The organism is Micromonospora fluostatini, from assembly GCF_050410825.1.
In the GTDB taxonomy this organism is placed as follows: domain Bacteria; phylum Actinomycetota; class Actinomycetes; order Mycobacteriales; family Micromonosporaceae; genus Micromonospora; species Micromonospora rosaria.
Map to the genome: position 1 here is coordinate 7,259,332 of NZ_CP191251.1, position 57,114 is coordinate 7,316,445.

Below are 57,114 nucleotides of genomic sequence, written 5' to 3' on the forward strand. Positions count from 1 at the left end.
GACGGTGCCTTCGGCGAGGTTGTCCCAGATGACCACGCCGACCTGTTCGGCCATGACGGCAGTGATCGATTTGCGGAGTTCTTCGTCGGAGTATGCCCAGTTCATGACGCGCTGCCCGTAGAGCATTCCCGGCCCGGCAGTCAGGATCGTCTTACCGCTGGACGGCATGGTGGCGTCGATCAGCGCGAATGGGGTCAGGCTGCGGGTGAAGTGCCGCAGGATCGGCGTGGCCAACAGCGCGATGTAGTTGGCCCGGTCCGCTGCTGACGCCCACGGGAAGTCACGGAGGAAGCGGCCGAGCAGGAATCGGCGTGCCTCGGCTACCTGTTCGGGGGTGGGTTCGTCCGGGACCGGGGGTAGGGAGACTTTGGAGGCGAGGTAGAGGCCGGTGGCCTTGTCGTAGCCGGGTTGCTGCAACAGGGTGCCGTCACGACGCAGCACGGGTGCGCCGATGATCCCGCGTAGCGGCGGCACACCCGGCCACGTCTTACCGGCCAGCACCGAGGCGAGGGTGTCACGGGGCGGGGTCACTTCCTCTTCGAATACCTCCGGATTACCGGTGTCGCTTCGGCGGGTCTTGAGTCGGTAGACGTAGGCGTGTTCGGCCAGCAGCCCGGCCAGGCCGGCGGGGGCGACGACGCTGGCGGACACCGGTAGTGGAGAGTCTTCGTCGGCGGCGGTGGCGAGTTCGCCGGAGACGGCTTCCATGTGTACGAGCTGCCCGGCGGAGACGTAGGTGTCGGGTAGTAGGCCGTTGGTGAGGGCGGTTTTGAGGACGCGGATGGTTTCCGGGCCGGTGCCGATCTGCAACCGTTCGCTCATGCTGCCCTCCCGATGCTGGTCAGGTGACGTGGTTGGCGTGCGCCGACGCGCAGCCCGGACGCGATGGTGCGGGCGATCTCCCCGTGGCGTAGCCCGGTGGACAGGGCTGCGGGTTCTAGGACGGCGTATACGTCGTCTTCGGTGAGTGCGCCCCCGGCGGCGAGTTGTCCGAGGGCCACCGCCGAGGCGAACAGGGCGTCATTGCGTCCGCCCTCGGTGGCGGAGGTCAGGTGGTCGACCTGGCGGCGGATCGCGGCGGCGAGGTATCGGCCACGTCGGTCCGGCGGCAGCGCCACCGCAACAGGCCGATGCGCGGGTCGTGGTGGCGGGGTGAGGAGTCCGGCCAGCCATGCGGGCAGCGGCGCTGGGTCGCAGTTCAGCGCTACCGCGTACGCGCGCCCGGCGACGGTCGACCCGGCGGCGACCACATAACCGCCGTGAGCGCGGGTGTCGACCTTCCACCCGAGTCCGCCCCGGTCGCCGTTGGTGTTGCGAAGTTGCGGGCCGTGGTCGGGGTGGTGGTAGTAGAGGTGGCTGCCGCCTCGGCCGGTGGTGACGGTGTAGGTCGGATCGATGGTGCCGGCGTGCCGGTCGGCCAGCGCGCCGAGCACGTCCACACCATCACGCACTCCGGTCCACTCTGTCGTCGGGGTGTCGTCGGGGTGCTTGGGCACGTCCAGGTCGACCACGACCAGACCGGACGGGCCGCAGGCGATGCCGATGCCGTAAGGGCGGATGGTCCAGGCGCGGCGGATGCGGTCCGGGTCGGTGGTGGCGCGCTGTTCCCACCCCACATGCCCGGCCGAGCCGCAGCGGGGGTCGCGGCCGGTGCAGTCATCGGCGGTGTGGTCGGGGAACGCGGGACGCTTGTCGTCGGGCCGTAGCGGGAAGACGTGCCAGCCGCGCGCCGCGTGCGACAGGGCGGCAGTCAGGAGATCGGGTGTAGGCACAGGGTGCCTCCCTTCCATCGAACAGACAGGGTCGGGGCCGGTGTGTCGGCGGGGCATGGGTGTGGATTCGGGTTCGGGGCGGCCTGCCAGGGCGGCCGGGGTGTGCGCCGGGCAGCGTGGCCCTAGCAGGAACGGGCGCACACCCTCGGCCGCGCCGCAGGTGCGGGCCGCCGGGCCGATCCAGTGCTGGCAGGCCGGGGCGGTCATGGCCTTGCTAGGTGAAGCAGGCGCCGTTGTCACACAGCGCGTCGTCGGTGTCGAAGCCGGGCAGCATGTCCTGTGCGATACCGACCGCGTCGGCTAGGGGCCGGTTGAAGCGGGTCAGCCATACCGGGTCTTTGCCGAGCGTGGTGCGCCGCTGGTTGAGCAGGGCTTCCAGGTCACATGCCCGCTGAAACAGCTCGGGTCGGTCGCGGCGCGTCTCGGCCCATGTCGCGGGCCGTCGGAATGGGCAGAACCAACATGCGCTCTTCGGCGGGACTGGTAGGCCGGCGGCGGCGATGATGCGGGCGCAGTCGTGGCGGCGCAGCGGCGGTGTGTGGTCGAGCAGCGGATACACGGGCCGTTCGTACGGCTCGGCGCGACGGTTGTTGACCCGCTCGATCTCATCGAGGCTGATACCGACGCCGACCGTGGCCGGGTTGTCGGCGGTCGCGCCGGTAGCCTTGAGGTGCCGGCCGATGACCTTGATTTTGAAATCGGCCGTGCACGATCGGGTGCCGGGTGCGCCGTTGGACATGCGCACCGGGATCGGCAGCGACCGGCCACCGGATTTTGTCAATCTGCCGTACAGCGTCTCGCGGGTGCCGTCGCGGCGCTGGCGGTGCAGCTCGATGAGCTGGATGCCGTGCAGCGCCGCGTACGGCTTGGCGTACCGCTCTAGGTAGGCGAGGGTGGCCGGGTCTTCGGAGTCGTCACCAACGTTGGCGAAGAGGAACACGCCGAAGTCGATGCGACCTTGTGCGGCGAGGACCAGGGCTGCGGTGGACTGCACCCCACCGCCGTAGGAGAACACCCGCAAACTCATCGGCCAGCCTCCTGCGATGGGAAGCAGGTCGGGCAGGCCAGGGCGCCGAGGTGGTCGACCCACCCGGCGGTGTACTCGGCCCAACCGCGGCCGGCGTGCGGGTCGTCGGGCTCGGGGTCGGGCTGGCAGGCCGGGGTGGTAACCCAGTGCCGGTCGGCAGTGAGCATCAGCCGCGCGCCGTTGCTCGGGTTGCCCTCGGCGTCGGTCTGGCCGATGACGTTTCGGGAGGGGCAGTGCGCCAGTGCGTCCGGGGTGAGTCGGACGGGTGCGCAGACGATCAGGTAGCCGCGCTGAGAGTTGGTGAACCGGAGTGCGGTCGTGGTGGTCATCGGGTGGCCTTTCTCGGGCGGGGCCGGGCGGCGATGGCGGCGCGGGTGACGGTGTGCCGCAGGTCGGCGAGCAGACCGGCCAACTGGCGGCGCGCGGCCGACTCGCCGGGAGCGAGCGCGACGCGGACGCGCACCTCGGCGTGGTCGCGGCCGGCGGCGGTGCGGACCCGTACGAGGACGGCGCGGGCATGGCCGGACAGGTCGACCACGATTTCCGGGGAGCGGTGTTCGCCGAGGCCGCAGCGGTGGTCCCGTCCGCACCACGGCGTGTGGTCGACGGCGCGGGCGGTCATCGGGGCACCTCGTTGGCGATGCGTAGCAGTTCGTCGGCGTGGCAGGGCTGGTCGAGCGGGCACCAGCAGGCCAGGGTCTTGCCGGCCAGCTCGACGCGGGCAGCCGCCGCGTACTCGGGGCGCTCGGCGACCCACCGCCGGAACCTCTCGATCGCTTCGGCGCGGCCTTCACGCGTGCTGTGGCCGAAGGGGTTGCCCCAGCGGGTGGGACGGCCGACGTAGACGACACCGGGGGGCATCCGCCACCCGGCGGTGCGGCGGCGCTGGATACGGCCGGCGGTCATCGGTGACCGTCGCGGTACTCGGCGCGGATGTGGTCGATGAGGCGGCGGCCGACGCGGACGCGGATGCCGGTGCCGTCGCAACGGGGGCAGTCGCGGCGGGTGCCGATGGTGGTGCGGTGGTAACGGGCACCTCGGCAGCGGCGGCAGCGCCTCCACGGCGAGACGGCGCAGACGGTCAAGTAGCACGCTGTGTAACCGAGGATGATGAGGCTAGCGAGCAGCAGGATGGTCGTCACGAAATGCCTCCACGAGCCGGAATCAGGGTGCAGAGGGCTTGCGCCGCTAGGAACTAGGGCGCTGGCCAGGTATCGAATGGGTTGCTAGCGGGGGTGCTAGGTCTAGCGGGGGCTGCCGCTAGACCTAGCGACCCACGGCTGTCCGGGTTAGGCGGCTTTGTCTCCCCGCCGCTTGTTACGCTCCGCCACCGCGTCGGTGATGTCGGTCCGGTCGATGCCGCGCCGGTTGGCGCCCTTGCCGGTGGCGGGGTCGGTGCCCCACACCTGCCCGGTGGTGATGCCGTAGGGCCTGAGAGCGGCGGTCAACTGGTCGCGGGTGAGGTCGCCGTACGCCTCGGGGTTCAGCTCGGCCAGGCGCTCGGTGAGGGTCTCGGCCCACACCTTCGCCTCGGTCGCCGGGACCACGGTGAGGATGTCGTCCAGCAACGTGTCCCGGCGGGCAGCCGGGGTCGGCGCAACCTGCCCGATGGCATGCCCGGTCAGCGTCCCGGCCGCTTCCCGCAGGGCGCGTGCCCGGTCGGTGATCTTCTCGGCGGTCGGGCCATCGACGTAGAAGGTGCGGACGATCTGCGCGTCGTCGGCCGCGCCGACGAGGTAGCCGACGCCCTTGTCCTTCTTGGCGAACATGGTCGCCCGGATGCCGTTCTTATACGCGGAGGTGCCGAGGATCATGTCGTTCTCGATCTGGCCCATGACCCGCAGGCAGAACCGCGTCCCCGCGTTCGCGCTGACCCCGGTGGGCAGGCTCTTGGCGTCCGGCCGCTGCGTGGCCACGATCAGGATCACGCCCAGGGCGCGGCCGAGCTTGATGACCTTCTCGGCCAGTTCCCCGGCTTCCTTGCCGAACTCCGCGTGCGAGAACAGCTCTTGCACTTCATCGAGGGCGACCACGAGCCAGTGCAAGCCCAACTTCTTGCGGCGGGCGAGTTCCGGGGTGACCTTGTTGTCCGGGCAGACCGCTTTGGGGAGTCCCTTGATGACGGCGGCGCGGCGCTGGCATTCCTTGCGCAGCTCCCGCAACGCCACCAGGCCCTGCTCGGCGGTGTCGTCGTCCTGCCCCGACGCATACCGGGCGGACACCTTCTCCAGCGGGTCGAGGCCGCCAGTTCCCTTGAAGTCGAAGCACCACAACTCCGCGTACGGATCCAGCGCGGCAGCCAACACCGGAACCTGCGTCGCGGCGGTCTTGCCGTAGCCAGGGATCGAGCCGATCAGCAGGTTGGTGTAGGGCAGGTCGATGGAGATGACCCGGCCGCGCGGGTCGGTGCCGAACGGCACCGGCCGCCCCAGGTCGAAACCGCCCGTGGTCTTGAGCAGTGGCCACGGCTTCGCGGGGGTGGCGGCCATGTCCTGATCGCCCACCCACAGCAGCAGCCGGCCGGGGTGCACCTCGGGCTGCCCTTCCGGCCAGACACAGCCGAGAGGGCGGGTGAGACCGGCGGCGAGCCGATCACGCCGTTCGATCACGTCCCCTGCGGTGACGCCGGGCGGTAGGTCGATGTCGGCCCGCCAACCGGGGCCGTCGCGGGTGATCGGCGCGGTGAACGCAATCGCCTTGCTGCCCTGCTTGGCGATGGCCTGGCTGATACCGGAGATCCCGAGCACGGCCAGCGCCCGCACCACCACATCGGAGGTCAGGCGGGCCACGCGGGGGACGACCACGGCGGTGTCGAGCAGCGGCTTATCGGCCGGCTGCCCGGCCAGCCCGCACAGGGTCACGAGCAGGGCGGGAACGGCCCATTGCGCCCACGTCGGTGCCCATGCCATTGCCAGGCCGCCGGTGAGGGAGATGGCGAGGGTGAAGGTGGCGACGATGCCCCGCCACCGCACCCGCCGGTCACGCTGCCGCGACAACTTCAGATACAGCTCACCATCGCGGGTCTGCGACGTGGCCTGCCGCAGCTGCTCACCCTCCCAGTCAAACACCCACCGGGTCGCACCGGATGCGAGTCGCCATGCCCCGGCGGGGGCGCGCAGTGGGAGCTTGCCGACGTACTTCGGCAGACGGGTGAGGTGGTAGGCGGTGGTGTGCAGCAGGTGCCCGACCGCCCACCGCATCATGTCGACCAGCTCGGCGCGCGACCGCAGCCAGGCGGGCAGGATCGGGCGACGCTGACCGGTACGCACGGCGTCGAGGGTGAACCGCGGTGAGCGCTGCGCGGCCGGGGAGTCGACCAGCAGCGCCCCACCGTCGTCGTCGGGGTCGGTGTTGCGGGCGGCGCGGGCGGCGTCGAGGTCGACCACCTCCGCATCCGGACTGTCGGTGAGGTCGCGCTCGGCAGCGTGCCAGTCGATACGGTCGTCATCGTGGGGGGACGTCATGATGGGAGTTCCTCCAACGGTCGTCAGATCGGTAGGGGGCCGGCGGCACAGCGGGTTTCCTAGGCCGTGAGCTGTGCCGCCGGGCGTAACTAGTCGTGCGAACGGACCAGGTGCGCCAGAGCGGCACCCATCCCGAGGACCGCCACCGGGAGACAGGCGACGGCGGTGGTGATCCACCACGGGGCCGAGGTCACCCCGGCCGCTTCCAACAGGTGGTAGGCGACCTGGCCGAGCGCGCCGACCAACAGCGACGCGATGGCCGACCACTTCGCGAACCGGCGCGCCCGCTCCGGTACCCGGCCGGACAGCCACACGTAGAGGGCGTACGCGCCGTACGTCTCCACCCCGATCGGCAGGGTGATGGCCGAGTTGATGGAGAAGCTGTCCCAGATCCCCGGCAACGGGTGAACCACCCCGAACCCGGTGAGTCCGCCGAGTCCGACCCACCCGGACCAGATCGCCACGAACGCGGGCAAGGCCAGCAGCACCACCGGCCACACCACCGCCCGCCCGCTGTCCGCCGAGTCGACCGGGACCGCCTCCGTCGTGATGTTGGTGCCCAGGTCTGCGACGGGTGCTACCTGCCCCGACACGACCGGCGGCACGTCGTCGGCGACCGGCGGCAAATCCGCCACCGGGGCCGGGTCGGCGATCGGGTCCGGGGTGGTGTCGGCCGGGTCCGAGGTGGGCTCGGTGGCCGGTGGGGTGGCGGTGCGGGTAAGGGCGGCGAGGATCGCGTCCGCTTTCGGGCCGCCCACCCGCAGCTCCTTCTTGATGCGGTTACGCGACGGGATCTCACCCAGCCGGTCGGCAAGGTCGCGGGCGGCGGGGATCAGGTCTTCGACCGGCCGGGGAAAGGCCGACAGCGTGGGAGCGGTCATGACAGGTGTCCCTCCGAAACGTCAGTGCCGTAGATGAGCGAGAACAGGACTTGTTGCAGGGCCAGCAGATCCACACCGCACCCGTCGTAGGACTCGGCTATCGACGGATAGCCGTGCTCAGCGAGCACCTGAGCCACATCCAGCACCAGCCCCAACGTGAAACGGGAGTCAGCGGCAGGGCGGGGCAGGGGGTAGCGGCGGCTCACGCGGCCCTACCTCCCAGTTCGGGCTTGGCAGCCAGCAACGCGCGGGCTTCCCGCAGCACCCGTCGCTGTGCCCGGCGCAACCGCTGCCAGTCCAAGTCGGTCGGATTGCCGCTACTGGTCAAGACAGTGATCTGGGCGTCGAGCAGCAGCACCTCGGCGTCGATCAGCGGCATCTCCCGCTCGATCTCGGCCAACTCGGTCGTGCTCGGCTCGGACCTGGGGAAGTCGTCGGAACTGGTCACCTTGTGTCCTTCCAGTCTCGGATCGCATCGGATGATGCGCTTCTTTGTTGCGCAACACGGTATCGATACGCGGGTCTGTTGCGCAAGGGAGTAGCGGTATGTTGGTGCGATGAGCGACGCGCGAGATGTGCTCTCAGCAGCTACGAAGCGGTATCAGCGGACCGAGGCGGCACATGAGGCTGCGCGTGAGACGGTGGTGGCGGCAGTGGTTGCTGCTCTCCGGGCGGGCATCGGCCCGGCGGAGGTTGAGCGGCTGTCGCCCTTCAGTAGTGCCTACATTCGAAAGCTGGCGCGAGAGCACGACATCCCGCCCGCGCCACCGGGGCCGAAGCGGGCCGGTTAGCTCGCGGCCCGCAGTGCATAGCTACTCGCGTCGACCAGGCCGTGCGTCAGCGCGGTCTCTTCCATGTCATCAATGGCGCGGACGGGGATCACGAAGCGCCCCCGGACCTTGATGGCCGGGAATTGCCCGGCGTGGATCGCGCGGTACAGAGTCACCTCCGACATGCCGAGGATCGCTGCGGTGTCCGCGACTGACCGGAAACGAGGGCGATCCTGCCGAGCGGCGAGGGGTTTAGCCACGGGACTCTCCTCAGTAGTCTGTGATTATCGTTCGTGTTGGCTTGCTGGCACCCAGTGAAGTCGAAGACGGGCGATCCGCCCATGCAAGACCAGTGCAACGGCGCGGCAATCCGATGCAACATGCACGGGGGACCACGGTGGCGACGGTGGATCAGTGGACAGGACGTCTTGCCTGCTCGCTACAGGCCGCCGGTGGCATGACCAACGAGAGATTCGCCGGTTGGCTCGGCATCGCGGTGCGGACCGTCGCCTACTGGCACAGCCGGCCGGACACGGTACTCGGGAACGCCAATCAAGAGCTGCTGAACGCCGCACTTGACCGGCTCACCGACTCGGCGCGGTCGCGCTTCGTCGCGAGCATCAGCCGGACGCCGACCGGTGAAGGAAGCAACGGCAGCGGCGGCGGTGTTGTTGATTTCGTGAGCGACGCTGCCGACGCAATCGCAAATGACTCGCTGCTGGCGAGCATCGGAGTACCGCACGATTCCATCGAGGCATTGCAGCAGGACATGGCGCTCTTGGCCCGGTCGGGCGGGATGGCTGCCTTCGACATGTTTTCAAGCGCGCGGCGGCTACGCGACGAGGCGCGGACGCTCGCCGAGCGAACCCGCCGGCCACTCGACTTGGCGGACCTGTACATCATCATCGGCCAGGGAACGTCGCTGATGGCGTCCACTGCCTTCGACCTTGGGCACTGGAACGAGTCGGCAGCGCTGGCCAGGGCGGCAACCCAGTACGCCGACCTAGCCGGACACGCCTCGCTGAAGGCATGGACGTACGGCCTGCAAATGACGCTGGCGAACTGGCGTAACGAGCCGGATGCGGCCCTGAGCTACTTTGCTCGGGCGATGCGGGCGGCACCGGACGGTGAGCCGAAACTGAGGCTGCGCTACATCGCGTCTCGCTCTCATGCCCTGCTCGGTGACTCTGCATCGGTAGCCGCTGTCCTTGAAGCGGCTAGGCGAGACAGGGACTCGGCGGAGAGCCAGCCCGACGAACTCGCGACCTCTATCGGCGGTGAGTTCGCCTTCGGAGACGCGCGGGCCGCAGCTTGCGCCGCTGCCGCGTGGCTTGATCTCCGCAACGGTGAGCAGGCGGCGAGGTACGCCCGAGATGCACTGCGGGTGTACGAGTCGCTGCCAGCGGCCCGCCGGCCGTACTCGCAGATCAACGGCACGCACATCGACGTGGCCGCGGCGCACCTCTACATGCGAGACAAGGACGGGGCGGCGGAGACGCTGCGTACCGTCTTGGGCCTGCCACCTCAGAAGCGCAACGTCTCCTTGACTGGTCGGCTCTCACGGATCGAGCGGCTACTCGGCGAGGCCCCATGGGACGGCGACGCGGAAGCGGGCCAGCTCGCCGAGCGCATCTCGGTGTGGCTGTCGGAAACCTCAGCCCGTCCGCTCACCTGACCGTCGCCAGGCGTCCAACACCTGTCCTTCCTTCTCTCGGCTGATCCCAATCTCGGCGGCTCGATCGTGGGCGCTGACCTCGCCGCTCTCCATCATCCACCGCCAGGTGTCGCGCACCGTCTCGGCCAGCGGTCGACACCGAAGCCCGGCGGCCTGCGCGGCGCTCGTGTCGACCCGCCACACGCCGTCGAAGGTGCGCCACAGCGGCAGCTCCGACCATTGGCGTACGCCGTACCTAAGCAGAGCATCGTTGGGTACCCAGGTAAAGGACGGATCGGATCGAGTGACGTGGGCGCACTCAGTCAGCATGTCGCCGAAGGTCGCGCCGTCTACCGGGGCGCAGACGTTGAACGGGCCGGACAGTTGCTCAGTGATGGTGTGCAGCGTGAACGCGGCCAGGTCGCGTACGTCGACTGGCTGAATGGTCCGGTCGGGGGATCCCGGCGCCAACACCTCGCCACCGGCGGCCACGCGGCGCAGCCACCAGGGCAGGCGGCCGACGTACTCACGGGGACCAAGCACCACACCGGGCCGCAGAATCGTCGTCCGGTCCACACCGAACGCAGCGACCGCCGCTGCCTCGCATCCGGCCTTCTGGTAGCCGTAGCGGGTTGGTCCGTCCTCAGTGTCGGTGCCGTAGTCCGGGCCGCTGTCTGGTGGGCAGTAGAGCACCTGGGCTCGCTCGCTCAGCGGTTTGACCGGCCAGTCGCGGTAGACGCTGACCGTCGACATGAAGACGTAGCGGCCGGCGGTGGGCGCGAGCGTGCGGGCGACGGAAAGTGTGTTGCTCGGTACGTAACCCGAGGTGTCGACCACGGCGCCCCAGGGGCCGGCGGCAGCGAGGCCAGCTATGTCTCTCGGGCAAGTCCGGTCTCCCCGGATAGTCCGTACGGCCTCTAGATGCGGGTCCGAGGTGCCTCGGTTGAACGTGGTCACCTCCCAACCTGCATCGATCGCGGCTGTGACGATCGCGTGGCCCACGAACCAGGTTCCGCCGAGCACGAGCAATCGCATACGAACATCATGCCTATCAGGCGATCAGTTGCCCAATCGGGCACTTGCTCTGGTCAAGGCGCGCCGCGCAAGCGCGGCGGGCCGCCCGCAGCCCGTCTGCTGGTGCTGCCCGAGGAGAATTTCCAGCTCAGGAACGGAAGGCTGTATATGCGGCTTGTGTTCTCTTCAGGGCCATAAAGATCGTCAACAGCAAATGAACCAAGAGTGCAACTACGATTGCGCTGATGAGAACGCCGAGTGGTCGATCCTTTTCGGTAGTGCTAACCGCAACCATCAATACCGCCGTCGCCATGATTCCCGCCAAGACTGCGTAGGCGACGTTGCTCACAAGTTGATCCACGAGCTTCGACGTGCGGCTTCCCTTTGGAACGCGAGGATCGTCCGTAACGCGAAGACCAAGCGTAAACACGTGGACTAGGAGGCCAAAGAGCAGTGCGGTAAAGACCGACACGCCGGACAGTAGACCCTCCACGCCTCTTAGTCGAAAACCGGTGAAGTAGGCGACTGCTCCGAGGACAAGAGGAAGCCCGTAGAAAGTCAAGTAGTCGGTGACGCGGGCCTTGTCCGTCCGCTGATCAACCAGAGTCTTGAGATGATTGGTTACGAGTGGCCTGACCGACCACTTAGTCGCCACGGACCGCCCCCATTCTCACGTTAAGTTGATCTGCGCTCCATGCGCCCTTGTTCCAGTTGGAAGAAATTTCCATCCCGAGCTGTTGCATCAGCACTGGTACCACGCGCTCCATCGCGCCGAAGACGACGTCATCGGTTGGCCGTCCGTCCCCCTTGTATGGAATGAGGTAGGCCAACGCTGGTGGCTCCTCTCTGCCAATGATCAGTTGGCGTTGCTGGTTGCCGTCGTCCAGGTCAAGGCGCGTTTCGTCCTTCTCTAGCTCGGCACTGAGTCCGAGTATCTGCTGGGCCTTCACCTCCTTGGACAGCAGTAGATCCTTGAGGCGCTGCCCGAGCCCGGCAGCGCCTCGCCTCGGCTTTACTTCATACCGCAGGCGACCGACAACATCGGCGCTGACTCCTTCCGCGATGTCACTAGATATCCCATATCGAACTACTTGCACACCCGTCAACTTCGCACGTTGCAGGTACTCGCTCCAAGCCTGATGGTCGATCAGGCTTTCGTGGTGGAGAATCAATTGCTCGTTGAGCATTCGTCGTCGAAAAGCTGCCTTCATCTGCCTAAGAAAGAAGCTGGCTGATCCGCGTCCGCCGTAGCGCTCAGCGAAATAGAGGGCGGTATCGCCCTTGTCGGGTACGACCAGCATGTTTCGAGAAAGAACGGTTGCAGACTCGTCTCTAGCAAACTTGTGCGTGGTTTCATGGTTCTTGACGTTAATCATCTCCCCTTCTTGGCCGTAGCCTCCGTAGCCCGCAGTGAAGCGGACCTGCTGGCCGGCGGGTGAGATGTCGTTGACGGAAAAGTACTGTTGGTAGCGGTCGTCGGTGAACGGGCTATCGCGGATCGAGGCCAAGAATCCGCGCGCTAGATGCGCGACGGACAGACCGTTGCCGTCAATGTTTGCGACGTCGACTTTATTCTCAGGGTGCATGCGAGGAGCAACCTTGAGTCCATAAACCGCAAACGCGTGCTTCGCCACTTTCTGTCTCCGCCTCCCGTGACTTCGCGTTATGTCAGACCAGGCAATGTACGCCGATGGGTGGACGTGAGCAATGCCTAGCAATGGGGGCAATTCTGGGCGAAATTCGTCTTCCGGGGCACATGATCCTGCGGCAGTGCGCGTTGTGGCGTCACGTGTCATCAATGCGACAGGCGAGCACCCCGCACGGTCGTGCAAGGATGCGGGCCAAGGCGGGCCGAAATCCACGACTGCCCGCCACGTTGGCGTTTCTAAGTGCCAGGCTCGGACACAGTTTCGGTCGCCAGTAGGTCAGCGGTCCGCATCTGGTCCGTTGGCCGTCAGCGGGCAGCAGGGGAAGAGCGATCGATACCGAGAGAAGTGGTTTCGCCGGTAGAACTTGATTCCGTAGATCGTCGGTTTTCGGTTCTGATCCCGTAATGCTCAGCTCAGACACCCGCGACGGTGGCTCGGCGGCCTCGGGCAACGCTTACCAATCCCTCTGATACCAAGAGGCCCACAGCTCGGTGAGCGGTACCAACCGCGACGCCATGCGTCACAGCGAGTTCGGCAACCGTGGGAAGTTGGTCGCCAGGCCGAAGCCGACCAATGGCGATCAGCTCGCGCAGTTCGGCGGCAATCGCTTGGTACGGACTGTGCGCCGCAGTCCGTTGAGTCGGCCCGACTGGCCGAGGCGGCATTCGAGCAGCCAGCGTCCGGGCGGCCCGCTGGTCCGACTCCGACAGCCAGGCGGCGTAAACCCTGAGCGTTGTCGTCCCACCGCCGCCGTGGCCGAGCCGACCCGCGACCGTCCGCACGTCGACTCCAGCGTTGATCAGTTCGGTAGCCGAGTAGTGCCGTAGGGAGTGGATGTGGCTGTCGATCCCGAGCCGGGTGGCGAGCCGGCCATACCGCTGCGTGATGGTGTCGGGCCGGTAGCCACGGCTGTTGTCCGGCTCGGGGGAGAAGACGTAGTCGGCAGGGTCGGCGTCCGCGTCGAGCTGCGCCAGGCGGTCAAGGTGCCGGCCGTTCAGCTCGCGCAGCACCTCGATCGTCTCTGGGTCGAGCGCAACCCGCCTCTGCTGGTGTGTCTTGGTGTCCTTCTCTCGCAGCTCGCCGTTCTCATCGAGGTAGGCGCTACGGCGAAGCGTCAGCACACCGGCGGCCAGGTCGAGATGCTGCCAGCGCAGCGCACACAGCTCACCGCGTCGGGCACCGGTTGTCATGGCGAGCCAGACCAGCGCGCCCCAGTCCGGGTCGCGCCATGCCTCGTTGATGATGCGGGCCGCGTCGGCAGGGTTCGGTGGCTGCGGGTCGGGGTGCGGTGGTGCGGGCGGCTCGGCCTGCCCGGCTGGGTTGACGGCGATCCAACGCCACCGAACCGCACGGCTGAGGGCTCCACTGAGAATCCAGTGAACCTGGCGCACAGACGACGCGCTGAGTGGCTTGCAGACGTGCGGGCGGCATTTCGCGGTGCAGGTGTGCTCACCTGCTACGCGGTGCTTCACGTACGTCTTGCCGCCGCACCAGTCTCTGCAGCGGCGCAGGCTCGCGTAGAACGACTCCAACGTTTCGGCGTCGAGTCGGCCGACCGACAGCTTGCCGAGCACCGGTCGTACGTGCTTGTTGAGCTTGTTGACGTAACCCATGCGGGTGGTGGCCTCGATGTCGGCTACCTCAAGCCACCGGTCTAGAAGTTGGTCGAGGGTGGCGCGGGTGCGCGGGTTGCGCCGCTCGTCCACCTGGGCCAGCAGTCGCGTACGCGCCTTCTCGGCTTCCTTGGCGGCGGTGCGACCGGCGGGGATCGTCTCAGTCAGGTAGTGCCGCTTGCCGCTGATCGGATCGACACCGGCATAGACCTTCACGCGCAGTGACCCGCTGGGGAGGGTTTCGATCTCGCCGCGCTGGCGCTTGGTGCGTCCGTTCGAGGCTGCCACGCGGCCACCGTAGCGCGCTCGCACCACGAATAGCCCCACGCGAGCCAGTCAGATCGGAGAAGTGGCAGTGCGCCCGGCAGGATTCGAACCTGCGGCCTTGGGATTAGAAGTCCCCTGCTCTATCCGCTGAGCTACGGGCGCGCGGCGTGCGTGTCGCGCCAAGAGGGTACCGCCGTCCGGGCGGTGGTGGGTGGCACGGGGCGGGCGGCTCACCGGCGGCTCGTCGCGGATCGGACCCGGTGGCGGGTGTCAGCCGGCCGCCCCCACCGGCTCCGGCTCCCGTGCGGTGGTGGTGGGACCGGTGTCGAGGAAGCCCTCGGCCCAGCGGCCCACCTCGGCGAAGACCTGTTCCCGGACGGCCGGGCCGGAGAGGGTCAGGTCGTGCAGCCCGCCGTCGAAGCGGACCACGGTGACGTGCCGGCCGAGGCGGGGCGCCCAGCGGACCATGTGCTCGACGTCCAGGACGGCGTCGGCCACGTTGGCGGCCTCCTGCCAGCGGCGGCCCCGGAAGCTGCGCAGCGAGCAGGCGACCAGCACGGGCACCGGGATGGCCAGCCCGGCGCGGAGGCGGAGCTGAGCGGTGCGGATCGCATCCAGCCAGCCCAGCCGGACCGGGAACCCGGCCAGCGGCTTCCAGCTCAGGTCGTAGCTCCACTCGCCGTGGTGGTCGGCGTGCAGGCTCTCGCCGTACACGGTGTTGAGGCCGTGCGGGAGGACGCGCAGCGGCGACCGCCGGCCCAGCCGGGCGACGACGGCGGCCAGCGGCCGACGGATCACCCAGGGGACGTTGAGGTCGAAGAAGGGACTGTTCAGGACGAGGCCGTCGAGGGGGCGGCTGTCGCGCCGGGCGTCCGCCCAGAGGGACATGATCAGGCCACCGGTGGAGTGGGCCATGCCGAGGACGGTGGAGTGGCCGTCCCGGTCGCGGATGATCGCGGTGGCGGCGTCCAGCTCGGGGAAGTAGTCACCGACGTCGCGGCAGAAGTTCGGGGTCTGGTGCGGCAGCAGGCTCCGGCCGTACTTGCGCAGGTCGAGCGCGTAGAAGTCCCAGCCCCGGGTGGCGAAGAAGTCGGCGACGTGGGTCTGGAAGAAGTAGTCGACGAAGCCGTGCACGTAGAGGACGGCGCGGCCGGTGGGGCGGTCCGCCATCCGACGGACCAGGGTGGCGACCACCGGCCCCTCGTCGTCGGTGCCCAGGTCGATCGTGTGCCGCTCGTAGGGCGGCCCCAGCACGTCCGGTTCCACGACCACGACGGTACGCCCGCAGTCGTCCTCGGCGGTAGCCCTCCGTCGCCCCTCCGACTCCGCTGGGTGGCACCCCCGTCCGCCGGGAAGGTCCGACGGACGGGGGCGACCCTGCCGGGTACGCCGGGCCCGGGGTGCCCGGAACACGGTCAGCGGGTCTCGGCCCCGGCCCCGGCCTCGGCCCGGGGCTGGTCCGGATCGGGCAGGGCGACCGGCTCGCCGGTGGCCGACGTCACGTCCCGCAGGTGCTTGTTGTTGCGGGGCTCCTGCCGGGTCTTCGCGTCGTTCAGCTTCCGGCGCAGGTCGTCGCGCACGTCGTGGAGGGCGGCCCGCAGGTCCTGCTCCGAGGAGGTGGTGACCACCTTCTGCCGGCCGGCGATCCAGCACTCCAGGGTCACCCGCTGCCCCCGGGCCTCGCGGTTCTTCACCGACACCTCCAACTCGGTGGCGTCGGCGTGGAACGTGGCCAGGCGGCTGTCCAGGGTGGCGAACTGCTCGGCGATCCAGTTCCGGTCGCCCTGCGAGAACCCGGTCCCGACGCGCAGGCACTCGGCCACGGTCGCCGGGTTCGTCACGGCGCTCATCACCGCACCTCGCTCTCGGCGCGGACGGAGCCGGTCGTACGGGTTCGGCAGAGAGTCATCGTGCGTGGCCCCTTCTGATCGGACGGGCCGCCCGGAGGGACGGCGGGCCGTCGTGGTGCTCGGTTGATCACAGCTGTACCCAGTCCCGCCCCGTCCGGAACGCCCCACCGGACTTCTGTCTCCCCCGGTCCCACCCGGTCCCGGTCCCGCCCCGGTCCACCCGGGGCAAGCGGGCCGGGCGGGACCGGGTGAGAGGTCAGCTCCGGCGCGGCTCGTCCGGTGCGGGTCCGGGGTCCGGGCGTCGGGCGGCTTCGAGGTCGCGCCGCAGGGCGAGCAGCGCCCGCCGGTGGGCGCGGGCCCGGGCCAGCGCCACCCCCGCCGCGCCGACCAGGGCCGCGCCGACGCCAACGGCGGCCACCAGCTCGGTACCGCTGCCCTGGGTCAGCGCGATCGCCACCGTGCCCAGGGTGACCAGCGTGCTGGCGCAGAGGGCCAGCCCGGCCGCGACCACCCGGTCGGCGGCGAACAGCGGACGCCGGCCCAGCGCCCACCCGGCGACCCCGGCCCAGGCCAGGCCGACGACGATCACGGCCGCGAAGGCGACCTGGGTCCGGGCCGGCAGCGGCTCCGGCTCGGTGGCCCACAGCGCGCCGACGAGCACCGCCGTGGCGAGGCCGCCGAGGCCGGCGAGGACGTGGCCCACCCGGCGGGCCGGCGACATGTCGCGCAGCACGTGGTCGGCGGTGAATCCGGGACGGTCGGTCATGCGAAGTACCCCTTCTCGACGAGGTGGTCGTGCACCATCCGGCGGGCGCGGTGCAGGCGGGACTTGACCGTGCCGGGCGGGACCGTCAGCACCTGCGCGCACTCCTGCACGGTGAAGTCGTGCAGGTAGAACAGGACGAGCACGTCCCGTTCCCGGGGCGGCAGCCCGGCCAGCCCCTCCTCCACCTGGCGGCGGTCGAGCACGGTGGTGGCGACGTCGTCGGGTACGGCCTCGTCGTCGTCGACCGGCGCGACCCGGCCGTACCGCTCGCGCAGGTGGTTCAGCACCGTCCGGCGGACGATGGTGAACAGCCACGGCGCGAGCCGGTCCGGCTCCCGTAGGCGGGGCAGCGCCCGTAACGCCGTGGCCCAGGCCTCCTGACTCACGTCGTCGGCCGCGTCCGGCGCGTCCAGCATCCGCCGTACGTACCGCCACACCGGTTCGTGCCAGCGTTCGACCAGCTCGGCCAGCGCCTGTCGGTCACCGAGCTGTGCGCGTACGACCACCAGGGCGTCATCGTTGTCCCGCTGCACATCGTCTCCCGTCCATCCGGCTCGTCTCCTCCTCCGTCCGGTCCATCCGGCCTGTCATGCCCGAACAGTCGCGGCCGGAGTGCAACCGGTTCATTCGGCGCGGACCCGTACGACGCCCCGTGACCTGCGGGGCGGTGACGTCTAGCACAACCAGCCCGTGATCAGGCGGTTGTCCACAGGACGCCCGGCTGTCCACAGGTCATCCCCGGGCGGTGGCGTCGGTCGGCCCGGTACGGCCAGGCTCGGCGTCGAGTCGACTCACCACGACAAGCCCGATCCTTCCCACTGGAGTGATCATGTTTGAGACCAACGTGACCGTCGTCGGTAACGTGCTGACCGCCCCGCAGTGGCGGCGGACCGCCCAGAGCAACACCCTCGTCGCCAACTTCAAGGTCGCCTCCACCGCCCGCCGCCTCGACCGGGACAGCGGCCGGTGGGTCGACGGCAACAGCCTCCGGGTGCGCGTCAACTGCTGGCGCAAGCTGGCCGAGGGGGTGGCCGCGTCGGTGATGGTCGGCGACCCGGTGGTGGTCGCCGGCCGGCTCTACACCCGGGACTGGACCGACGAGGCCGGCAACCACCGCACCCACTACGAGCTGGAGGCGGTGTCCGTGGGGCACGACCTGGCGCGGGGGCGGAGCCGCTTCGTCCGCAACCGGCCCACCGCGACCACCAGCGCGGTGGAGGACGCCGAGGCGGAGCGCCGGGTGCACGGGGAGCCGACCGAGCCGGTCCCCGCCGGGCAGGCCCCCAGCACCTTCGACGACCGCCCGTTCGACGACGAGTTCGAGCTGCCGAGCCTCGGCGCTCCCCGGCGTGGCCCGTCCCCGCTGGACATGCCGCCCCTCGGCGGTGGCCCGCGTGGCCGGTCCCCGCTGGCCGAGTCCGGCCCCGACGACGGGCCGGCGGAGGACTTCTCCCCGGTGGCGGAACTCTCCCCGGTGGCGGACCTCTCCGGGGCCGGGCACCTCTCCCCGGTGGAGCGCCTCTCCCCGGTGCGGGCGCAGAGCGGTGCCGGGGATCTCGACGCGCTCCCCGACGAGGAGCCGCTCTCCGACCGGGACGATCTTCTCGACGAGGACGTGCTCACCGACGGGGACGGTCTGCCCGACGAGGAGGCCACGGGTGTGACCGGTGTGGTCGACGGGGGGCCGGCTTCCGGAGAGCCGGCGTCGACCCGGCCCGGCCGGAGCCGCCGGGCGCGTGGTCGGGTACCGGAACCGGCCTGAGCCGAGCGGGGGCGGTCGGCCGGCGTCGGCCCTCGTGTCGTACGACTAGGCTGCCGGCCATGGGGGGTGACGGGGTGCGGCGGAGACTCGCCGTGGCGAACGCGGCAGGACTCGCGGCGGGGTACGCCCTGGACGCGCTTGTCGGTGACCCGCGCCGGTGGCATCCGGTGGCCGGGTTCGGGCGGGCCGCCGGTGCCCTGGAACAGCGGGCCTACCGGCCCGATCCGGCGGCCGGGGCGGTCTTCACCGGGCTGGCGGTGGGCGGGCCGGTCCTGCTCGGGGCGGCGGCCACGGTGCTCACCCGGCGTCGTCCGGTGACCCGGGCGGTGCTGGTGGCGGCCGGCACCTGGACGGTGCTGGGCGGCCGGACCCTGCGCCGGGAGGCGACGGTGATGCGGCACGCGCTGCGGCGTGGTGACCTTCCCGCCGCCCGCAACCGACTGGGTCACCTCTGCGGGCGGGACCCGTCGCTGCTGGACGAGTCCGAGCTGGCCCGGGCCACCGTCGAGTCCGTCGCCGAGAACACCTCCGACGCGGTCGTCGCGCCCCTGTTCTGGGGAGCGGTCGCCGGGCTGCCCGGCCTGCTCGGCTACCGCGCGGCGAACACCCTCGACGCGATGGTCGGGCACCGGTCGGCCCGGTACGCCCGGTTCGGCACCCCGGCGGCCCGCCTGGACGACCTGCTCAACCTGGCACCCGCCCGGCTGACCGGGCTGCTGACCATCGCCGTCGCCCCGACCGCGCACGGCGACCGGGAGCGGGCCTGGCGGGTGTGGCGGCGGGACCGCAACGACCACCCCAGCCCCAACGCCGGCCAGTGCGAGGCGGCGATGGCCGGCGCGCTCGGGGTCCGGCTGGGCGGGCGCAACAGGTACTTCGGGCGGACCGAGACCCGGCCGTTCCTCGGTGACGGGCCCCGTCCCGAGGCACGACACCTGAAGCGGGCGGCCCGGATCTCCGGCGCGGTCGGCCTCGCCGCCCTCGGGGTCGCCGCCGTGTACCCGGTGACCCTGGGGCGGGTGGTCGCCGCCGCCGGCCGGTGGGGCTGGACGGCGGCGGCCCACACCGCCCGCTCGGCGGCCCGTCCCGTGCCGTCGGTGCGCCGGCTGCCGGCGCTCCCCGGCACCCGGGTGGGCCGGGCCGGTGCCGGGGCCACCCCGAGCGCCGGCGGCGGGCGGGCCGGCACCGGGGGGTCGCGGTGAGCGGGGGTCTGCTGGTCGCGGGCACCACCTCGGACGCGGGCAAGAGCGTGCTGACCGCTGGGATCTGCCGCTGGCTGCACCGGCGCGGGGTGCGGGTCGCCCCGTTCAAGGCGCAGAACATGTCCAACAACTCGGCGGTCGTCGTCGGCCCCGACGGGCGGGGCGGCGAGATCGGGCGGGCCCAGGCGATGCAGGCCGCCGCCTGTGGCCTCCCGCCGGACCTGCGGTTCAACCCGGTGCTGCTCAAGCCGGGCAGTGACCTGTCCAGTCAGGTGGTGCTGCTCGGCGAGGCCGTCGACACGGTCACCGCCGGCACCTTCCGCACGCTGCGTCCCCGGCTCGCCGAGACCGCGTACGCGGCCCTGGCCGAGCTGCGGGCGGGGTACGACGTGGTGGTCTGCGAGGGCGCCGGGAGCCCGGCGGAGATCAACCTGCGGGCCGGTGACTACGTCAACATGGGGCTGGCCCGGCACGCCGGCCTGCCGACGATCGTGGTCGGCGACATCGACCGGGGTGGCGTGTTCGCCTCGATGTTCGGCACCGTCGCCCTGCTGGACCCGGCCGACCAGGCGCTCGTCGCCGGCTTCGTGATCAACAAGTTCCGGGGGGACCGTGGGCTCCTCCAGCCGGGGCTGGAGATGCTGCACCGGGTCACCGGCCGCCCGACGTACGGGGTGCTGCCGTGGAGCCTCGACCTGTGGCTGGACGCCGAGGACTCGCTCGCCTACGGCCGGGTGCTGGGCCGGCCCGCCGCCCCGTACGGCACCGAGTGGCTCGACGTCGCTGTGGTCCGGGTGCCCCGGATCAGCAACGCCACCGACGTCGAGGCCCTCGCCACCGAGCCCGGTGTCCGGGTCCGGCTCACCGTCGAGCCGGCCGAACTCGCCGCCGCCGACCTGGTCGTCCTGCCCGGCTCGAAGTCCACGGTGGCGGACCTGGCCTGGCTGCGGGAGACCGGGCTGGCCGACGCCGTGCGCGGTCACGTGGCGGCCGGCAAGCCGCTGCTCGGCATCTGCGGCGGCTTCCAGATGCTGGCCCGCGCCATCCACGACCCGGTGGAGAGCCGACGGGGCAGCGTCCCGGGGCTGGGGCTGCTGCCCATCGAGATCACCTTCGACCCGCGCAAGACCGTCCGCCAGTCGGCCGGCACCGCCGCCGCCCATCCGGGCGTCCCGGTGCGCGGCTACGAGATCCACCACGGGTTCGTCTCCACGACCGACCCGGGGCTGCCCCCGTTGCTCACCGGCCCGGACGGCGCGGGTGAGGGCGTCCTCTCCGGAGTCCTGCACGGTACGCACTGGCACGGGGCCTTCGAGTCGGACGAGTTCCGCCGTCGGTTCCTCACCGACGTGGCCCGGCTCGCCGGGCGCTCCGGCTTCCGGGTCGCGCCGGACACCTCGTTCGCGGCGGCCCGGGAACGCACCCTGGACATTCTCGGCGACCTGGTCGAGGAGCACCTGGACACCGATGCCCTCTGGCGGCTGGTCGAGTCCGGCCCGCCGGCGGGTCTGCCCTTCGTCCCACCCGGCGCCCCGCGCCCTGACCCGCACCGGGCCTGACCCGCCCCCGCACGCCGACCCGCCTTGGGCCTGACCCGGCACCGGGCCGCATCCGGCACCGGGCCGCATCCGGTGGTCAGTAGCGGACGTCGGCCGGCTGCTCGGCGGTGGGCAGTCCGGCCGCCAGCCAGGCCTGGACACCACCGATCATGTCGGTCGCCGCGAGCAGGCCGAGCGCCCGCAGACTGGCGGCGGCCAGGCTGGAGCTGTACCCCTGGCGGCAGGCGACGACGATCCGCCGGTCGTAGCCGGTGGCCTCGGGAATGCACCAGGCGCTGGCCGGATCCAGCCGCCACTCCAGGACGGTCCGGTCGATGACGATCGCCCCGGGCAGGTTGCCCTGCGCCCGGCGTTGCACGTCGGTACGGGTGTCGACCAGCAGCGCCCCGGCGCGGACCGCCTCGACGGTCTGGTGCGGGGTGAGCCGGCGTACCCCGGCGCGGGCTTGTTCCAGCAGGGCGTCCACGCCCGGACTCATCACGTCATGCGGCACCACCCGATGATGCCGCCCGGGTCGTGGCGCTGACCGGGGAACGGCACGCACCGGTCCGACGATCACGCGAACGGGGAGCGTGCGGCCGGAGACCGACGGTTCCCGCCGGTCGGTCGGCGTCAGCGCCGGCCCGGGTGGCGGTGACCGGTGGCGTCGGCGTCGGTCGGGTGGCGGTGACCGGGTGCCGCTAGCGTCGGCCGGGTGGCGGTGGTGGTGGTCGAGTCGTACGCCGATCTGGCGCGGCGGGTGTGGGCCGGCCCGGCCCGGTTGGGGCGTACCCGGTTGGTGGCGGTGGACGGGCCGAGCGGCGCGGGCAAGAGCGTCTTCGCGGCGCGGCTCGCGGACGCCCTCGCCGCCCGGCCCGGCTGCGGTCCCGTACCGGTGGTGCACACCGACGACCTGCTCGACGGCTGGGCCGACCAACTGACCTTCTGGCCCCGGCTGGAGGGGTCCGTGCTCGCGCCGCTGCGGGCCGGTCGACCCGGCGCGTACCGTCGGTACAGCTGGGTCCGCCGGGAGTTCCTGCCCCGTCCGGTGCCGGTGCCGGTGGCCCCGGTGGTGCTGGTGGAGGGGGTCAGCGCGGCCCGGTCCACGATCCGGCCGGAGCTGACCCTCGCCGTCTTCGTCACCGCCCCGGCCGAGCTGCGGTTCGTCCGCGCGGTGGCCCGGGACGGCCCGGGCATCCTGTCCGACCTGCGACGATGGCACACGGGGGAGGCGGCGCACTTCGCCGCCGACGGTACCGCCGAGCGGGTGGACCTGGTGGTGGACGGCGCCCCCCGGCTGCCCCACGACCCCGGGCGGTACTACCTGCGCCGGGGGTGACGACCCGGGCCGGAGCCCACCGGGCGGGGTGGGCCCGGCCACCTGCGGATGCCGGCCGAATGGACGGTGCCGGTGCGGTGGGGCACCATCGGGACAGGCACCGAGGCAGCGGGGAGGCCAGATGACAACGGGCGACGCACCGGCGCGGCGTCGGATCGCACTGACCGGCATCAGCTCCCGGGCGTGGGAACACCCGGCGGACCGGGGGGCCCTGGTCGCGCTGCGTGAGCTGCGCGGTTTCGACGACGTGGTGAAGTCGTTCTTCGGGATGTGGAACGAGCGCGGCTTCCGGCTGTCCTACCTGGCGGCGGGCATCCGGGTCGACCACCGGCAGTATCCGGCGCTGCACCAGCGGTACGCCGAGGCGGCCACCGCGCTGGACGTGCCCGAGCTGCCCGAGCTGTACGTCACCCAGTCGCCCTGGCTCAGCGCGGAGGCGATCGGGCTGGAGAAGCCGTTCATCGTGCTCAGCTCGGCGTGCGTGCAGCAGCTCGACGACGACGAGCTGCGCTGCCTGCTCGGGCACGAACTGGGGCACGTCGGCAGCGGGCACGCCGTCTACAAGACGATCCTGGCGATCCTCACCCGCTGGACGGCCAACCTGAGCTGGCTGCCGGTGGGTGCGATCGCGCTGCGGGCGATCATGGCGGCGATGATGGAGTGGTGGCGCAAGGCGGAGCTCTCCGCCGACCGGGCCGGCCTGCTCGCCGGCCAGGATCCGGCGGCCGCGCTGCGGCTGCTCATGAAGCTCGCCGGGGGCGGGGACCTGTCCCAGGTCGACACCACCGCCTTCCTCGAACAGGCCGCCGAGTACGAGGGCGGTGGCGACCTGCGGGACAGCCTGCACAAGATCCGGATGACCGCCTGGAACACCCACCCGGCGCCGGTGGCCCGCGCGGCCCAGCTCCGGCAGTGGATCGACTCCGGTGCGTACGGGCGGGTGCTGGCCGGCGACTACCCGCGCCGCTCCGCCGACGGCGACGCCCGGATCTCCGAGGAGATCAAGGCGGCGGCCGACGAGTACCGGGAGGCGTTCGAGCGGTCCACCGACCCGCTGGTGGGTCTGCTGCGCCGGGTCGGCGACGGGGCCGGTGACCTCGGCACGTGGGTGGGCGGCGCGGCCGGTCGGGCCCGGTCCTGGATGGACGCGGCGAACGAGGCGGCGGAGCGGACCCGGCGCGGCGACCCCGGCGGTGCCCCCGGCGGCCGGTGACCGGCCGGACACGGGGCGGTGCCCGGCCTACGATGCCCGTCATGACCACACCGATCATGTCCGACGCCGAGCTGCGGGCCGCTGTCGAGCGCGAGCTGCCGGGCGTCCGCGCCGACCTCGAACGCCTCGTCCGCATCCCCGGGATCGCGTTCGAGGGCTTCGACCACGCCCACGTCGAACGGTCCGCCGAGGCGGTGGCCGAGCTGCTGCGCGGCTGTTCTCTGGACGTCCGGATCGTCCGGTCCGGCGGACAGCCGGCGGTGATCGGTACCCGGCCCGCCCCGCCCGGCGCCCCGACCGTGCTGCTCTACGCCCACCACGACGTCCAGCCGGTCGGTGACCTGTCGTTGTGGGAGTCCGACCCGTTCGAGCCGGTCGAGCGGGACGGGCGGCTCTACGGGCGTGGGGCCGCCGACGACAAGGCCGGCATCATGGCGCACGTCGCCGCGCTGCGCGCGTACGGCGACACGCTCCCGGTCGGGGTGGTCCTCTTCGTCGAGGGCGAGGAGGAGTACGGCTCCGACTCGCTGGAGCGGCTGCTCGCCGAGCACCGGGACAGCCTCGCCGCCGACGTGATCGTCATCGCCGACTCGGCCAACTGGGATGTCGGCGTACCGGCGCTGACCACCTCGCTGCGCGGGATCGTCAACTTCTTCGTCGAGGTGCGGACCCTCCGGCAGGCCGTGCACAGCGGCATCTTCGGCGGCGTGGTGCCGGACGCGCTCACCGTGCTGGCCCGGCTGCTCGCCACCCTGCACGACGACGCCGGGAACGTGGCCGTCGAGGGGCTGACCGGCCGGGCGGGCGCGACCGTCGACTACCCGCCGGAGCGGTTCCGGGCCGAGGCCGGTGTGCTCGACGGGGTCCACCTCGTCGGGACCGACCGGATCACCGACCGGCTCTGGACCAAGCCGTCGCTGGCGGTGCTGGGCATCGACGCCCCGGCCACCGCCGAGGCCCCGAACGCCCTGGTCCCGCAGGCGCGGGCGAAGATCAGCGTCCGGCTCGCGCCCGGCGACGACCCGAAGCAGGCGTACGAGGCGCTGCGCGCCCACCTGGAGAAGCACGTGCCCTGGGGTGCGCGGCTGGACGTGCTGCTGGAGCAGGGCGGCGCGCCGTGCGCCATCGACGCCACCGGGCCGATGTTCGACGCGGCCCGGTCGGCGTTCCGGACGGCCTGGGACGGCACCGACCCGGTCGACATCGGCATCGGCGGTTCGATCCCGTTCATCGCCACCTTCCAGGAGATGTTCCCGCAGGCGGCGGTCCTGGTGACCGGGGTGGAGGACCCGCAGTCCCGGGCACACGGGCCGAACGAGAGCCTGCACCTCGGCGAGTTCGCCCGGGTCTGCCTCGCGGAGACGCTCCTGCTGTCCCGGGTCGCCACCGCCGGCACCGCCGCCCCCACCGCCGGCGGTGATTCGGTGTCGAAACCGTAACGTCCCGTTTTGGCTGCGGCTTCACGGCGTGTCGCGGTTTCGGATGGGATAGCCTTTCGAACATGAGTACGAACGAGGTGATGGTGCGGCTGGAAGCCGCCGTCAGTGCTCTGGGGGACGTCACGGTCTCCGCGTGGTCCGAGGACACGCTCAAGGAACAGCTCGGCGAGCTCTCCGTCGCCCTGGTCACCCTCGACGCGTTGCTGTCCCGGGTCGCCGACGAGGTGCGGGCCCGGGGCCTGCGCATCGAGGAGCCGGTCTCCGCCTGAGTCGCCGCGCCCCGACGGGCCGGGCCGGCCTCCGGGCCGGCAACGGGACCCGGCCCGGGGCGGGCCCGGACCGGTGGCGGCAAACACCGGTCCGGGCCCGACCCTGGGGGTTTCCGCGCGCCTCGGCAGGAGCCGGCTCACGGTTTCGAGGTTTCCGCAACGGCCGGCGTCGCCGTCGCCGGCTGGGCAGGATGATGCTGTGCGTTTTGTCGACCTGGCGGCCACCTCCGCCGCCGTGACGGCCACCAGTGGCCGACGGGCCAAGGTGGAGTTGCTGGCCGCCGCGCTGCGGTCGCTGGCGCCGGGGGAGGTGCCGGCCGGCTCGGGCTACCTCGCCGGTGAGTTGCGCCAGCGGCAGACCGGGGTCGGCGGGGCGAGCCTGCGCGACCTGCCGCCCCCGGCGGCCGAGCCGACGCTGACCGTGGCGGCGGTCGACGCCACGATCGACGAGATCGCCGCCGTGCACGGCCCCGGTTCCCAGGCCCGTCGGCGGGACCTGCTCGGCCGCCTCTTCGCCGCCGCCACCGCCGACGAGCAGCGGATGCTGGTCGGCCTGTTCAGCGGCGAACTGCGCCAGGGCGCGCAGGTCGGGCTGCTCACCGAGGCGGTCGCGCGGGCCGCCGAGGTGCCGGTGCCCACCGTCCGGCGGGCCCTGCTGCTCGCCGGTGACCTGCGTACCGTCGCCGCCGCCGCGCTGCGCGGCGGCGCTTGCGCGTTGGCCGAGTTCGGGCTCCAGGTGGGTCGCCCGCTGTCGCCGATGCTCGCGCAGAGCGCCCCGTCGGTGGACGCCGCGCTCGCCTCGATCGGCGTCCCGGCGGTGGTCGACGTCAAGCTCGACGGGATCCGCATCCAGGTGCACCGCTCCGGTGCCGACATCGCGGTCTTCACCCGCAGCCTCGACGAGATCACCGGCCGGGTGCCCGAGGTGGTCGCCGCCGTCCGGTCGCTACCCGGCCGGGAGATGGTGCTCGACGGCGAGGCCATCGGGCTGGACGAGACGGGCCGCCCGCTGCCGTTCCAGCAGACGTCGAGCCGCGCCGCCCGTCGCGGCGCCACCCCGCCCGGCAGCACGCTGCCGGCCACCCACACGATGGGCACCGACGCGGTGGGCAGCGACGCGGTGGGCAGCGATGCGGTGGGCACCGGCATGGTGGGCGCCGACGCGGGGGGCACCGGCATGGTGGGCGCCGACGCGGGGGGCACCGGCATGGTGGGCACCGACGCGGGGGACACCGACGTGGCGGGCACCGGGGAGGCCGCCGCCTGGGCGGACGCCGCCGAGCGGGCGGAGGCCGCCACGGGCGACGCCGGGTTCCCCGGTGGCTCGCACGCGGCCGGCGTCGCGCAGGTCGCCCCGGCGGTCCGGGCCGCCGCCGCGCGGACCGGGGACTCCGTGCTGACGCCGTACTTCTTCGATCTGCTGCACCTCGACGGGGAGGATCTCATCGACCGGCCCGGCCGGGAGCGGTGGTCGGTGCTCGCCCGGGCGGTCGACCCGGCGTTGCTGGTGGGCCGGGTGACCGTCGACGACACCGAGCAGGCCGGGGCGGCCTTCGCCGCCGCGCTCGACGCCGGGCAGGAGGGGGTGGTGGTCAAGGCGCTGGACGCCCCGTACGAGGCGGGCCGGCGCGGGGCGTCCTGGATCAAGGTCAAGCCCCGGCACACCCTCGACCTGGTCGTGCTGGCCGTGGAGTGGGGCAGCGGCCGGCGCAAGGGGTGGCTGTCCAACCTGCACCTCGGCGCGCGTGACCCGGGTACCGGGGAGTTCGTCATGCTCGGCAAGACGTTCAAGGGGCTCACCGACGAGACGCTGCGCTGGCAGACCGAGCGGTTCCTGGCCCTCGCGGTCGAGCACGGCGACTGGGTGGTGCGGGTCCGCCCGGAGCAGGTGGTGGAGATCGCCTTCGACGGCGTGCAGACCAGCTCCCGGTATCCGGGCGGCATGGCGCTCCGGTTCGCCCGGGTGCTGCGCTACCGGCACGACAAGACGGCGGCCGAGGCGGACACCGTCGACGCGGTCCGGGCCATCCACGCCGGGCACCCCGCCCGCTGACCCCGCGCCGCAGGTCGGCGCGGCGGGTCGGTCAGGCCGGAGCGGTCGGGGTGGGGTGGCTGTCGGGCTCGGCGGCCCGGTCCAACGGACGGGTGTCACGGGTGTCGAGGCCGGCGGCGCGGCGGGCCTCCCGGCGGGCCACCCAGCCGTACCCGACCAGGGCCATCGCCGCGAAGGCGTACCACTGCACCACGTACCCGAGGTTCTGCCAGTTGTTGGCGTGCCCGATCGGTACCGCCCTGAAGGCCGCGTCGGCGGCCGGGGTCTGCTCGTCCAGCAGCAGGTACGCCCCGTACACCGGGTACGGCAGGTGCTCGGCGAGCCGGGGCACCGTGATCCGGCGGGTCTCCAGCAGCCCGTTGCGGTCGCTCACCGCCCCGGACGCGCTCTCGCTCGCGTGCACCCGGCCGACCACGGTCACCTCGCCGGTGGGCAGCGCCGGCACCTGCGGCTGGGCGGTCGCGCCGCCCGGGGCCGGGGGGATCCAGCCCAGGTCGACCAGGACCGCCGTGCCGTCGGCGAGGAGGAGCGGGGTGACCACCTCGAACCCGACCCGGCTGTCCACCGTCCGGCCCCGGACCAGGATCTGGTTCGCCGGGTCGTACCGGCCGGTGACGGTGACCCGGGACCAGGTGTCCTCCGTCGCCGGCCCCGGGCCGGCGGTGCCCGCCGTGCCGGTCGGGGTGGGGACCTTCGACGCCAACGGCACCGGCGTCGCCGTCGCACCGGCGTCGATCCGCTCGTTGATCGCGCTGCGACCCCGGTAGCGGTCCAACTGCCAGTCGGCGAGCTGCACCATCACGAACGAGGCGAACAGCGTCAACGCGAGAATCCCCAGCCAGCGGGGGGTCAGGAGGAACCGGTACACAGCACGAGGCTACTCCTCGGTCCCACCGCCCCCGCCGCGTCCTCCGGCGGCGCCGTCCGGCGGCATTCCCCCGCGTCGCCGGAGGGGTATGGTCACCCGGGCGGTTCCGGCGCCGGCCCGCCGTCGCGTACCCCTGGAGCCGGCGAGGAGTCGCCAATGACCGTCGTGCCGCGTCTCGTCCTCAGCGCGCCCTCCTCGGGGCACGGCAAGAGCGTCCTGGCGATCGGTCTGCTCGCCGCGCTCGCCGAGCGGGACCTGCCGGTCGTCGGGTTCAAGATCGGCCCGGATCCGGTGGACGCCGCGTACCTGGGGGTCGCCGCCGGCCGACCGGGGCGCAACCTCGACCCGAACCTGGTCGGCCCGCAGCGGCTCGGCCGACTCTTCGCGCACGGGGCCGCCGACGCCGGGTTCGCCCTGGTACAGGGCACGATGGGCCTGTACGACAGCGTCAGCGGCCGGCCCGAGGAGGAGTCCACCGCCGCGGTCGCCGCCGCGCTGCGCAGCCCGGTGGTGCTGGCGGTCGACGTGTCGGCGATGGGGCAGTCGGTCGCGGCCCTGGTGCACGGCTTCCGCTCGTACGACGAGCAGGTCTGGCTCGGCGGGGTGATCCTCACCCAGGTGGCGTCGAGCCGGCACGAGTCGATGCTGCGCGACGCGCTCGACGACGTCGGGGTACCGGTCTACGGGGCGTTGCGCCGGCACGAGTTGCCGCCGGTGCTGCCGTCCCGGCGGCACGGCGTGGTGCCGGCGTTGCGCCGGGAGGCCGAGGTGCTGCGGGCGGTCCGCCGGCTCGGCGAGGCGGCGGCGGGCACCGTCGACCTGGACCGGCTGCTGGTCCTGGCCCGCTCCGCGCCCCGGCTGGCCGCCGAACCCACGCTGGTCGCCGAATCCGCGCTGGTCACCGGGGCGGCGCTGGCCGCCGATCCCGCCCGGGTGGCGCTGGCCGCCGGACCCGCCCTGGCCCTCGGGAGCCCGCCGACCGGCGTGCTTCCCCTGAACGCCGGTGTCGGGCCGGCCGGCGCGGAGCCGACCCGGCCGCTGCCGGCGGCCGGGGGTGCCGAGGCCACCGTCGTGGTCGAGACCATCGGGTCCGCCCGGCCGGTGGGCGCGGCGGTCGCCGCCGGGGGCGGCACGGCCGACCCGGCCGGCGTGGTGCCGGGCGTCGTCGGCGGCGAGAGCACCGTCGCGCTGGCCGCCCGGCCGCCCGGGGCGGTTGCCGGGGCCGCCCGGCCGGTGGTGGCCCTGGCGGGCGGCCCCGGGGGCAGCTACAGCTACCCGGAGACCGCCGAGCTGCTGCGGGCCGCCGGTGCCGAGGTGGTGCTGGTCGACCCGCTGCGCGACGAGAAGCTGCCGCCCGGCACCCGGGCGCTGGTCGTCGGGGGCGGGCTGCCCGAGTCGTACGCCGAGCAGCTCTCGACCAACCGTCGGCTCTGCATCGCCGTGGCCGAGCTGGCCCGGACCGGCCGGCCCGTGCTGGCCGAGGGCGCCGGGCTGCTCTGGCTGGCCCGTGACCTGGACGGGTTGCCGATGTGCGGGGTGCTCGACGCCACCGCCACCCGCCGCGACGGGCTGGTCGTCGGGTACCGCCGGGCCACCTCCCGGACGGACAGCGTGATCGCCGCCAGCGGCGCGGTGCTGACCGGGTACAAGCAGCACAGCGTGGTGCTCACCCCCCGGGCCGGTCGGCAGCCGGCGTGGAGCTGGGACGGGGGAGCGCCGGAGGGGTTCGTCTGGCGCGGCGTGCACGCCTCACAGCTCACCCTGCACTGGGCCGCCGACCCGGGGATCGCCGCCCGGCTGGTCGCCGCCGCGGCGGCCCCCGACGCTCCCCGCTGACCCGCGCCGCGCTGTCACCCGGCTGACCGGCTGGCACCCGGCTCACCGGCGGCCCCCGCCACCGGTGAGCCGGGTGACCCCGCTCCGTCGGGTCAGCCGACGATGGCGTCCGACGGTGGGGTGAACTGGCGGACCGGGCGGTCCTTCAGGGCGTCGCGCAGGGTCTGGGCCACCGCCTCGATCGGGATCTGGGACTGCCCGTCACCGACCGCGTTGAAGGGGTTGTCCGGGTCGGAGATGAAGCTCGCCGCCGCCAGTTCCGGGGTGTACCCGACGAACCAGGCGGACCGGGTGCTGTCGGTGGTACCCGTCTTGCCGGCGACCGGGCGGCCGACCGTACCCCGGACGCTGTCGGCGGTCGACCAGCCGCCGCAGCCCCCCTTCGCCGGGCTGTCCCCGGTCGGGCAGCGGGCCGCGTCGGTGGCGGCACGGGCCGCGTCGGCGTTCACCACCTGCCGGCAGCGCGGCTTGGCGACCTCCCGTTCGATGCCGGAGGCGGTCCGGAAGACGGCCGGGGTGCCGTCCCGGTTGTTGATCAGCTGGACCGGCATCGCCTCGCAGTACCGCCCGTCGGCGGCGATCGCGGCGTAGGCGTTCGCCATCTCCAGCGGGGTGGCGTCGGAGACGCCGAGGGTGAACGCGCCCCACTTCTTCGCGTTCTCCGGGGCGGCGTGCTTGCGGTCCACGTCGGTCCGCCAGCGCAGGCCGAGCTGCTCCGCGAGCCGGACCGCCCGGTCCGCCCCGACCTGCTCCTCCAACCAGACGAAGTACGTGTTGACCGACTTGCCGAAGCCGGACCACATGGTCTGGGTACCGCTCATGGCGCCGCTGGCGTTCGACGGCGACCACCCGTCGTAGATCTCCGAGCGGTACCGGTGCGGCGCGTTGAAGGTGGTCGACAGCGGCATCCCCGCGTCGAGGGCGGCCAGCATCGGGAACATCTTGAACGTCGACCCGGCCTGGTACCCGGGCAGGTCACCACCGCCGAGCAGCGGCGCGACCGTGTTCGGGAAGTTCGCCTTCACCTTCGGCGAGGCCTCCGGGTTGGAGCTGGGCGGGTTCTCGGCCAGGTCGAGGGAGTACGTCCGGTTCACCGCCATCGCCTTGACCCGCCCGGTGCCGGGCTCGGCCACCACGATCCCGTTGGCGAACGGGCTGCCGGTACGGTCCTTCGCCCCCACGTTGTTCTCCGCCGCCTCCTGGATCTTCGGGTCGAGGCTGAGCACGGCCCGGTACCCGCCGCGGCGCAGCTTGTCCATCCGCTCCAGCCGGTTCGCGCCGAACGCGGGCTGCGCGCTCCACCAGTTCTTGAAGTAGTCGCAGGCGAAGCCCCAACTGTTGTACTCCTCGGGAATGGCGGCGCAGTCGTTCGGCGGGTCGGTCAACTTCAGCCGGATCGGTTCGCGCTTGAGCGCCGTGGCGGTGTCCGAGGAGAGGTAGCCGACCTGCGCCATCCGGTCCAGGACGTAGTTGCGCCGGGCGGTGGCGTCCTTCTGGTCGGAGCTGGCCGGGTCGTACTGGGAGGGTGACTTCACCAGGCCGGCGAGGGTGGCCGCCTCGACCGGGCTGAGGTCCTTCGGGGTCTTGGAGAAGAAGATCTCGCTGGCGGCGTAGATGCCGTACGCCCGGTGCCCGAAGTACGCCGAGTTGAGGTAGCGCTCCAGGATCTCCGGCTTGCTCAGCTCCTTCTCCAGGTCGATGGCCATCCGCATCTCCTTGACCTTGCGGATGCTGGTCTGTTCGGTGGCCTCCTGCACCTCCTTCGGGGTCGTCGCGCTGTCCCGCAGCGCCATCCGGACGTACTGCATGGTCAGCGTGGAGGCGCCCTGGGACACCCCGCTGGAGCGGGCGTTGGCGACGAAGGCGCGGGCCACGCCCTTCGGGTCGACCCCGCCGTGCTGGTAGAAGCGGGAGTCCTCGGCGGCCACGATCGCCTGCTGGATGTTGGGCGACATGTCCGACAGCTTCGTGTACTGCCGGTACTCCTCGTAGAACATCGTCAGCAGGGTCGTGCCGTCCGGGGCGTACAGGTAGGAGGTCTCGGCGGGCAGGGCGGTGGTCAGCAGCTTGGTCTTGGCTTCCACGGCGTGCGCGGTGGCCTTCGCACCGAGCCCGGTGGCGGCGGCCAACGGGTACGCGGCGGCGGCGACGACGATCCCGGCGATGAGACCGATGCGCAGGAGTGGGAGGAGGCGACCAGCGGCGGTAAGGGGTCGGTTGCTCACGGCCCGAAGTTATGACATTTCCGATACGTACATGAGAAATATTCATAAAGGGCGGTACGGTGACGCGCCCCACGTCGACCCCGGCTGTCCCGGGCGTCGGCTTCCCGGCAGGATCGCGGGCATGCACGGTGAGCGGAACGACGATCAGGCCCGGTCGTCGGCGACCCCGGGGGCGGCCGAGCCCGATCTCGGCCACCACGGCGACGCCGAGGTGGCCGACGGGCTGGTCGACCTGGCGGTCAACGTCCGCCGCGCCCCGCCGCCAGCCTGGCTGGCCGGGCCGATCGCGGCCACCCTGACCGACCTGGCCCGCTATCCCGACCCGACCGGGGCCCGCGCGGCCGTCGCCGCCCGGCACCGCCGCCCGCCGGAGGAGGTCCTGCTCACCGCCGGGGCCGCCGAGGGCTTCGTGCTGCTCGCCCGCGCCCTGTCCGACCGGCGTCGACCGGTGGTGGTGCACCCGCAGTTCACCGAGCCCGAGGCGGCGCTGCGGGCCGCCGGGCACACCGTCGAGCGGGTGCTGCTCGACCCTGCTGACGGCTTCCGGCTCGACCCCGACCGGGTACCCGCCGACGCCGACCTGGTCGTGATCGGCAACCCGACCAACCCGACCTCGGTGCTGCACCCCGCCCCGGTGCTGGCCGCGCTCGCCCGGCCCGGCCGGATCCTGGTGGTCGACGAGGCGTTCGCCGACACCACCACCGCGCCCGGCGTACCGGGGGAACCGGAGTCCCTGGCCGACCGCCGGGACCTGCCCGGCCTGGTGGTGGTGCGCAGCCTCACCAAGACCTGGGGCCTGGCCGGGCTGCGCATCGGGTACCTGCTCGGCGAGCCGGCGCTGCTCGCCCGGCTGGCCGCCGCCCAGCCGCTCTGGGCGGTCTCCACCCCGGCCCTGGCCGCCGCCACCGCCTGCGCGAGCCCGACCGCGGTCGCGGCCGAGCGCGCCATCGCCACCCAACTCGCCGCCGACCGCGACCACCTGGTGGCCCGCCTCACCGCCCTGCCCGGGGTACGCGTCGCGGGGCGGCCGGCCAGCGCCTTCGTCCTGATCCACCTGCCCGGTGCGGCCCGGGTCCGGGCGGTGCTGCGCGAACGGGGCTGGGCGGTACGCCGGGGCGACACCTTCCCCGGTCTCGGCCCGGACTGGCTGCGGGTGGCGGTCCGCGACCGGGCGACGACCGACGCGTTCACCGACGTACTGGCGGGAATCCTGGAGGCGTGATGCTGGAGGAGACGATCGCGGCGATCCGGCCGCCCGACGAGCCGGCGATGGTGGCCGCCCGGCACCGGCAGGGTCGGCTGACCAAGCCCGCCGGCTCGCTCGGCGCCCTGGAGGAGCTGTCGGTACGCCTCGCCGGGCTGGCCGGGGCCTGCCCGCCGCCGCTGCCCGAGCCGGCCGCGGTGGCGATCTTCGCCGGTGACCACGGCGTGCACGCGCAGGGCGTCACGCCCTGGCCGCAGGAGGTCACCGCCCAGATGATCGGCAACTTCCTGGCCGGCGGGGCGGTGGTCAACGCCTTCGCCCGCCAGGCCGGTGCCGTGGTCACCGTGGTCGACGTCGGCGTCGCCACCCCGCTGCCGGCGGTGCCCGCGCCGTCCCCGGCGGCTGTCCCGCCGCCCTCAGGGCCTGTCCCGCCGCCCCGGGCCGGCACCGCCGGGTCGACCCGGCCGGCGGCACCGGGGACCGGTGGCGGGGCGCCCCGCCTGGTGGCGGCGAAGGTCCGGGCCGGCACCCGGGACCTGACGGTCACCGCCGCCCTCACCCGCGACGAGGCGCGGGCCGCGCTGGAGACCGGCATCCGGGTCGCCGGGGACCTGATCGACGGCGGGGCGCGCATCCTGCTCACCGGCGACATGGGCATCGGCAACACCACCCCGGCCGCCGCGCTGGTCGCCGCGTTCACCGGCGCCGACCCGGCCGAGGTGACCGGGCGGGGGACCGGCGTCGACGACCCCACGTACGCCCGGAAGGTGGCGGTGGTGCGGGCCGGCCTGCGGCGGCACGACCCCGACCCGGCCGACCCGCTGGGCGTGCTCGCCGCCGTCGGCGGCCTGGAACACGCCGCGCTGGCCGGGCTGATCCTGGCCGCCGCCGCCCGGCGGACCCCGGTGCTGCTGGACGGGGTGATCGCCGTCTCCGCCGCGCTCGCGGCGGCGGCGTTCGCCCCGGCGGCGGTGGGCGCGATGGTCGCCGGGCACCGCTCCGCCGAGCCGGGCGCCGGGGTGGCGTTGCGCCGGCTCGGTCTCGACCCGCTGATCGACCTCGGCCTGCGGCTCGGCGAGGGCACCGGCGCGCTGCTGGCCCTGCCGGTGGTCACCGGCGCGGTCCGGGTACTGCACGAGGTCGCCACCTTCGACACCGCCGGCGTCACCGAGCAGGACACCGGCCCGGGTGAGCCGCCCACCGGTGTGGTCGGCGCGTCGGTCACCGGTGACGGGACGGTCGGGCGGTGAACGCCAACCCGTACCCGCTCGGGCTGCGGCTGGCCGGCCGCCGGGTGGTGGTGGTGGGCGGGGGAACTGTCGCCACCCGCCGGGTACCGGCCCTGCTGGACGCCGGGGCGGACGTGCTGCTGGTCTCCCCGGAACTGTCCCTGTCCCTGCGGGCGCACGCCGACGCGGGCCGGCTGCGCTGGGAGCCCCGCCGGTTCGTGCCGGCCGACCTCGACGGCGCCTGGCTGGTGCAGACGGCGGTGGACGACCCGGTCGCCGCCGCCGAGGTCAGCGCGGCGGCGGACGAGCGCCGGATCTTCTGCGTCCGCGCCGACGACCGCTTCGCCGCCACCGCCTGGACCCCGGCGGTGACCCGCAACGGCCCGGTCACCGTCGCCGTCCTCGGCGGCGGCGACCCCCACCGCGCCATGCGCGTCCGAGACCGCATCCGCGACCTCCTGAGTGCAAGGAAGGGCCCCCTGTTAACGCCTCCGGTAGAGCAGGGGCCCCCTGTTAACACCCCTGCTGCGGGCGGCAGCGCTGCGGCGGCGGCCGGCGCCGGTGCGGCCGGCACCGCGGGCGGTATCGCCGCGGGTGCGGGCCGGGCGGGGGCCGTCGGGCGGGTGGCGCTGGTCGGTGCCGGGCCGGGCGACCCGGAGCTGATCACGGTCAAGGGCTGGCGGCTGCTCGCCGAGGCGGACGTGGTGGTCGCCGACCGGCTGGTACCCGGCCTGCTCATGGACGAGCTGGGCCCCGACGTCGAGCTGGTGGACGCCTCCAAGATCCCGTACGGGCCGTCGCGGACCCAGGAGGAGATCAACCAGACCCTGGTCGACCGGGCGCTCGCCGGGCGGAACGTGGTCCGGCTCAAGGGCGGCGACCCGTACGTCTTCGGTCGGGGTGGCGAGGAGCTGCTGGCCTGCGTGGCGGCGGGCGTACCGGTGACCGTGGTCCCCGGGGTGACCAGCGCGGTCGCCGTGCCGGCGGTGGCCGGGGTGCCGGTCACCCACCGGGGGGTCGCGCACGAGTTCACCGTGGTCTCCGGGCACGTCGCCCCGGACTCGCCCGAGTCCCTGGTGCACTGGGCGGCGTTGGCGCAGTTGCGCGGCACCCTGGTCGTCCTCATGGGGCTGAAGAACCTGCCCGCCATCGCCGCCACGCTGACCGGGCACGGCAAGGATCCGGCCACCCCGGTCGCCGTGGTGCAGGAGGGTACGACCGGCACCCAGCGGACGGTGCGCTCGACGTTGGGCACGGTCGCGGCGGACGTGGCCGAGGCGGGCCTGCGTCCCCCCGCGATCGTGGTCATCGGCAACGTCGTGGCAGCCCTCCCCCCACCCTGACCCCACCCTGACCCCCACCCCCACCCTCCACACCTCCCCCCACCCTCAAGCCGCCCTCGTTGATCATGGAGTTGGCGTGGCCCGCCCGGCGTGTCACCGCAGCCAACTCCATGATCAACGGGGCGGGGGAGGGGGCGGGGGCGGGGAGGGCGAGGGCGGCGGGGGGAAAGACGGGGCGGCCGGGGAGGAGGGCTCCCCGGCCGCCGGTGGTGCTGGGTGGATCAGTGCTTGAGCATGTTGTCCAGCAGCAGGGCGCAGCGGATCAGCCCGAGGTGGCTGTACGCCTGCGGGTGGTTGCCCAGGCCCCGCTCGGCGAGCGGGTCGTACTGCTCGGGGAGCAGCCCGGTCGGCCCGGCCGTGTCGATCATCTGGCTGAACAGCTCCTCGGCGTCGGTGCGGCGACCGGTGCGCAGGTACGCCTCGATCAGCCACGCCGTGCAGATGTGGAACCCGCCCTCCCGGCCGGGCAGTCCGTCGTCCCAGTGGTACCGGTAGACGACCGGCCCGCTGCGCAGGTCCGCCTCGATCTTGAGCACGGTGGAGAGGAACCGGGGGTCGTCGCCGGGGAGCAGCCCGGAGAGGCCGATCCAGAGCGAGGAGGCGTCCATCTCCTCGTCGCCGTAGGCGACGCTGTACGCCTCGGCGCCGGCGTGCCAGCCCTGCTCCAGGACGTTGGCGCCGATCCGCTCGCGCAGCTCCACCCACTCGGGGCGGTCCTCGCCGCTGTGCTGGCGGACCACCTGCAACGCCCGGTCCACGGTCATCCAGCACATCACCTTCGAGAAGATGTGGTGCCGGGGCGGGAGGCGGGCCTCCCAGATGCCGTGGTCCGGCTCGTGCCAGCGGCGGCGTACCGCCTCGACCATGTTCTCCAGCACCCGCCACTCGGTCTCCCGGACCGAGCCCCGGGCGTCGGCGACGGCGGCGATCAGGTCGGCGATCGGGCCGAAGACGTCGAGCTGGAGCTGGTGGTTGGCGAGGTTGCCGACCCGGACCGGCCGGCTGCCGGCGTACCCGGGCAGGGTGTCGATGACCGCCTCGGCGCCCAGCTCGTACCCCTCCACGGTGTAGAGCGGGTGCAGCCGCTCCGGGTGCCCCCCGGTGCGCTCGACGCAGCCGTCCACCCAGCGCAGGAACGCCTCGGCCTCCTGGATGGACCCGAGGTCCACCAGGACCCGGGCGGTCATCGCCGCGTCGCGCAGCCAGCAGTACCGGTAGTCCCAGTTCCGGACGCCGCCCAGCTCCTCGGGGAGCGAGGTGGTCGCCGCGGCGAGGATCGAGCCGGTGGCCTCGTGGCAGAGCCCACGCAGGGTCAACGCGCTGCGGGCGACCAGGTCGCGGGCGGTGTTCGGCAGCCGCAGCCCGGCCACCCACTCCTTCCACGGCTGTTCGGCGGTGGCCTGGCGCTCGTGCACCGTGAGCCGGTGGTGGTCCAGGTTCTGCGTGCCGAACCGCAGCTCCAGGGTCACCTGCCCGCCGGCGGCGGAGAGGTCGACGGTCGCCTTGGCGGTCTCGTTGCCGCCGTCGTTGTCGACCTCCCACTCCACGCCCGGGGAGTAGAGCGCGACCGGCTCGTTGGAACCGAGCACCAGCAGGCCGTCGCCGGTCGGCTGCAACTGCACCGCGACCTGGCCGAACTCCGGCCGGGGGGCGAACTCCAGGGCGACCCGCCCGCTGCCGGTGAGCACCCGGATCAGGGTCGAGTCGCCGGAGACCACCGCCGGGCCGGGCGGCACCGCGTCGGACGAGGGCCGGTCGAGCCAGTCGGTGACGGTCAGCCCCGACCACCGGGTCTCCACGGTCATCGTGCCGGAGCGGTACCGCTGGCCGAGCGGGATGCCACCGCGTTCCGGGGCGACGCTGAAGTGCCCGGCCGGGCTGCCACCGACCAGGTCGGCGAAGATCGCCGCCGAGTCCGGCTTGGGGTGGCAGAGCCAGGTGACCTTCGCCTCCGGCGTCAGCAACGCCACGGTACGGCCGTTGGAGAGCATCGAGTGCCGCTCGATCGGTACCGCCCGCTCGCCGAAGAGCCAGTGCCGCCGGGTCTCCAGCAGCAGGGCGAGCGCGCGGGCCGCCTCGATCGGCTCGGCCACCCGGTAGTCGGCCTGCGTGGCGCCGGGGCCGATCTTGATGCCGACGTCCGGACCGTGCAGGTTGCCGAAGGCGTTCTCGTCGGTGACGTCGTCGCCGATGAAGAGCACCGCGCTGGCCGAGAGCTGGGTCCGTAGCTGGTCGACCGCGGTGCCCTTGTGGGTGGCCACCACGGAGAGCTCGATGACCTCCTTGCCCTGGGTGACGGTGACGTCGCCCCAGGTCGCGGGGCCGGAGCGGACCGCGTCGACGGCTGCGGCGGCGACCTGTGGGTCGACCCCACGGGTGTGCACCGCGACGCTGGCCGGCTTGCGCTCCAGCCGCACCCCGGGGTGGGCGGCGGCGATCTCGCGGAGTTGGTCCCGCAGCCGGGTCCGCACGGCGATCAGCTCGGGGGAGAGCCGCTCGACGAAACCGATGTCGAACTCGGAGCCGTGGCTGCCGACCAGGTGCACCTCACTGGGCAGCCGGGACAGCGCGGCGAGGTCGCGCAGGGCGCGCCCGGACACCACCGCGACCGAGGTCTGCGGCAGCGCGGCCAGCGCCCGGACGGCGGCGACCGACTCGGGCAGCGGGACCGCCTTGCTCGGGTCCTCCACGATCGGGGCGAGGGTGCCGTCGTAGTCGCAGGCGACCAGGAGCTGCGGCACCCGGGCGATCCGCCCGATGGCGGAGCGTAGGGCGGGGTCGAGGACGCCGGAGACCGAGGGCGTGCCGTCGACGACGGACGTGTTCATGCGGCCTCCGTATCGGGGACGCCCAGCTCGGTCAGGAACGACTTCGCCCAGTGCCCCACGTCGTGGGTGCGCAGGTGACGCTGCATGATCCGCATGCGCCGACGGGCCTCCGGCTTCTCCACGTGCACGGCTCTCAGCAGGGCGTCCTTGACCGCCTCCGGGTCGTGCGGGTTACACAGAAATGCCTGGCGCAGCTCGGTGGCCGCGCCGGCGAACTCACTGAGCACGAGGGCACCACCGCTGTCGGTGCGCGCCGCGACGTACTCCTTTGCCACCAAATTCATTCCGTCTCGCAGGGGAGTCACCATCATCACGTCGGCCGCGACGTACATCGCGGCCAGTTCACTGCGACTGTACGACTGATGCAGGTAATGCACGGCCGGCACGCCGACCCTGCCGAATTCCCCATTAATCCGGCCAACTTCTCGTTCGACCTTGACCCGAAGTGCCTGGTAGTGCTCGACCCGTTCCCGGCTCGGCGTGGCGACCTGCACCATAACCGCGTCCGGAACTGTCAACTTTCCGTCAGACAGCAGTTCCCGGAAGGCCTTGAGTCGGAGCTCGATGCCCTTGGTGTAGTCGAGCCGGTCGACGCCGAGGATGATCGTCTTGGGATCGCCCAGCTCAGCGCGGATCTGCTTGGCCCGAGCCTGGATCGCCGGGTCGGCGGCCAGCCGCTCCATCTCGGCCACGTCGATCGAGATGGGAAAAGCACCGGCCTTGACTTGACGGCCGTCAACCTGGATCATCTGCCCCTCGTACCGAAGGCCGAGCAGATGCCGGGCCAGCCGGACGAAGTTCTGCGCGGCGAGTCGCTGCTGGAACCCGACCAGGTCGGCGCCGAGCAGGCCCCGCAGCACCTCGGCGCGCAGCGGCATCTGCATGAACAGTTCGATCGGCGGGAACGGAATGTGCAGGAAGAAGCCGATGCGCAGATCCGGGCGGAGTTCGCGCAGCATCGCCGGGACCAGTTGGAGCTGGTAGTCCTGGACCCAGACGGTCGCGCCCTCGGCCGCCACGTCCGCCGCGGCCTCCGCGAACCGCGCGTTCACCAACCGGTACGCGTCGCGCCAGCGCCGCTTGTACGCCGGGGTCTCCACGGCGTCGTGGTAGAGCGGCCAGATGGTGGCGTTCGACTGGCCCTCGTAGTAGCGCTCCAGCTCCTCGGCGCTCAGCGGGACCGGGTGCAGCCGGATACCCTCCAGGTCGAACGGCTCGGGCGCGGGGCCGGTCCCGCCGGCCCAGCCGACCCAGGTGCCCTGGTGCTCGGCGAGCACCGGGTGCAGCGCGGTGACCAGCCCACCGGGGCTACGGCGCCACTGCCGCCCTTCGGGTGTGCTCACCTCATCGACCGGCAGTCGGTTCGCCACTACGACAAAGGAGCTACGGACGGTCACGATCGGCCACCTCCGGCTGCTGCTGACGGGTCCACCGCGATGAGCGTACTGAGCGTAGCTGCGGCGTCTGCCACCCCGTGCCCGACTTCCCTACCCGTCCCAAAGCCAGCTCAACCGGCTTGGTGATCTTCACGACCCGCCGGTGGGACCGGTCGGGGTGGGGTCGTGGTGGCCCCGGGCGGCGCGCCGGGTCGCGGCTGGCCGGGGCGATGTGGGCGGACGCGGCCGTACCTGTCAGGATTGAGGGTGGCGTGCGCGCGGCCGGTCCCGGCCGGCGGCGGGTCGGAGATCGCCGGCCCGCGCCCGTGTCCGCCGGCCCCAGTCGCAATCTACGGAGGTAGCCCGCACCGTGGCCCAGTACATCTACGTCCTGGAAAAGGCGCGCAAGGCGCACGGCGACAAGGTCGTGCTCGACAACGTGACGCTGAGCTTCCTGCCGGGGGCCAAGATCGGTGTGGTCGGCCCGAACGGCGCCGGTAAGTCCAGCCTTCTCAAGATCATGGCAGGGCTGGACCGGCCGAGCAACGGCGAGGCCCGGCTGATGCCCGGCTACACCGTCGGCCTGCTCGCCCAGGAGCCCCCGCTCAACGACGCCAAGACCGTCCTCGGCAACGTCGAGGAGGCGGTCGCCGAGACCAAGGCCAAGCTGGAGCGGTTCAACAAGATCGCCGAGCAGATGGCCACCGACTACTCCGACGAGCTGATGGAGGAGATGGGCAAGCTCCAGGAGGAGCTGGACCACGCCGACGCCTGGGACATCGACTCCAAGCTCGAACTGGCCATGGACGCGCTGCGCTGCCCCCCGCCGGACGCCGACGTCACCAAGCTCTCCGGCGGTGAGCGCCGCCGGGTGGCGCTGTGCAAGCTGCTGCTGGAGGCCCCCGACCTGCTGCTGCTCGACGAGCCCACCAACCACCTGGACGCGGAGAGCGTGCAGTGGCTGGAGCAGCACCTGGCCAAGTACGCGGGCACCGTCATGGCGATCACCCACGACCGGTACTTCCTGGACAACGTGGCCGGCTGGATCCTGGAGCTGGACCGGGGCCGGGCCGTCGGCTACGAGGGCAACTACTCCACGTACCTGGAGAAGAAGGCCGCCCGGCTGGCCGTCGAGGGTCGCCGCGACGCCAAGATGAAGAAGCGCCTCTCCGAGGAGCTGGAGTGGGTGCGCTCCAACGCCAAGGCCCGGCAGACCAAGTCCAAGGCCCGGCTCGACCGGTACGACGAGATGGCCGCCGAGGCGGAGAAGACCCGGAAGCTGGACTTTGAGGAGATCCAGATCCCGCCGGGCCCGCGTCTGGGCAACACGGTCATCGAGGCGAACAGCCTGACCAAGGGCTTCGGCGACCGGGTGCTGATCGACAACCTCTCCTTCTCGCTGCCGCGCAACGGCATCGTCGGCATCATCGGCCCGAACGGCGTCGGCAAGACCACCCTGTTCAAGACCATCGTCGGGCTGGAGCAGCCGACCGACGGCGGGGTCAGGGTCGGTGACACCGTCTCGCTGTCGTACGTCGACCAGAACCGGCAGGGCCTGGACGGGGACAAGACCGTCTGGGAGGTCGTCTCCGACGGGCTGGACCACCTCATGGTCGGCAAGGTCGAGATGCCGTCGCGGGCGTACATCGCGGCGTTCGGGTTCAAGGGCCCGGACCAGCAGAAGCCGACCAAGGTGCTCTCCGGTGGCGAGCGCAACCGGCTCAACCTGGCGCTCACGCTGAAGATCGGCGGGAACGTGATCCTGCTCGACGAGCCCACCAACGACCTGGACGTGGAGACCCTCTCCAGCCTGGAGAACGCGCTGCTGGAGTTCCCCGGCTGCGCCGTGGTCATCTCCCACGACCGGATGTTCCTGGACCGGGTCGCCACGCACATCCTGGCCTGGGAGGGTGACGACCAGAACCCGGCCAAGTGGTTCTGGTTCGAGGGCAACTTCGAGGCGTACGAGAAGAACAAGATCGACCGGCTCGGCGCGGAGGCGGCCCGGCCGCACCGGGTGACGTACCGCAAGCTGACCCGCGACTGACCAGGGCGGAGCGGTACCGATCCATGAGTAACCGATTCGTCTACCACTGCACGCTGCGCTGGTCCGACCTGGACGCGTACGGCCACATCAACAACTCCCGCTTCCTCACCCTGTACGAGGAGGCCCGGGTGGCGCTGATGTTCGCCGGCGGTCGGGCCTGGGGGGTCGGCTCGTTCGCCGAGGGTGTCGTCATCCGCCGGCACGAGGTCGACTACCTGCGCCCGGTCGACTACGCGGTCGGCCGGGCCACCGCCGAGGCGGCGCCGACCGTCCGGATCGAGCTGTGGATCGAGGAGATCCGGGCGGCCCGGTTCACCGTCGTCTACGAGCTGTACGACGGTGAGGTGCTGGCCAGCCGGGCCCGCTCGGTGCTGGTCCCGTTCGACCTGTCCCGGCAGTTGCCGAGGCGGTTGACCGAGGAGGAGCGGGCGTTCCTGCTGATCTACGCGATGGACCAGCCGGGTACGGCCGACGGCGATCCGCCCCGGCGGGCCGTGCCGCTGGGCGGCACGACGTGAGCCGGGTCGACGGACCCGGGTCGGGCGGCGCGGGCGGCCCCGGGGGCGCGCTGGCGGCGGCCGGCCCGGCGGGCGGCCCCGCGCGGCCGTCCGGGATCGGTGGCCACGGCCCGTCCGGGGTCGGTGGCGACGGGCCGTCCGGGGTCGGCAGCCACGGCCTGGCCGGGGTCGGCGACGCCGGGGCCTTCCTGTCCCGGCTGGTCCGCCTGGACCGGGGTGCGGTGGTCCGGCTCCGCTCGGTCGGCACCTCCGACCGTACCGCGCTCTGGGCCCGGCTGCCCTGGGGCGTGCTCGTCGTCCGGACGGTGGCCGGCGTCGGCCCCCGGGACGCCACCGGGGCGGCCGGCGCCGGGTCGGGTGACGCCACCGTGGCGGCCGGTGAGCTGCTGGCCGCGCTGGAGGCGGGCGACGCCGCCCTGCCTGTCCGCCGGGACGCGCAGTGGCGCTGGCCGCTGCCGCCTCCGGTGAGCCGTCCGGTGGAGACGCTGCCCGCCGTCGAGGTCCACCGGGTCGCCGAGGCCGCCGCCGGCACCCTGCGCACCGCGGTGGCGCAGGGGGTGGGCGGCCGGGCGGTCGGGCAGCGGGCGCTGCGGGACGCCCTGCTGGACCACGTGCCGGTGGTGGTCACCCCGGAGGGGGTGCCCGGGGAGCCGGTGGAGGTGTCGCAGCGGCTCATCCAGGCGGTGGTCCGGATGGGGTTCCTGGGTCGGCCCGATCCGGGCCGGCCCACCGACGTCGGGGTCCGGGTCGCCGGCCGCTGGGTCGGTCTGGTGGGACCTTTCGGAGCCGCATGGTCGCAGAAGGTTGTCGATCTCGCCGTCACGCCGGCCTGAGGTCATCCGAACGGATGACCCTTCGTCATCCTTCTGGCCTGGGGCTGCCGTTGGGGGGATGCCTCAACCCGGCTGTCCGGGTACCGTCCATCCTCGGATCCAACGCACGGTAGGCGGCTGGATCCGCTGGGGAGTGAGGTGCGCGAGCGATGCCGTGGTGGTCATGGCGCCCAGGTCCCGCCGGTGGCGGTGACCGGGAAACTCGAAGCGGGATCACAGTGGACGACAGTGTCCGGGTCGGACCACCGTCCCCCCGTCAGCCGGGGGACAGTTGTCCGTCCGCCGAACGACCCGCGATGACGGACATGCCGGTCACCGTCGAGCCGGTGACCCTCAGCCGGGTCTGCACCGCCCTCGACCTGCTCGACGTGCGGTACCTGGCCGACGGTGACGGCAACCTGCTGGCCATGTGGGAACGGCACGCGGTGCTGGTCACCCTGGAGGGCCCGGAGGACGAGATCCTGGTGATGCGGGCCCGTCCACACGCGACCGTGCCGCCGGACTGGGCCGACCGGGCCTACCGGGTGGTCAACGAGTGGAACCACACTCGACGGTTCTGCAAGGCGTACATCGGTGACCCCACCGAGCGTGGCCAGTTGCCGATCTACGCCGAGTTGCAGGTGCCGCTCGGTGCCGGGGCGCACGACGCGCTCTTGGTCGAGATGCTCGACTGCGGTGCTGCGGTGGCAACCACTTTCGTGGACTGGCTGCACGACGAGGGCGCCCTGCTCTGACCCGAGGGCCCCTGACCCTGACCCGAGGGCCCCTGACCCGAGGCCGGCCTGCTCCGCGCCGCGCGGGGTCCGAGTTCCGCCGGGCCCGCGACCGACCGGGCCGTCAGGCGGGGCCGGCCGGATCCTCCATGACGTTCACCATGAAGTACGCGGCCCGTTCCAGGTAGTCCCAGAGCGCGACGGACGCCTCCGGCGTCAGGTCCAGCCGGTCGACCGCCCGGCGCATGTGGTGCAGCCAGGCGTCGCGTTCCACGGCACCGATCCGGAACGGGGCGTGCCGCATCCGCAGCCGGGGATGCCCCCGTTGGCTGGAGTAGGTGTTCGGGCCGCCCCAGTACTGCATGAGGAAGAGCCTCAGCCGGTCCGCAGCAGGCCCCAGGTCCTCCTCGGGGTACATGGGACGCAGCACGGGGTCGGTCGCCACGCCGGCGTAGAACTCGTCCACCAGCTTGCGGAAGGTGGGCTCGCCGCCGACCAACTCGAAGAAGGTCGTCGACGGCTGTCCGGAGTCACCTGCGGCAGTCACCGCTCCATCCTGCCAGGCGTACCGCACGCCGTCCGTCGCCTACCGCCCGGTGCGCCTGCGGGCTCGGTCACACCGCCCCGGACCGGGCCTGCGGGCTCGGTCCCGGCATTCCGTGCCGGGCCTGCGGGCTCGGTCCCGGCATTCCGTGCCGGGCCTGCGGGCTCGGTCCCCGCGTTCCGCGCCGGGCCTGCGGGCTCGGTTCCGGCGTTCCGTGCCCGGCCGGTGGGCGGGCGAGTCCCCGCCGGGTCCGGCTCAGCGGGTGGGCGCGTCGGCCTGCCGGGACCGCTGGCCCACCGGTCCCTGTCCGGTCGGCCCGCCGACCTCCGGAGCGGCGGTCTCCTCGGCCTGCCGCGCGGCGGGGGTGGCGGCGCGCGGCGGTGTCCGCCCGCCGTCGCGGGTGCGACCCGGCCAGCTCGCGCCGACCAGCAGCATGAGCACGACGCCGGCGGCGCTCCACACCCCGACCACGACCGGGATGGACGCCCACTCCGCCAGCAGGCCGGTCACCAGCACCGCGAGGCCCTGGATCACCTGGAGCCCGGTCGCCATCACACCGAACGCACGTGCCCGGTACCCGTCCGGGAGGGCGCGGACGAACATCCCGTTCGCCACCGGCAGCAGACCACCGACCGCCGCCCCGCACACCGCGGCGAGCAGCGCGACCGCCAGGGGTGGCAGGTCGAACAGCACGGGCACCAGGGTCAGCGGGGCGGCCACCGCCAGTGGCCGGACCAACTGCACCCGGCGGGCGGGCGCGACGGCCCGCCCGATCAGGAGACCGCCGAGGATGAAGCCGACCGGGTTGGCGGCCATGATGGCGGCCTGGGCCGTGCCGGCGTCCAGACCGCTGGTGTTCCCCTCGCGGGCCCAGGCGGCGGCCAGCCCCTCCGGCACGATGGCGAAGAGCATGGCGCTGAACACCGTCACCGCGATCGCCCGCAGGGTCGGATCGCCGAAGACCAGCCGGAACCCCTCGCCGGTCTCGCGCAGCAGGTGACTGCGGTGCGCGGCGGTCATCGCCGACGGCCGGTCCCGTACGCCGAGGCGGACCAGGACTGCGGAGAGGGCGAAGGTGGTCGCGTTGACCAGCAGCGCGACGGTGGGGTTGATCGTGGCGATGGCGGCGCCCAGCAGGTAGCCGACGACCTGCGCGGCCTGCCCGACGCTGGCGTTGATCGACAGCCCGACCACCAGCCGGTCGCCGGAGAGGACCAGTGGCAGCAGCGCCGACCGGGCCGCCTGGCTCGGCGGATTGGCCAGGGTGGTGAGGAAGAGCAGGCAGAGGATCGCCCAGACCGGCATGCCGGGGATCGCCACCAGGGCGACGAGGGTCATCCGGATGAGATCGCACGCCACCATCACGTGCCGGTACCGGTACCGCTCGGCGACCGTGGCGAGCAGCGGCCCGCCGATCAGCCACGGCAGGAACCCGACCGCGAAGGCGGCGGCGGAGAGGGCCACCGACTCGCTCTCCCGGTAGACCAGGACGGTGACCGCCGCCTTGGCGATGTAGTCGCCGACCCAGGCGAGGGTGGTGGCGGTGAGGATCGACCGGTACTCGCGCAGGGCGAACACCTCACGGAAGGTGGCTGCCCGCTCCTCGTCAGGTCGCTCGTCGGACACCGGGGCCTCCATCGTCCCCCGCACAGGGCCGTTCGTGACGGCTGCGCCCGGGGAACCGTCGTCAGATCTACGGATCAGCGAGGAAATGATCACTCTCCGCCAAGAGTGTGTACCGGATTCTGCCCGATCGTCTGACAACTGGCTAGGGCGAACGGTTTGATCGTCGCATCTCCGACTGAACGAACGGACGATACCCGAGTGTCCGGCTGGGCCGCGACCCCGCGATTCCGGCTGCCCGGAGCCGTGCGGTCGGTGTCGCCCAGCCGCCGTACCGCTGGTCAGCGACGGTGCGGGGTGCCGGCGGCCCGCCGGTCGACACGGGCGCCACCGTGGTCACTGGCTGTCACCGGGCTTGCCGGCCGCCAGCCCCGGTCACTGCCGTGCGGTGCCCGTTCGCTCCGGTGGGTCCTGTGCCGGCCGCCCGTTCCAGCCCGGCTGTGGCCCGCTATCCGGCACGGGCTGCGGGGGCCGACAGGGTCCCGGGGCCGGCGGGCTGTGGGGCCGCCATGGTCGTGGGGCCGCGATGGTCGTGGGGCCGCCATGGTCGTGGGGCCGGCGGTTCGTGCGGCCGGCGGTTCGTGGGGCCGGGACGCGCGGCGGCCCCGGGGCGTGTCGCGCCCGGGGCCGCCGGCCCAGCCGTGCGGGGCGGCTCAGGTCGCGCCGCTCTGTCCGGTGGTCCCGCCGTTCTGCCCCGTCGTACCGCCGTTCTGCCCCGTCGTGCCGGTGGGGCCGGCCGGTCCGGGCGATCCGGTCTGCCCCGACAGGCTGCCCGAGGCGCCCGCCGCGCCGCCCGCGCCGCCGCCCGCCGCGCCGCCGGTCGGGCCGGTCGCCCCGCCGCCCGGCCCACTGGTCGCCCCAGTGGCCGGCCCGCCGGGCGCCGCGCCGGTCGTGCCCGGGGTGGTGCCGCCCGGGGCGGGCGCTGCCGTGGTGCTGCCGGCGTCGGGGGCCGTCCCGGCCGTCGGGCCGGGGTCCGGGCCGAGCGGGCCGGCGGGGAGCCCGGGGTAGAAGCGGGCCGCCGCGATCTTGGCGGTGATGCCGGAGTTCTCCAGCGCCTCGGCCAGCCGCCGCCGCAGTTCCCGGGCGACCGCGAACTGGCCGTCGGCGGTCGTCTTCACCACGGTACGGATCACCGCGCCGTCCACCGTCATCTGTTCCACCCCGAGCACCTCGGGTGGTTCCACGATCTCGGGGGAGAGGTCGGGGTCCACCGCCACCGAGGCCGCCGCCGTGCGCAGCACGGCGCTGGCCTCCTCGGTGCTGGCGAACCCGATCGGCAGGTCGACCACGACCAGGGCCCATCCCTGGCTCTTGTTGCCGACCCGGATGATCTCGCCGTTGCGGATGTACCAGAGCACACCCCGGCCGTCCCGGACCGTGGTGACCCGCAGGCCGACCGCCTCGACCGTGCCGGTGGCCTCGCCCAGGTCGACCGTGTCACCGACGCCGTACTGGTCCTCGATCAGCATGAACAGCCCGGCGATGAGGTCCTTGACCAGGCTCTGCGCGCCGAAGCCCAGGGCGACACCGGCGATGCCGGCGCTGGCCAGCAGCGGTGCCAGGTCGAAGCTGAACTCCTTGAGCACCATCAGCAGCGCGATGCCGAAGATGAACGCGGTGGCCAGGCTGCGCAGCACCGACCCGATGGCCCGGGCCCGTTGCCGGCGCCGTTCCGGGATGAACTCGGCCGGGTCGGCGGCGGTGGGGATCCGCTCGCGCAGCGGCCGGAGCAGGGTCGGCACGGAGGTGTCGGCGGTGGTCCGGACCAGCCGGTTGATCGTGCGGGTCACCAGGAACCGGAGGATCACGGCCACCAGCAGGATCAGCGTGATCCGCAGCGGCTTGAGCAGGATCCAGTAGCTGCCCTCGGCGAACCAACTCGAGTCGGTGACCTCGAAGACGGCCTTGCAGAGCGGATCGTCCAGGCAGTTCACGGACGGCGTCTCCGCCGGCTCGGCCGGAGCGGCCCAGGCGGCGGACGAACGGCTGACGGTAGTCACCGTGCTTTCGTACCGCACCGGTCGCCGGCCGCCGTCGCCGGCCCGCGCCGAGGGCCGCGGCGACGTCGCCTCCCCGCTGACCGCCGGGCAGCCGGATGCCCCGGGTTCCGGGTAAACGGACGGAACAGGTCATCCTGCCACGGGGGTGACAGGTTCCCGGAGGGACCCCCGATTAGTGCGTGCAATCCGGGTTCCGATCAGGGACGATTGGCCCAACGGACGTCGGTGATCCCACCCACGTCGGCCGTCGCCCCGCGCTGCGCCGGAACGGTCGACCATCCGGAGGGTGGGGCCCGGCCGGACCGGGAGGGTGAGCAGATGCCTGACATACGACCCACGGCGGGCTCCGGCGCGTTGGTCCTCAACGCCACCTACGAGCCGCTGTGCGTCGTGTCGGTGCGTCGAGCCGCGATCCTCGTCCTCTCCGCCAAGGCGGTCTGCGTGGCCGACGGGGAGGGCATCCTGCACAGCGCCCGCAGCGCGTTACCGGTGCCGTCGGTGGTCCGGTTGACCCGCTTCGTCCGCGTGCCGTACCGGACCCACGTCGGGCTGTCCCGCCGGGCGATCTTCGCCAGGGACGGCTGGCGGTGCGCGTACTGCCGGGGGCCGGCCGAGACCATCGACCACGTCTTCCCGCGCAGTCGGGGCGGCCGGCACGCCTGGGAGAACGTCGTCGCCGCCTGCGCCCGGTGCAACCACACCAAGGGCGACAAGACCCCGGCCGAGCTGGGCTGGCGGCTGCACGCCCTGCCGGCGGCCCCGAAGGGTACGGCCTGGCGGGTGCTCGGGCACCGCGCCCCCGACCCGCGCTGGGCGGACTGGCTCGACCTGCGCGAGCCCGAGGCCGCCTGACCGGGCGGGTGCGGGGGTCATCCCTCGGCGTCGACCAGGGAGGCGAAGACGACCACGTTGTCGGTGTACCCGGTGTCGCCGCCCACCCAGCGCCCGCCACAGGTGATCAGCCGCAGGTGCGGGCGGGTGAAGTCGCCGAAGACCTGGTCGGCCGGGAAACGCTCCTTGTCGTGGCGCTGCACCGACTCCACCTCGAAGACCGCGACCGACCCGTCGTCCCGGGGCACCTCCACCCGGTCCCCGGCGTCCAACTCCTTGAGCTGGTGGAAGACCGCCGGGCCGGAACTGGTGTCGACGTGCCCGACCAGCACCGCCGGCCCGTACTGGCCCGGGGTCGGCCCCTGCTCGTACCAGCCGGCCTCGGCGGCCCGCCCCTGCGCCGGTACCCCGATCGTCCCGTCGGCGGCGAGACCGACGGAGTGGACCGGGGCGTCGACGTCGATCGCCGGGATCCGGACGCCGGTCGGACGGCTCGCCGCCAGCACCGGGAAGTCCCGGGGCGGCGGGCGCAGGCCGGCGGTGAGCCGGTCCGGCAGGAGGCTCATTCCGGTCACCCGCTCCACGCCGAGCATGGTGACGATCAGCACCATCAGGCCCGCCACCATCAGGACCGGGGCACCCGGTCCGGCGCCGCCGCCGAGGCGTACCCGGCGGGTCGGCCGGTACCGCTGCCCGGTGGCCGACCGGAGCCGTCCGCCGACAGCCGGCGGGCCGTAGGTGGTGGCGCCGGCGGTCGCCGCCTGCCCGGCCGCCCGGCGCAGCGCAGCCGCCATGCGGGCGGCCAGCCGGGCCGCCGCCCGCGCCCGCCGCCGGGCGACGACGCGGAGCCGGTGGCCGGTGGTCGTCCGGGTACGGCCTGCGCCGGTGGCGCGGGTCCGGCGTCGCGTCGCCACCCGCACCGGGGGCCCGTCGGTGACGGGGGCCCGGCGTCGGGCCCCCGTCCGTTCCGGTCGGGCGGTCGGGCTCCGGTCCCGGCGGCGGGGGTTCCTGCGTGAGCCGGCCATGGTCCCCGACGGTCAGGACCCGGGCCCGGCGCGGCGGCGGCCGAACAGGCCGAAGCCCGCCACCACGGCCAGCGCGGCGACCCCACCCACGAGCAGCAGCGAGCCGGTGCCCCGGCCGCCGGCCGTGCCGCCACCGCCGGTCGCCGGCCCCTTGCTGGGCTGCGTCATGTTGAGCACGGTGAGGGTGGTCTGCGCCCGGTCGCCGTTCGGGCAGCGCAGCTCGACCTGGTAGTCACCGGCCGGCTTGTCGCCCGGGATCGTGGTGGACCCGGTCAGGAAGCCGTTGTCGGGACGCAGGGTCACCCGGCCGCTGAACGCGTCCGACTGGGCCTCGGCCTGCCGGTTGTTGGTGTTGTCACAACTCGCCCGGATGCTCACCCGGTTGCCGGCCTGGACGCTGTTCGGCGTCACCTCGACGAAGGTGTTCTCGCCCGCCCGGGCCGGCCCCGCGCCGACCAGGACGACCGCGCCGACCAGGACGAACGACCCGATCAGGGCGAGTACGGTGGAAACGGCGGCGAGCACCCGGCTGCCGTCCGGTCGTGGACCCCGCATGATCCTCCCTCCCGGCACCGGCGCACCGGCTCCTGCTGGGGCGACCCGCGAGGCATTCCCCCTGCTGGACCGGCTAACCCAGACGGGTGACGGGACGCCAGCCGAGCGGGCTGGACAGCACCATCGTGCTGGACGGCTGCCCGTACGGGGCGAGTCGGTCGATCACCTGCTCGAACGCCCCGATCGAGTCGGCGGCCACCTTCAGCACGCTGCACGCGTCCCCGGTGATCCGGTGGATCTCCAGGATCTCCGGCCAGTCGGTGACGGCCGGGTCGTGCAGGATGCACCGGGGGCCGTAGCAGGACATCCGGATCAGCGCGACCACGGTCCGGCCGGCCCGGGTGAGGTCGACGTGGGCGTGGTACCCGGTGATCACCCCGCTCTCCTCCAGCCGGCGTACCCGCTCGGCGACGGCCGGCGGCGACAGGTGCACCCGGCGGGACAGCTCGCTGAAGGAGAGCCGGGCGTCGGCCTGCAACTCGCGCAGCAGCGCCCAGTCCATGTCGTCCACGGCCCATGCCTTTCGTGCGACAACCACCGAAGGTGGATCGGTTTCAGGATGGTAGGCGACAGCCGCCTACCGCCGTTGATCCGGCATTCCGTCGCCCGGTCCGACCGCGAGATCATGACGGTGAGGACGACGCACGGAGGGAGACGAGCGGTGGAGACGAACCTGCGGGAGCCCGAGACGAGCACGACGGTACGGCCGCTCACCGCCGGGCAGCGGGTGGCCCGCGCGGCCCGTAACGGCGGCCGGCCCACCCTGGAGTTCACCGAGCGGGTGCCGTACGACACGTACGTGCACGCCAGCACGCTGCACACCCTCCAGCAGCCGCTCAGCGACGACCCGGGCGAGATGTCGTTCCTGGTGGTCAGCCAGATCATGGAGCTGTACTTCGGGCTGACCTGCCACGAACTGCGCCAGGCCCAGCGGGACCTGCGCGCCGACCGGGTCTGGGCGGCCCTCGCCCCGCTGCGCCGCGCCACGCTGCACCTGGAGGGGCTCAACGCCGCCTGGCGCGGGTTGCGCTGGATGACCCCGGCCGACTTCAACCGGTTCCGCAACCTGCTCGGCGAGGGCTCCGGCTTCCAGTCCGCGATGTACCGGCACCTGGAGTTCCTGCTGGGCCTGCGGGACCCGGCGCTGATCCGCCCGTTCCGGCGGCAGGAGCAGGTCCACGCCGACCTGCGGGCCGCCCTGGCCGTGCCGAGCCTCTGGGACGACGTGGTCGCCCTGCTCGCCCGGCACGGCCACGACCTCCCCGCCGACCTGCTCGCCCGGGACGTCACCGACGAGCACCAGCCGCACCCGGCCGTCGAGGCCGCCTGGGTGCGCGTCTACGCCGACTCCGGGCCGGACAACCACCTCCGGATGCTCGGTGAGGCGTTGACCGGGGTGGCCGAGGAGTTCGGCGACTGGCGGTGGAACCACCTCAAGGCGGTGCAGCGGACAATGGGTGCCAAGGTCGGCAGTGGCGGCTCCGCCGGACTGGCGTGGCTGCAGCGCAGCATGGCCCGGGTGGTCTTCCCGGAGCTGTGGTCGGCCCGTACCGCGATGTGACCGGAAAGTGAGACGCGAACCATGACCACCCTCGACGCCGACCCCCGTCCGCCCGCCGCCCCCGCGGTCGCGGTCGATCCGGCCCTCGTCGCCGCGGAGGCCGAGGCGCACCGCCTCGACGCCGCCGACCCCGGTCACCGCCACCTGTTCCACCTGCTCCCGGCCGAGGGGGGCGACCACCCCGAGGTCGCCTACTTCGCCGGCAACTCGCTCGGCCTGCAACCCCGGGCCACCGCCCCGGAACTCCACGAGGACATGACGACCTGGAGCCGGATCGCGGTGGAGGGGTGGTTCGAGTCGGACCGGCCCTGGACCCGGTACCACGAACTGGTGGCCGGGCCGATGGCGCGGCTGGTCGGCGCCCGGCCCAGCGAGACCGTGGTGATGAACACCCTCACGGTCAACCTGCACCTGCTGATGGTCTCCTTCTACCGGCCGGCGGGCCAGCGGACCCGGATCGTCATCGAGGACGCGGCCTTCCCCTCGGACAGCTACGCGGTGCGCAGCCAGGCCCGCTTCCACGGCCTGGACCCCGACCAGGCGGTGGTCCGGCTGCGCCCGCGCCCCGGCGAGGACACCCTGCGTACCGAGGACGTCACGGCGTACCTGGCCGCCGAGGGGGACAAGGTCGCCCTGGTGCTGCTCGGCGGCGTGAACTACCTCACCGGTGAGCTGGTCGACATTCCGGCGGTCACCGCCGCCGGCCGGGCCGCCGGTGCCGTGGTCGGCTGGGACCTGGCACACGCCGTGGGGAACGTGCCGCTGGCCCTGCACGACTGGGACGTCGACTTCGCCGCCTGGTGCACGTACAAGTACCTCAACTCCGGTCCCGGCGCGCTGGCCGGCCTCTTCGTCCACGAGCGGCACCTCGGCGACCCCGACCTGCCCCGCTTCGAGGGCTGGTGGGGCAACGAGCTGACCACCCGGTTCGAGATGGCCCCGGTCTCCCGCCCGCCGGCCACCGCCGACGCCTGGCAGGTCTCCTGCCAGCCGATCCTGGCGATGGGCCCGGTCCGGACCTCGGTGGAGCTGTTCGACTCGGTGGGCATGCCGGCGCTGCGCGAGCGCAGCATCCGGCTCACCGGCTGGCTGGAGCGGCTGCTGGACCAGATCACCGCCGACCGGCCGCTGAGCGTGGTCACCCCGCGTGACCCGGCCCGGCGCGGCTGCCAGCTCTCCGTCCGGCTCGCCGGTGGCAGCGCCGCCGAGCTGAGCCGACGGCTGCGGTACGAGCACGGGGTGATCGCCGACTCCCGGGAACCGGACATCATCCGGCTCGCCCCGGTGCCGCTCTACTCGACGTACCACGACTGCTGGCGGGCCGCCGTCGCCCTCGCCGCCACCGTGGACCGGCACCCGGAGCGGTAGCCCCGGGGGCGGTCCCACCGAGGTCGGGCAGGCCAGTGGCGGTGGGATCGCCACCCCGCAATCTGGCGGGCCGTCGACTCCGCTAACGTGAACAGCAGCGGATCCGGGTGGTCGGCGTGACGAACACCCGCCCCACCCATAACTCAAGGTCACTTTTTCCGCCTGGGGGCGTTGGGATTGTCTGTTACCGAGACGTTGCTGGTCTTCGTCGGCATCCCGGCGGCTGCGGTGCTGGTGATCGCCGGGCTGGCGCTCGCCGGTGGTCGTGGCGGTCGGTCCGGCGGCAAGCGCTACCGGCCGGGCCGGTCCTTCGACTTCGCGCCGGTGTGGTTCCTGGCCCGCCCGGAGCAACTGGCCGACTCGGCCGGTACCGCTCTGGCCGCGGGCGCCCAGGCACCGGCGCTGAGCAGCCGTAAGCAGGAGCAGGCCGGCATCGAGGCGCCGGCCGGGGGAACCGGAGGCGCAAGTGACCGTTGGTGAGAAGCAGGCCGAGGCCGGGACGGGCACCCCGCCCAAGGTGCTGGACGGGCCGTTCTCGACCCGGCAGCTCCTCCGCATCGACGAGGCCCTGCGCCTGGCCGACCAGGGCACCGGGCTGGTCTTCTCGATCTACGTCGGCGGCCTGGACGAGCCGGTCCGGGAGCACGCCGAGCGGCTGCACCGCCAGCTCGCCGAGCCCGACCGGTCGGTCCTGATCGCCGTGTCGCCGAACCAGCGCCAGCTCGAGGTGGTCACCGGGCGGCAGGCCCGTAGGCGGATCCCCGACACGTACGCCAAGCTGGCCGCGCTCTCCATGGTGGCGGCGTTCGGCGTCGGCGACCTGGCCGGCGGCATCATCAACGGCCTCGACCAGCTCGCCACCCACGCCGGCAAGGGCTGAGGTGTAAGGAAGGGCCCCTTCTTAACGCCTCCGGTAGAGAAGGGTTCCCCTCTCACCGCACACGTACCGACGGCACCCGGTCCGCCCAGCGGGCCGGGTGCCGTCGTGTGTGCGGCGGGAGGCCGCCGGGCACCGGCCGTGGGGCGGGCGCACCCGCCCCACGGCGGTCGGCTCAGGCGCTGCCGGTGTCCCGGGCGCGGGCCTTCAGCGCGCGCAGCACCCCGTCCCGGCCCTCGGCGACCAGGCGGCGCAGCGGAGCGGGGTGCCCCTCGCCGGCCAGCCAGGCGTCCGTGGCGGCCACCGTCTCCTCCTCGACCAGGTACGTCGGGTACGCCAACTGGGCGAACTCCTGCGCCGGCTCGCTGTCCCGGCTGGCCCACACCTGGCCGACCGCGGCGAAGTACCGCTCCCGGTACGGGGCGGTCAGCTCCACCTGCGCCGGGTGGCTGAGGCCCTGCAGGAGCGCCCGGTTCCGCCAGTTCGGCAGCGCCTCCGGGCCGGTCAGCTGCGCCCACACCGCCGCCTTGTTCTCGGCGGTCGGCACCAGCGCGTGCGCGTACGCGGCCTCCCGCTCGCCGCTGGCCGTGCGGTCCCGGGCCAGTTCCGCCTCGATCTCGGCGGCGCCGGCCGCGCCGTTGGCCACCAGCGAGCCCAGCAGCGACCAGCGCAGCTCCGTGTCGACGGTCAGGCCATCCGGCGCGCCCCGCCCCTCCAGCCAGCCGCGCAGCGCCGCCAGGTCCTCCGGCGAGCGGGCCGCCGCGAGGTACCCCCGGGCCCAGGCGAGCTGGAAGCCGCTGCCCGGCTCGGCCTGGGCCAGCGCGACCTTCGCGGTCCGGGCCAGCTCGGCCCAGCCGGTCGGCGCCCACGCCGGGTCGGCGTAGAAGGTCAGCGTGGAGGCGGCCTGCCGCAGCGTCGCGGTGACCAGGTTGATGTCCGTCTCGGCGGGCAGCCCGGCGAGCACCAGCGCCACGTAGTCCCGGGCGGCCAGTTCGGCGTCGCGGACCATGTCCCAGGCGGCGGCCCAGCACAGCGCCCGCGCCAGCGACGACTCGAAGCCGGCGACGTGCTGCACCACCGTCGCCATCGAACGCTCGTCCAACCGCAGCTTGGCGTAGGTCAGGTCGTCGTCGTTGAGCAGCAGCACGTCGGCGGCGGGCCGGCCGCGCAGGACGTCGAGCTCGGTACGGTCACCGGCGGCGTCGACCTCCAGCCGCTCCCGCCGGACCAGCCGGCCGTCGGTCAGGTCGTACAGGCCCACCCCGATCCGGTGGGTACGCAGGGTCGGGTACCCGGCCGGCGCCTCCTGCCGCACCAGCACCTGCTGGTACGTGCCGTCCGCGCCGATGGTGACCTCGGGGCGCAGCGTGTTGACCTGGGCGGTCTCCAGCCACTGGGCGGCGAACTTGCGCAGCTCCCGCCCCGAGGCCGCCTCCAGCTCGCTGAGCAGGTCGTCGAAGGTGGCGTTGCCCCAGGCGTGCTTGCCGAAGTAGCTGCGCAGGCCGGCCAGGAACGGCTCGATCCCCACGTACGCGACGAGCTGCTTGAGCACGCTCGCGCCCTTGGCGTACGTGATGCCGTCGAAGTTGACCTCGACCGCCTCCAGGTCCGGCATCTCCGTGTACACCGGGTGGGTGGAGGAGAGCTGGTCCTGCCGGTACCCCCAGTTCTTGCGCAGCGACAGGAAGGTCGTCCAGGCGTCGGTGAACCGGGTGGCGTGGGTGTTGCACCAGTGGCTGGCCCACTCGGCGAACGACTCGTTCAGCCACAGGTCGTTCCACCAGCGCATGGTGACGAGGTTGCCGAACCACATGTGGGCCAGCTCGTGCAGCACCGTGTTGGCCCGCTGCTCGTACTCGAAGTCGGTGACCTGCGACCGGAAGATGTAGTGCGACTCGGCGTGCGTGACGCAGCCGAAGTTCTCCATCGCCCCGGCGTTGAAGTCCGGCACCCAGAGCTGGTCGTACTTGGGCAGCGGGTACCGCACCCCGAACTGCTCGTGGAAGAAGTCGAAGCCCTGCGTGGTGATCAGGTGCAGCTCGTCGGCGTCCAGGTGCTCGGCCATGCTGGCCCGGCAGAAGTACCCCAGGTCGAGGCCGTCGTGGGTGTAGCGCACCTCGTGGTACGGCCCGGCGCAGAGCGCGGTGATGTACGTGCTCATCCGCGCC

At 72.8% G+C, this 57,114-nt stretch carries 52 protein-coding genes, 1 tRNA gene and 2 pseudogenes (2 of these 55 cut by a window edge); 22 read left to right on the plus strand and 33 right to left on the minus strand.

Annotated features, from left to right (window positions below; translation table 11 throughout):
• The 12 genes from ACQUFX_RS32435 to ACQUFX_RS32490 form a co-directional block, all read right to left on the minus strand.
• On the minus strand, positions 1–822 hold the 5' portion of the coding sequence (locus tag ACQUFX_RS32435; RefSeq protein ID WP_428963923.1) for a hypothetical protein. It extends 738 nt beyond the left edge of the window; 822 of the gene's 1,560 nt are visible here — the first part of the coding sequence; its start codon is at positions 820–822; the stop codon falls past the left edge of the window.
• On the minus strand, positions 819–1,790 hold the full coding sequence (locus tag ACQUFX_RS32440) for a bifunctional DNA primase/polymerase (RefSeq protein WP_428963924.1): 972 nt from the start codon (positions 1,788–1,790) through the stop codon (positions 819–821). The genes ACQUFX_RS32435 and ACQUFX_RS32440 overlap by 4 nt, the downstream gene beginning before the upstream one ends.
• 196 nt (positions 1,791–1,986) lie before the next feature.
• Positions 1,987–2,799, minus strand: coding sequence for a phosphoadenosine phosphosulfate reductase (locus tag ACQUFX_RS32445; protein WP_428963925.1), 813 nt, complete (start codon positions 2,797–2,799; stop codon positions 1,987–1,989).
• Entirely contained in the window at positions 2,796–3,128 is a 333-nt protein-coding gene (locus ACQUFX_RS32450) for a hypothetical protein (RefSeq protein WP_428963926.1), read from the minus strand. Before ACQUFX_RS32450 ends, ACQUFX_RS32445 begins: the two co-directional genes overlap by 4 nt.
• Positions 3,125–3,421: a hypothetical protein gene (locus tag ACQUFX_RS32455; protein WP_428963927.1), complete on the minus strand. Its 297-nt coding sequence runs from the start codon at positions 3,419–3,421 to the stop codon at positions 3,125–3,127. The genes ACQUFX_RS32450 and ACQUFX_RS32455 overlap by 4 nt, the downstream gene beginning before the upstream one ends.
• Positions 3,418–3,705 (minus strand): DUF4326 domain-containing protein, encoded by a 288-nt coding sequence (locus ACQUFX_RS32460; protein ID WP_428963928.1) that lies wholly within the window; start codon positions 3,703–3,705, stop codon positions 3,418–3,420. Before ACQUFX_RS32460 ends, ACQUFX_RS32455 begins: the two co-directional genes overlap by 4 nt.
• Entirely contained in the window at positions 3,702–3,941 is a 240-nt protein-coding gene (locus ACQUFX_RS32465) for a hypothetical protein (protein WP_428963929.1), read from the minus strand. The genes ACQUFX_RS32460 and ACQUFX_RS32465 overlap by 4 nt, the downstream gene beginning before the upstream one ends.
• A gap of 147 nt (positions 3,942–4,088) precedes the next feature.
• Positions 4,089–6,263, minus strand: coding sequence for a P-loop NTPase family protein (locus ACQUFX_RS32470; RefSeq protein WP_428963930.1), 2,175 nt, complete (start codon positions 6,261–6,263; stop codon positions 4,089–4,091).
• 89 nt (positions 6,264–6,352) lie between these two features.
• Positions 6,353–7,144 carry an ABC transporter permease gene (locus tag ACQUFX_RS32475; RefSeq protein ID WP_428963931.1) on the minus strand — a complete coding sequence of 264 codons (792 nt, stop codon included), beginning with the start codon at positions 7,142–7,144 and terminating at the stop codon, positions 6,353–6,355.
• Positions 7,141–7,350 carry a hypothetical protein gene (locus ACQUFX_RS32480; RefSeq protein ID WP_428963932.1) on the minus strand — a complete coding sequence of 70 codons (210 nt, stop codon included), beginning with the start codon at positions 7,348–7,350 and terminating at the stop codon, positions 7,141–7,143. Before ACQUFX_RS32480 ends, ACQUFX_RS32475 begins: the two co-directional genes overlap by 4 nt.
• On the minus strand, positions 7,347–7,592 hold the full coding sequence (locus ACQUFX_RS32485) for a DUF6284 family protein (protein WP_428963933.1): 246 nt from the start codon (positions 7,590–7,592) through the stop codon (positions 7,347–7,349). The genes ACQUFX_RS32480 and ACQUFX_RS32485 overlap by 4 nt, the downstream gene beginning before the upstream one ends.
• 339 nt (positions 7,593–7,931) lie before the next feature.
• Positions 7,932–8,174: a helix-turn-helix domain-containing protein gene (locus tag ACQUFX_RS32490; RefSeq protein WP_428963934.1), complete on the minus strand. Its 243-nt coding sequence runs from the start codon at positions 8,172–8,174 to the stop codon at positions 7,932–7,934.
• Positions 8,175–8,320: 146 nt separating this feature from the next.
• On the opposite strand from ACQUFX_RS32490, the gene ACQUFX_RS32495 reads away from it, so the two are divergent.
• The gene (locus ACQUFX_RS32495) at positions 8,321–9,589 is read left to right on the plus strand and encodes a hypothetical protein (protein WP_428963935.1); all 1,269 of its coding nucleotides are present in this window, start codon (positions 8,321–8,323) and stop codon (positions 9,587–9,589) included.
• On the opposite strand, the gene ACQUFX_RS32500 is transcribed toward ACQUFX_RS32495, so the two are convergent.
• From ACQUFX_RS32500 to ACQUFX_RS32540, 9 genes are all read right to left on the minus strand, one after another.
• A complete protein-coding gene (locus ACQUFX_RS32500) occupies positions 9,569–10,603 on the minus strand; it encodes an NAD-dependent epimerase/dehydratase family protein (RefSeq protein WP_428963936.1) in 1,035 nt (344 codons plus the stop codon). The two genes, ACQUFX_RS32495 and ACQUFX_RS32500, sit on opposite strands and share 21 nt — an antisense overlap.
• Positions 10,604–10,730: 127 nt before the next feature.
• Complete coding sequence (locus tag ACQUFX_RS32505) at positions 10,731–11,237, minus strand: hypothetical protein (protein WP_428963937.1); 507 nt, start codon at positions 11,235–11,237, stop codon at positions 10,731–10,733.
• Complete coding sequence (locus tag ACQUFX_RS32510; RefSeq protein ID WP_428963938.1) at positions 11,227–12,216, minus strand: hypothetical protein; 990 nt, start codon at positions 12,214–12,216, stop codon at positions 11,227–11,229. The genes ACQUFX_RS32505 and ACQUFX_RS32510 overlap by 11 nt, the downstream gene beginning before the upstream one ends.
• 428 nt (positions 12,217–12,644) lie before the next feature.
• Entirely contained in the window at positions 12,645–14,132 is a 1,488-nt protein-coding gene (locus ACQUFX_RS32515) for a tyrosine-type recombinase/integrase (RefSeq protein ID WP_428963939.1), read from the minus strand.
• Positions 14,133–14,200: 68 nt separating this feature from the next.
• Positions 14,201–14,273: transfer RNA gene (locus tag ACQUFX_RS32520), tRNA-Arg, on the minus strand.
• A 108-nt stretch (positions 14,274–14,381) separates the two neighbouring features.
• On the minus strand, positions 14,382–15,377 hold the full coding sequence (locus ACQUFX_RS32525) for an alpha/beta hydrolase (RefSeq protein ID WP_428963940.1): 996 nt from the start codon (positions 15,375–15,377) through the stop codon (positions 14,382–14,384).
• A gap of 149 nt (positions 15,378–15,526) precedes the next feature.
• Positions 15,527–15,961 carry an HPF/RaiA family ribosome-associated protein gene (locus ACQUFX_RS32530; RefSeq protein WP_428963941.1) on the minus strand — a complete coding sequence of 145 codons (435 nt, stop codon included), beginning with the start codon at positions 15,959–15,961 and terminating at the stop codon, positions 15,527–15,529.
• A gap of 256 nt (positions 15,962–16,217) precedes the next feature.
• Entirely contained in the window at positions 16,218–16,727 is a 510-nt protein-coding gene (locus tag ACQUFX_RS32535) for a hypothetical protein (RefSeq protein WP_428963942.1), read from the minus strand.
• Positions 16,724–17,260, minus strand: a complete 537-nt coding sequence (locus ACQUFX_RS32540; RefSeq protein ID WP_428963943.1) for an RNA polymerase sigma factor — start codon at positions 17,258–17,260, stop codon at positions 16,724–16,726. The genes ACQUFX_RS32535 and ACQUFX_RS32540 overlap by 4 nt, the downstream gene beginning before the upstream one ends.
• 296 nt (positions 17,261–17,556) lie before the next feature.
• Here ACQUFX_RS32540 and ssb point away from each other — a divergent pair.
• The 3 genes and pseudogenes from ssb to ACQUFX_RS32555 all read left to right on the plus strand — a co-directional run.
• Positions 17,557–18,171, plus strand: a pseudogene (gene ssb, locus ACQUFX_RS32545) (single-stranded DNA-binding protein); the annotation flags it as partial.
• Between the two features lie 377 nt (positions 18,172–18,548).
• Positions 18,549–19,691 (plus strand): cobalamin biosynthesis protein, encoded by a 1,143-nt coding sequence (locus ACQUFX_RS32550; protein ID WP_428963944.1) that lies wholly within the window; start codon positions 18,549–18,551, stop codon positions 19,689–19,691.
• On the plus strand, positions 19,688–21,250 hold the full coding sequence (locus ACQUFX_RS32555; RefSeq protein WP_428963945.1) for a cobyric acid synthase: 1,563 nt from the start codon (positions 19,688–19,690) through the stop codon (positions 21,248–21,250). The genes ACQUFX_RS32550 and ACQUFX_RS32555 overlap by 4 nt, the downstream gene beginning before the upstream one ends.
• Before the next feature lie 76 nt (positions 21,251–21,326).
• Here the strand turns inward: ACQUFX_RS32555 and ACQUFX_RS32560 are convergent, their stop codons facing one another.
• Positions 21,327–21,728, minus strand: a complete 402-nt coding sequence (locus ACQUFX_RS32560; RefSeq protein ID WP_428967150.1) for a rhodanese-like domain-containing protein — start codon at positions 21,726–21,728, stop codon at positions 21,327–21,329.
• 216 nt (positions 21,729–21,944) lie between these two features.
• Between ACQUFX_RS32560 and ACQUFX_RS32565 the strand changes: the two genes are divergently transcribed.
• The 5 genes from ACQUFX_RS32565 (at position 21,945) to ACQUFX_RS32585 (ending at position 27,542) form a co-directional block, all read left to right on the plus strand.
• Positions 21,945–22,568, plus strand: a complete 624-nt coding sequence (locus ACQUFX_RS32565; RefSeq protein WP_428963946.1) for a uridine kinase family protein — start codon at positions 21,945–21,947, stop codon at positions 22,566–22,568.
• A 121-nt stretch (positions 22,569–22,689) separates the two neighbouring features.
• Positions 22,690–23,781, plus strand: coding sequence for a M48 family metallopeptidase (locus ACQUFX_RS32570; RefSeq protein WP_428963947.1), 1,092 nt, complete (start codon positions 22,690–22,692; stop codon positions 23,779–23,781).
• A 56-nt stretch (positions 23,782–23,837) separates the two neighbouring features.
• The gene (locus ACQUFX_RS32575) at positions 23,838–25,220 is read left to right on the plus strand and encodes a dipeptidase (RefSeq protein WP_428967151.1); all 1,383 of its coding nucleotides are present in this window, start codon (positions 23,838–23,840) and stop codon (positions 25,218–25,220) included.
• 62 nt (positions 25,221–25,282) lie between these two features.
• Entirely contained in the window at positions 25,283–25,489 is a 207-nt protein-coding gene (locus ACQUFX_RS32580; protein WP_067371319.1) for a hypothetical protein, read from the plus strand.
• A gap of 199 nt (positions 25,490–25,688) precedes the next feature.
• Positions 25,689–27,542 carry an ATP-dependent DNA ligase gene (locus ACQUFX_RS32585; protein WP_428963948.1) on the plus strand — a complete coding sequence of 618 codons (1,854 nt, stop codon included), beginning with the start codon at positions 25,689–25,691 and terminating at the stop codon, positions 27,540–27,542.
• A gap of 31 nt (positions 27,543–27,573) precedes the next feature.
• Here the strand turns inward: ACQUFX_RS32585 and ACQUFX_RS32590 are convergent, their stop codons facing one another.
• A complete protein-coding gene (locus ACQUFX_RS32590) occupies positions 27,574–28,410 on the minus strand; it encodes an SURF1 family cytochrome oxidase biogenesis protein (RefSeq protein WP_428963949.1) in 837 nt (278 codons plus the stop codon).
• 156 nt (positions 28,411–28,566) lie between these two features.
• Here ACQUFX_RS32590 and ACQUFX_RS32595 point away from each other — a divergent pair, with 156 nt between their 5' ends.
• A complete protein-coding gene (locus ACQUFX_RS32595; RefSeq protein WP_428963950.1) occupies positions 28,567–30,246 on the plus strand; it encodes a cobyrinate/hydrogenobyrinate a,c-diamide synthase in 1,680 nt (559 codons plus the stop codon).
• 92 nt (positions 30,247–30,338) lie between these two features.
• Here the strand turns inward: ACQUFX_RS32595 and ACQUFX_RS32600 are convergent, their stop codons facing one another.
• Entirely contained in the window at positions 30,339–32,471 is a 2,133-nt protein-coding gene (locus tag ACQUFX_RS32600) for a transglycosylase domain-containing protein (protein WP_428963951.1), read from the minus strand.
• Positions 32,472–32,592: 121 nt separating this feature from the next.
• On the opposite strand from ACQUFX_RS32600, the gene cobC reads away from it, so the two are divergent.
• Genes cobC through cobA form a run of 3 tightly spaced genes read left to right on the plus strand, consistent with a single transcriptional unit; the run spans position 32,593 to position 36,247 of the window.
• The gene (cobC, locus tag ACQUFX_RS32605) at positions 32,593–33,693 is read left to right on the plus strand and encodes an Rv2231c family pyridoxal phosphate-dependent protein CobC (RefSeq protein WP_428963952.1); all 1,101 of its coding nucleotides are present in this window, start codon (positions 32,593–32,595) and stop codon (positions 33,691–33,693) included.
• Complete coding sequence (locus ACQUFX_RS32610) at positions 33,693–34,925, plus strand: nicotinate-nucleotide--dimethylbenzimidazole phosphoribosyltransferase (RefSeq protein WP_428963953.1); 1,233 nt, start codon at positions 33,693–33,695, stop codon at positions 34,923–34,925. Before cobC ends, ACQUFX_RS32610 begins: the two co-directional genes overlap by 1 nt.
• On the plus strand, positions 34,922–36,247 hold the full coding sequence (gene cobA / locus ACQUFX_RS32615; protein ID WP_428963954.1) for a uroporphyrinogen-III C-methyltransferase: 1,326 nt from the start codon (positions 34,922–34,924) through the stop codon (positions 36,245–36,247). The genes ACQUFX_RS32610 and cobA overlap by 4 nt, the downstream gene beginning before the upstream one ends.
• A 221-nt stretch (positions 36,248–36,468) precedes the next feature.
• Here cobA and otsB read toward each other — a convergent pair whose 3' ends face one another.
• On the minus strand, positions 36,469–39,075 hold the full coding sequence (otsB, locus tag ACQUFX_RS32620) for a trehalose-phosphatase (protein WP_428963955.1): 2,607 nt from the start codon (positions 39,073–39,075) through the stop codon (positions 36,469–36,471).
• Entirely contained in the window at positions 39,072–40,472 is a 1,401-nt protein-coding gene (locus ACQUFX_RS32625) for an alpha,alpha-trehalose-phosphate synthase (UDP-forming) (protein ID WP_067372529.1), read from the minus strand. Before ACQUFX_RS32625 ends, otsB begins: the two co-directional genes overlap by 4 nt.
• Before the next feature lie 349 nt (positions 40,473–40,821).
• Here ACQUFX_RS32625 and ettA point away from each other — a divergent pair, with 349 nt between their 5' ends.
• The 4 genes from ettA to ACQUFX_RS32645 all read left to right on the plus strand — a co-directional run bounded on the left by ettA (position 40,822) and on the right by ACQUFX_RS32645 (position 44,583).
• A complete protein-coding gene (ettA, locus tag ACQUFX_RS32630) occupies positions 40,822–42,498 on the plus strand; it encodes an energy-dependent translational throttle protein EttA (RefSeq protein ID WP_428963956.1) in 1,677 nt (558 codons plus the stop codon).
• A gap of 23 nt (positions 42,499–42,521) precedes the next feature.
• Positions 42,522–43,016 carry an acyl-CoA thioesterase gene (locus ACQUFX_RS32635; RefSeq protein ID WP_428963957.1) on the plus strand — a complete coding sequence of 165 codons (495 nt, stop codon included), beginning with the start codon at positions 42,522–42,524 and terminating at the stop codon, positions 43,014–43,016.
• A 95-nt stretch (positions 43,017–43,111) separates the two neighbouring features.
• Positions 43,112–43,849 (plus strand): hypothetical protein, encoded by a 738-nt coding sequence (locus ACQUFX_RS32640; protein WP_428967152.1) that lies wholly within the window; start codon positions 43,112–43,114, stop codon positions 43,847–43,849.
• Between the two features lie 149 nt (positions 43,850–43,998).
• On the plus strand, positions 43,999–44,583 hold the full coding sequence (locus ACQUFX_RS32645) for a type III secretion system chaperone family protein (RefSeq protein ID WP_428963958.1): 585 nt from the start codon (positions 43,999–44,001) through the stop codon (positions 44,581–44,583).
• A gap of 103 nt (positions 44,584–44,686) precedes the next feature.
• Here the strand turns inward: ACQUFX_RS32645 and ACQUFX_RS32650 are convergent, their stop codons facing one another.
• The 3 genes and pseudogenes from ACQUFX_RS32650 to ACQUFX_RS32660 all read right to left on the minus strand — a co-directional run.
• Entirely contained in the window at positions 44,687–45,109 is a 423-nt protein-coding gene (locus ACQUFX_RS32650; protein ID WP_428963959.1) for a globin, read from the minus strand.
• 252 nt (positions 45,110–45,361) lie between these two features.
• Positions 45,362–46,744: an MFS transporter gene (locus ACQUFX_RS32655; RefSeq protein WP_428963960.1), complete on the minus strand. Its 1,383-nt coding sequence runs from the start codon at positions 46,742–46,744 to the stop codon at positions 45,362–45,364.
• Between the two features lie 968 nt (positions 46,745–47,712).
• Positions 47,713–48,729, minus strand: a pseudogene (locus ACQUFX_RS32660) (mechanosensitive ion channel family protein); the annotation flags it as partial.
• A gap of 318 nt (positions 48,730–49,047) precedes the next feature.
• On the opposite strand from ACQUFX_RS32660, the gene ACQUFX_RS32665 reads away from it, so the two are divergent.
• Complete coding sequence (locus ACQUFX_RS32665; protein WP_428963961.1) at positions 49,048–49,581, plus strand: HNH endonuclease; 534 nt, start codon at positions 49,048–49,050, stop codon at positions 49,579–49,581.
• 17 nt (positions 49,582–49,598) lie between these two features.
• Here ACQUFX_RS32665 and ACQUFX_RS32670 read toward each other — a convergent pair whose 3' ends face one another.
• The 3 genes from ACQUFX_RS32670 to ACQUFX_RS32680 form a co-directional block, all read right to left on the minus strand.
• Entirely contained in the window at positions 49,599–50,474 is an 876-nt protein-coding gene (locus tag ACQUFX_RS32670; protein WP_428963962.1) for a class F sortase, read from the minus strand.
• 123 nt (positions 50,475–50,597) lie between these two features.
• Positions 50,598–51,140: a hypothetical protein gene (locus ACQUFX_RS32675; RefSeq protein WP_428963963.1), complete on the minus strand. Its 543-nt coding sequence runs from the start codon at positions 51,138–51,140 to the stop codon at positions 50,598–50,600.
• 73 nt (positions 51,141–51,213) lie between these two features.
• The gene (locus ACQUFX_RS32680; protein ID WP_428963964.1) at positions 51,214–51,651 is read right to left on the minus strand and encodes an Lrp/AsnC family transcriptional regulator; all 438 of its coding nucleotides are present in this window, start codon (positions 51,649–51,651) and stop codon (positions 51,214–51,216) included.
• Between the two features lie 150 nt (positions 51,652–51,801).
• On the opposite strand from ACQUFX_RS32680, the gene ACQUFX_RS32685 reads away from it, so the two are divergent.
• The 4 genes from ACQUFX_RS32685 to ACQUFX_RS32700 all read left to right on the plus strand — a co-directional run bounded on the left by ACQUFX_RS32685 (position 51,802) and on the right by ACQUFX_RS32700 (position 54,949).
• A complete protein-coding gene (locus ACQUFX_RS32685; RefSeq protein WP_428963965.1) occupies positions 51,802–52,701 on the plus strand; it encodes a tryptophan 2,3-dioxygenase in 900 nt (299 codons plus the stop codon).
• Between the two features lie 21 nt (positions 52,702–52,722).
• Positions 52,723–54,069, plus strand: a complete 1,347-nt coding sequence (gene kynU, locus ACQUFX_RS32690; protein WP_428963966.1) for a kynureninase — start codon at positions 52,723–52,725, stop codon at positions 54,067–54,069.
• A gap of 171 nt (positions 54,070–54,240) precedes the next feature.
• Positions 54,241–54,549, plus strand: a complete 309-nt coding sequence (gene ctaJ, locus ACQUFX_RS32695; protein ID WP_428963967.1) for an aa3-type cytochrome oxidase subunit CtaJ — start codon at positions 54,241–54,243, stop codon at positions 54,547–54,549.
• Positions 54,536–54,949 carry a DUF5130 family protein gene (locus tag ACQUFX_RS32700; RefSeq protein WP_428963968.1) on the plus strand — a complete coding sequence of 138 codons (414 nt, stop codon included), beginning with the start codon at positions 54,536–54,538 and terminating at the stop codon, positions 54,947–54,949. Before ctaJ ends, ACQUFX_RS32700 begins: the two co-directional genes overlap by 14 nt.
• A gap of 172 nt (positions 54,950–55,121) precedes the next feature.
• Here the strand turns inward: ACQUFX_RS32700 and pepN are convergent, their stop codons facing one another.
• Positions 55,122–57,114 carry the 3' portion of an aminopeptidase N gene (gene pepN, locus ACQUFX_RS32705; protein WP_428963969.1) on the minus strand. 566 nt of this gene lie beyond the right edge of the window, so the window shows 1,993 of its 2,559 coding nt (coding positions 567–2,559); its start codon lies off the right edge, out of view — the gene reads right to left on this strand; the stop codon is at positions 55,122–55,124.

Coding starts and splice junctions, on each gene's coding strand:
- ACQUFX_RS32570 (WP_428963947.1), top strand. CDS start 22,690: ATGACAACGGGCGACGCACCGGCGCGGCGTCGGATCGCACTGACCGGC.
- ACQUFX_RS32455 (WP_428963927.1), bottom strand. CDS start 3,421: ATGACCGCCCGCGCCGTCGACCACACGCCGTGGTGCGGACGGGACCAC.
- ACQUFX_RS32575 (WP_428967151.1), top strand. CDS start 23,838: ATGTCCGACGCCGAGCTGCGGGCCGCTGTCGAGCGCGAGCTGCCGGGC.
- ACQUFX_RS32550 (WP_428963944.1), top strand. CDS start 18,549: ATGGGGGGTGACGGGGTGCGGCGGAGACTCGCCGTGGCGAACGCGGCA.
- ACQUFX_RS32560 (WP_428967150.1), bottom strand. CDS start 21,728: ATGAGTCCGGGCGTGGACGCCCTGCTGGAACAAGCCCGCGCCGGGGTA.
- cobC (WP_428963952.1), top strand. CDS start 32,593: ATGCACGGTGAGCGGAACGACGATCAGGCCCGGTCGTCGGCGACCCCG.
- ACQUFX_RS32500 (WP_428963936.1), bottom strand. CDS start 10,603: ATGCGATTGCTCGTGCTCGGCGGAACCTGGTTCGTGGGCCACGCGATC.
- ACQUFX_RS32530 (WP_428963941.1), bottom strand. CDS start 15,961: ATGAGCGCCGTGACGAACCCGGCGACCGTGGCCGAGTGCCTGCGCGTC.
- ACQUFX_RS32440 (WP_428963924.1), bottom strand. CDS start 1,790: ATGGAAGGGAGGCACCCTGTGCCTACACCCGATCTCCTGACTGCCGCC.
- ACQUFX_RS32675 (WP_428963963.1), bottom strand. CDS start 51,140: ATGCGGGGTCCACGACCGGACGGCAGCCGGGTGCTCGCCGCCGTTTCC.
- ACQUFX_RS32475 (WP_428963931.1), bottom strand. CDS start 7,144: ATGACCGCTCCCACGCTGTCGGCCTTTCCCCGGCCGGTCGAAGACCTG.
- ACQUFX_RS32535 (WP_428963942.1), bottom strand. CDS start 16,727: ATGACCGACCGTCCCGGATTCACCGCCGACCACGTGCTGCGCGACATG.
- ACQUFX_RS32470 (WP_428963930.1), bottom strand. CDS start 6,263: ATGACGTCCCCCCACGATGACGACCGTATCGACTGGCACGCTGCCGAG.
- ACQUFX_RS32655 (WP_428963960.1), bottom strand. CDS start 46,744: ATGGAGGCCCCGGTGTCCGACGAGCGACCTGACGAGGAGCGGGCAGCC.
- ACQUFX_RS32450 (WP_428963926.1), bottom strand. CDS start 3,128: ATGACCACCACGACCGCACTCCGGTTCACCAACTCTCAGCGCGGCTAC.
- ACQUFX_RS32610 (WP_428963953.1), top strand. CDS start 33,693: ATGCTGGAGGAGACGATCGCGGCGATCCGGCCGCCCGACGAGCCGGCG.
- ACQUFX_RS32595 (WP_428963950.1), top strand. CDS start 28,567: ATGACCGTCGTGCCGCGTCTCGTCCTCAGCGCGCCCTCCTCGGGGCAC.
- otsB (WP_428963955.1), bottom strand. CDS start 39,075: ATGAACACGTCCGTCGTCGACGGCACGCCCTCGGTCTCCGGCGTCCTC.
- kynU (WP_428963966.1), top strand. CDS start 52,723: ATGACCACCCTCGACGCCGACCCCCGTCCGCCCGCCGCCCCCGCGGTC.
- ACQUFX_RS32665 (WP_428963961.1), top strand. CDS start 49,048: ATGCCTGACATACGACCCACGGCGGGCTCCGGCGCGTTGGTCCTCAAC.
- ACQUFX_RS32460 (WP_428963928.1), bottom strand. CDS start 3,705: ATGACCGCCGGCCGTATCCAGCGCCGCCGCACCGCCGGGTGGCGGATG.
- ACQUFX_RS32580 (WP_067371319.1), top strand. CDS start 25,283: ATGAGTACGAACGAGGTGATGGTGCGGCTGGAAGCCGCCGTCAGTGCT.
- ACQUFX_RS32645 (WP_428963958.1), top strand. CDS start 43,999: ATGCCGTGGTGGTCATGGCGCCCAGGTCCCGCCGGTGGCGGTGACCGG.
- ACQUFX_RS32445 (WP_428963925.1), bottom strand. CDS start 2,799: ATGAGTTTGCGGGTGTTCTCCTACGGCGGTGGGGTGCAGTCCACCGCA.
- ACQUFX_RS32635 (WP_428963957.1), top strand. CDS start 42,522: ATGAGTAACCGATTCGTCTACCACTGCACGCTGCGCTGGTCCGACCTG.